The following is a 56,027-nucleotide window of genomic DNA, read 5'->3' on the forward strand; positions in this document are numbered from 1 at the left end:
CCAATAATTAACTTTCTGCAAGGTTTGGTGAAAGATCCGAACGTTGGGGTCGGTGGAATATCATGGTCTCGATTTGTTGAACTTTGGGGCCCTGACCGTAGGGGTAGCGGTCAGCTTAAGAATCCAAACCGTGCCTTCATCAAGGATAGAGTGAGGGGAGTCGACCCGAATAAGCATGAATGGATACCAATGAATAAGATAAAGGATGTCGTTCAGACGGCAATAGGGCACAGTGCCGAGGATTTAACCACTGCCCTCAAGTGGATAGATCTGCAGAACTATTTGCGATCTGCGACTAATCGAGTGGTTTGGGAAGTTCGGAGTCCTGATGGTGCGAGAATTGTAGGGATTGGGGGGCATGTTGGGGCATTTTATAAGAAGCATAAGAATGGAGAAACGGGTGAGGATGAAATTAAGTCGGCATTGACAAACGGGACCGAATCCTTCCATAACGCTTTGCGTGACTTGTTTATGCAACATTCTGGAGGTACGCCCTCCGCGTTCCTGGATGTCCTGGAAGAGAAACTTCCTAGTATGGTGTGGAACGGGAGTACGGAGGGTTGGGAGCCTGAATTGCTTGACTCGAATGTAGGTGCCCTGTATAAAGTAGACAGTGACACTTTGAAGTCGTTGAGCGTTGCAGGGATGGGAAAATTGCAGGGACATAATTATGAACTAATATTGCAAGACATTGCTCAGGCGAGGAAGAAACTACAGGAGGGGTAGCTCATGAACTTTCCGGCGGATGCTTCCTTTCGTGAAAGTCTTTTGCAGGCTTTAGGGCATCCTCCGCCGTTCTCATCTTCAGAGTTGGAATCCGTCGAGCTCTTGGATATTACCCACGGTAGGGAATTCTCTCAAGAGCTCGACGGATTGCGACGATTTTCATCGCTCCGGGTCTTGATTTTGAATGGGTGCGAACCTGTTTCGCTGACTGCGCTGGCTGGACAGTCGACACTCGGTGCGCTATCTGTAAAATTTAGCGCGCTCGCTTCGTTGGCTGGAGTTGAAGGCTTACCCAATCTCAATCGCTTAGTCTTGCGGTGTGATTTTGTTAAAGATCTGAGATTATTGTTGGAGTGTCCGCAGATTAGGGAAATCGACGTAACTGGGAATCCTCTTTCGGAGGAGTCCTATTTGGAAGTCCTTCCCGAGTTGGGTAGGCGTGGTTGTCGGGTGACGTTTTCTGATGAACGCTCCTGGCGGTTGACGCTTCTCATGCACTCGGTCGGGCTTCCTTTCTCATGCTATCAAGGTGAAGGTGGATATCGGATTTGCAGGCCGGGGTTACGCTACACGGCGAGACCAGAGGCGAGTCATCCGTATGTAGTGCCATCCGAACTGGAAGTATTGCTTTCGAGCGATATTGATGAGGTGAAATCACTCTTCAATCGTAAGGAACTTTTCTGGCCTCATTGAGGCCGCAAAAGGTGGAGGTTGTTTCTCGCTTGTATCTATGCCTGGTCCTGGAAACTCAGGTGACTCCGACGTGATCTTCTAAGGGTTGCCGGGCGAGCCTGACGCTTCGGGTCGCGTGCGGGCAGGAGGTTTCCGCTGGCCTGCTGGGCTTTTTGGCGACCCGGTGAAGCACGGCTTCGTTGACAACGGTCCACGGGCAGAGTGGAGCGGTTGCCCGGGGCCACGGTGCAGCCCGGCGTAGCCACCGGTCCGGCAGTACCGTCGGTAGTCACGTGCTGACCGGAGCGCCCCACGGAGGCGATGAGCTGGTCGGGGCGGAGTGTGTCAGTCGTCAACACCGACGGACTCCGTAACCAGTTCGGAGGATAGTCGCCGGATCTGCGGTCGCCTCGCAGAAAGCATGCCAGGGTACTAGTATGTACAAGTACTGTGGGGTTGAATGTCGTGTCGTGGCACCTTGAGATGGCAGGAGAGGTCCGCGACTGGCTGCACGAGCTGAGGAAGGACGACCGCGACACCGCTCGATTAGTTGGTCAGGCCATCCAAGCCCTGGTCGAAGAAGGCCCCGACCTTGGGCGGCCCCTGGTGGATCGGATCAAAGGGTCCGCTCTGCACAACCTCAAGGAACTGCGACCCGGCTCATCCGGTGCGAGTGAGGTCCGGATTCTGTTCATCTTCGACCCTCGGCGCAATGCGGTGTTGCTGGTGGCCGGAGACAAAGCAGGGCAGTGGTCCGAGTGGTACCGCCGCTCGGTTCCCGAGGCTGAGGCCCGCTATGGCGCGTGGCTGGAGCATCTGGCACACGTAGAGAAGGAGACGTTGAAATGACCACCTTCCATGCCTGGGACGACGTCAAGCGCGAGGTCTTCGACGCCGAAGACCTCGACGTGATCACCGCTGGGGCTCAGCGCATGGTGGCCGAGGCCCGTGCGCACAGGCTGGCCGAGATGCGGAAGCAGTTGGGCCTCACGCAGCGCGAGGTAGCCGCTCGCATGCATGTGAGGCAGGAGCGGGTGTCGGCGATCGAAAGGGGCAACGCGACGGCGACCGAGGTCGGAACCATCGCTGCCTACGTTGCTGCTCTCGGCGGCAGTCTGGTGATCGTCGCGGACTTCAATGGCACCCGGGTTGTTGTGGCCTGACACCTCAACGGCACCGTGTACTCAGGGGCAGTTGACGAGTCTGCGCTCCACGTTCCGCAGGGAGGGTGACTCGCGGAGGGTTGCTCCGGGTGGGGGTTGGCGGGCGTGGAGGCTGTTTGTGTGGGGGCTTTAAGCTCCGGGGTGTGGACATCACTGTGCGTTCGGCTGGTAGGGCTGATCTGCTGTTTCTGTTGGGCCTTTACCGTGAGTTGAATCCCGACGACGCGCCGTTGCCCGCCGAGACCGCAGGGGCGGTCTGGTCGGCCATCGCCGCGCAGCAGGGGCGGACTGTGCTGGTTGCTGAGCGTGGTGGCGTCGTTGTCGGCACTGCCGACTGCGTTGTTCTGCCGAACCTCACGCGTGGCGGCCGGTCGATCCTTTTCGTGGAGAACGTGGTGGTCGCGGGCGCCGCTCGGCGTCATGGCGTCGGGAAACAGTTGATGGACGCTGTCGTCGCGCTCGGCCGGTCTTCCGGCTGCTACAAGGTGCAGCTACTGGCGGCCGACGATGCGTACGTGCACACCTTTTACGAAGCGTGCGGATTTCAGGTCCTTGCCCAGGGATTCCGTCGGTACGTCGAGTGTGACGTTGGGGCGGGGTGAGGGCGTCGCACGGGGGCGCGGTGGTGCGGCCGTGTGGGGATCATGGGCGTTGGAGGGACTGGCGTAGGGGATGAGGATCGTGTTCGGGCGGCACGATCTCGAGACCGGCACCGACTTCTAGCGGCTTGCCAGCACCCGGGCACGAGCTGAGGAAACCGCCAGGGCCGGGGCTGACCACCCTAGGCGCGACTTGACGGGCTGCCTCAGGGCAGCCCCCGGAGGTAAAACAGCCGGCCGGGGGTAGCCCTGAGGATCGGTTACTTTCGCCAGAACAGGTGGTGTGTCACCCCGCTCGGGCTGGGAACGACATCCAGGTGGAACCGGTCGAGCAGTTCATCGGGGGACTCCCAGAGTCGTACTCCGGACCCGAGCTTCATCGGTGAGACCGCCACGTGCAGGGTGTCGACGAGGTCGGCGTCGAGGAACTGCCGGATGGTGGTAGCCCCGCCGCCGAGTCGGACGTCCTTGCCCTGCGCCGCCTCCCGGGCCTGTTCGAGGACCGTGGCCGGGTCGCTGTCGACGAAGTGGAACGTGGTGTCGGACAGCGTGAGCGAAGGACGCTTGTGGTGGGTCATGACGAATACCGGGGTGCGGAACGGGGGCTCGTCACCCCACCAGCCCTGCCACTCATGGTCCTGCCAGGGCCCGCGCTGGGGCCCGAACTTGTTGCGGCCCATGATCTCGGCGCCGATGTTGCGGGCGTAGTCCCGCGTGAGGTAGTCGTCCAGGCCCCGGCTCCCCCCGGGGTCGGTGCGCATGGGCCAGCTCGCCGTGGCGCCGGCCCAGGCGAACAGCCTCTCCGGCTCGACATGACCGAACGGCCTCTCGAGGGTCTGGTCCTCACCGGCACCAATTCCGTCACTCGAGACGTTGAAATTCTGGACTCTCAGCAACTGAGCCACGCGTTCCTCCTGTGATGGGGCGACAACGGTGGTGAGACCTGCCGGGACGGGAAAACTCATCGCTGCGTCCGTGACCGTTCAAAAATTGGGCTACCTAGTGCTCTGACCTCTGAGCTTGTGCGGTTTGGGCAGGCTCCTGTGGTGAGCGGGCCGCCCCTGCTGACCGTGGGCTACAGTCGGGCCCTCGCCTGCCAGCTGGGCGGGCTTTCCTGGGGGAGCCCGGGGGACCTGGGGGAACGCAGCGCGATGTGGGCCGGACGGACCGAAGTGCCGGGGTATGAGGTTGCCGATGTGCTCGGCGAGGGTGGCTTCGCCACTGTGTACCGGGCGCGTCAGCTGTCCGTGCAGCGGGAGGTCGCGCTCAAGATCGATGACCGGGTGCTGTCGTCCGAGCGGAGCCGTCGGCGGTTCATGCGCGAGGTCACCGCGGCGGGGCAGCTGTCGGGTCATCCGCATGTCGTCGCGCTGTACGACGCGGGAGTGCTCGGGGACGGCCGGCCCTACATGGTGCTGGAGTTGTGCTCCAACGGTTCGCTCGCGGACCGGCTCCGTGAGCGCGGCGCGTTCACGGTGGAGGCGGCGCGGGACATCGGGGTGCGTATCGCCGACGCGCTCGCCGCGGCGCACAGCGCCGGGGTGCTGCACCGGGATGTGAAGCCCGGCAACATCATGATCAATCAGTTCGGCGCGGTCGCCCTCGCCGACTTCGGGCTGGCCGCGATGCCGCGTCCCGGCCACGAGCTGTCGGCGACGAGGGAGGCGCTGACCCCGGCGTACGCACCGCCCGAAGCGTTCCGGTTGGAGGACCCCACCCCGGTCGGGGACGTGTACGCGCTCGGCGCGACCCTCTACGCCCTGCTGCGTGGCCTTCCGCCGCACTACCCGGACATAGGTGAGCTCAGTGTCACGGAACTGATCGTCCGGCACACCGACCCCATTGCCGATCTGCCCGGTGTGCCAGCCGCGTTGATGGACGTACTCAGGGCAGCTCTGGCGGCCGATCCGGCCGAACGCCTGCCCAGTGCCGCGGCGCTGCGCGACGCCCTCACCGCTGTCGAGCTGCCCACGCTGAACGCCGTCCCGCAGACCGTACGAGAGCACGTAACGCGAGCCACCGTGCGGCAGCAGAGCACGGAAGGTCCGCCGACGACGCGCACCCCGCGCACCCGGCGCACCCCGCGCACCCGGCGCACCCCGCGCACCCGGCGCACCCGGCGCACGCTGTGGATCGCCTCGGCCGCCGCGCTGGCGGTGATCGGCCTCGGCTCGGTCGGTGCCGTCGCGCTCCTCGACTTCGGCAAGGGGGAAGATTCCCCAGAGAAGGACGCGGCCGTCTCGGCCAAGGGTTCGCAGGCCGCCGCCGGGCACGACTTCACCGTGCCGACGGTCACCGAGGGCTGTTCCGCCGCCTCCGTCGCCGGCGCGGACGCGCGCTGTCCCACGACCGCGGAGTGCTGGGGCGGCATGGTGGTCATCTCCGGATTCGTCACCATCAACCGGTCGGACTGTACGGTCCAGCACCCTTGGGAGACCTTCGCCATCGCGCCGCTGCCCCTGGACGGCATGACGAACAACCAGAGGGAGCTGGCGAAGCACCCCGTGGTCCGCAGGCTGTGTTCCCGCGAGGTGATGGCCGAGTCGAGGCGAGGCGCGGCCCTCGACATCGCACCGGAGCGCTGGACCGTCGATGTACTCCCGCCCTCCCAGGCGGAGTTCGATCGGGGCTCACGCGTCTTTCGCTGTGTGGCCACGGTCGCAGGGGAAGAGACGAGCAGGAGCAACTTCCGGCCCAGGTCCTGAACGACGGTGGCCCCGGGCACGGCGCCACGGCCCGCGGCCTCGTCGCGCGCTCCGCGCTCAGGTCAGCAGGTCGAGGGCTCAGGTCAGCAGGCCGAGGTACGGGCCGAACTCCGACGCCAGGGTGAGGCGGCCCAGTTTCTGGTACTCCCGCTGGATCGCGTGGATCAGGGTGGGCATGGTCACCGGGGTGCCGGATTCCGCTGACAGATAGGCCGCGGTGACGGCCACCGAGCGGATGTTGCCGCCGGCCAGTTCGAAGGACGTGGCGCAGAAGTCCAGGTCGAGGCCGGAGCCGCGGGGGAGGAGCGGGCCCAGGGAGCGGTCCCAGAGGAGACGGCGTTGTCCGGCGTCCGGGATGGGGAAGTCGATGACCAGGTCGAGGCGGCGGGTGAAGGCGTCGTCCAGGTTGGCGCGGAGGTTGGTGGCGAGGATGGCGAGGCCGTCGAAGGACTCCATACGTTGCAGGAGATAGGCGCTCTCGACGTTGGCGTAGCGGTCGTGGGCGTCCTTCACCTCCGAGCGTTTGCCGAAGATGGCGTCCGCCTCGTCGAAGAGCAGGACGCCGTTCACACCGGCCGCCTCGGAGAAGATGCGTTCGAGGTTCTTCTCCGTCTCGCCGACGTACTTGTCGATGACCGTGGCCAGGTCGACCGTGTAGAGGTCGAGGCCCAGGTCGGCCGCGATCACCTCCGCCGACATCGTCTTGCCGGTGCCGGAGTCGCCCGCGAAGAGGGCCGATACGCCCCGGCCGCGGCCGCCGCCGGGGCGCATGCCCCACTCGCCCAGGACCTGGTCCCGGTAGCGAGCACGGGCGGTGAGTTCGCGGAGTTGGGCGTGGGCATCCGGGGGGAGAACCAGGTCGTCCCAGGTCACGGAGGGTTCGATGCGGCGGGCCAGCCGGTCGAGGCCCGCGGCGTTCTGGGCGCGGGCGCCCTGGCGGATGTGGTCCGAGCCGAGAGCTCCGCCGTCCAGCCGCGCCGTCTGGGCGGCGCTGCGGGCCGCTCCCTCGATCTGGCCGGGGGTGAGGAGGAACGGCGAGAGCAGTACGCCGACATCGAGACCGGGAGGGACGGGGGCGGCGTATGCGTCGCGCCAGAGCGCGGCCCGTACGGCGGGCTCCACCCGGGGCGCGTGCAGGAGCAGCGGCGGGCGGACCGACCAGGCGGCGTCCCAGGGGGCGCGGCCCACCAGAACCGTGGGGAGCGGGGTGTCGGTCAGCAGGCGCAGCGTCTGCGGGTGGTCGCGGGAGAGCGCGTCCAGCGGGGCGCACACCAGGCCCGACCCGGTCAGCCGGCCCTCCCGTACCAGTGCCCGTACGGCTTCGGCCGGCGTCGGGTCCTCCGCCAGCCGGGACAGGTCGAGACCGAGTACGCCGCGCCCCGCGAGGCTCAGCGCGGTGGCGGCCAGCGCCGTACCGGCGCCGCCCTGGTCCTCGCGTAGATACGCCAGGTGGACGGCCGAGCCGAGGATACGGGCGAGCGGCGCTGGGTCGCCCACGCCCGGTACGGCATGCCACGGGGCCAGCAGATCGGCCAGCCGGGGGTCGGGGGTGTCGTCGCCGAGGAGGTGCGCGGTGACCCGGTCCGGTACCCGCAACGCACGTCCCAGGAACGGCCGGTCCGCCTCCTCCACCAGCAGGAGCCCGCCGGACCGCAGCGGCGCTCGGGGCCCGAGACGGGCGCGGGCGGCGGAGTCCGCGGGGGAGAGTCCGCACAGACCGAGGGCGAGGCCGGTGGTCGGACGGCGGCGGGTGACATCGTCGTTGAGGTAGCCGTAGAACGCCTCGAACCGGTCGTCCAGGTCCGGTACGAGCGCGATGAGCAGGATCTCGACATCGAGTGTGCTGAGGCCGAACTCCTCGGCCAGCAGGGTGAGTCGGGACGGGTGGTCGCCATCGGTGAGCGTCTCGGCCTCAGCCAGCCGGGCCGCGTCGCTCTCGTCGGGTACGGGGAACGTACGGCCCTCGTCGAGCAGCCGGGTGATCGTCTCCTCGGTCAGATACAGGCCGCGGAACGCGTCGTCCGGATGGGGGTCGGTGAGCTGCCTGGCCTCGACCGCGCGGCGGACGCGCTGCTCGACGAGGACGGCGCGGGCCAGCAGATGGCGGAGGCCCGCATCCCGGGTCGGATCCCGGGTCGAATCCCGCTGCGTATCCCGGTCCGGATCCCGCTGCGAATCCCGGTCCGGCTCCTCGTGTCCCGTGGCGCTCGTCATTCCCCTCGGTTCTCCGTGATACGCAGCGACAGACCGGGCCGTCGCGCGGGTCCGGACGCGGTGTCCGTACCGTCCGGTGCAGCGGGACGGTCCGTTCCGTCCGGTGCGCCGGGACGCTCCGTACCGTCCGGTGCGCCGGGACCGGATCCGTACACCGGCAGCGCCGCGCCGCCCGGCATCCGCCGCGTCTGCCGCCGCGCGCGGTCCTGCGGCGGGTGGTCGCCGAAGCGGGCGTGCAGTCCCTCGTCGCCCACCGGCGGGCCCGCCGGATAGGTCGGCGACGCCGTGACCGGCACGCTGATCACCAGGTCCAGCGACGGCTTCAGTTCGCCGCCGAGCGCGCTCCAGACATCCGCGAAGGAGCGGTCCTCCGGCGGCGGCAGCGCGATGGTCATCGGTACGGCGACCCCGATGTCCTGGAGCGTCCCCGTCAGCCGCTCCGGCGGCAGCGCCTCGTACCGCAGCAGGCAGCCGAGGAGCGAGGAGAGCAGCCGGTGTTCGTCCTCCGGGCGCTTGGTCCAGGCGGTGATCAGATACGAGAGCTTGAAGAAACGCGGCGGCCGGCGGCGGGCGACGACCGTGCCTCCCTCGTCGTACTCGTTGTACAGCCCGCGTTCCCGCCGCCGCATGTCCTCGCGGATGTCGTAGAGGTACAGATTGACCGTGGGCGCGTTGACCTTGGCCGCCCACTCGCGGGTCGGCGCGTCGAACACCACGGCGATCTGGGCGCCTTCGAGGACCTCGGCCCTGAGCAGCACGCGCAGCGCGTCGTCCACCTCATGGATCACAGCCGCTTCTCCGCCCTCGGCTCCGCGAGCGCGCTCATCCGCGCCCCGCGAAGTCCGGTGGCTGGAGCTTGCGTTGGACGACCAGGACCGGTTTCTCCAGCCGGTCGAGATCGGTGCCGTCCGCGCGGAGCCTGCGTGGTCCGAGCACGTCCTTGCGCAGCACCGGCACCTGCGTCTCGAAGGTGCCGTCGCGGCCGACGGCCACCGGCGACCCCGTGGCGGTGATGCCCGCGCTCCAGCTCAGCCGGACGTTCACGCCCGGCGGGAAGTCCGAGCCCCGCGCCAGGACGACCTGCCCCGGTGTGGCGACCTCCGGGGTCACGGTCAGCTTCGGCTGAAGGACGCGGAGCCGGTCCCGGTCCCTGTTGTCGTCCGCCCGCAGGTCGGGCAGCGTGGCGACGACGGTCCCATGGACGTCTCCGCTGATCGCCTGCCGGTACGTGGCCGTCTGGGTGACCTCGATCCTGCCCCCCGCCGGGACGGTGCACGGCGCGGTCGGGGTGCAGCGCGACAGTCCGGCCAGGGTGCGCTTGCCCGCGTCGGGCGTCCTGGGCCAGGCGGAGGTGAGAATGACACCGGTCGCCGTGTCCGGGCCGGCGTTGGTGACGGTGAAGCGCACGCGTGCGTCGCGACCGGTGTAGGTGCGCTCCGGTGTGACCTGGACATCCACCGCGACATCGGCGGCCGGCGGCACCGGAGCCTCCAGCACCTCGACGGTCGCCGTGTCGGTGCCGGTGTTGCCGTTCGCGTCGGTGGCGGAGCAGCTGACCTCGGTGCTGCCGACCGGGAAGAGCGAACCCGACGCCGGGGTGCAACGTACCGGCAGGGGACCGTCGTTGGCGTCCTCGGCAGTGGCGGTGAAGCCGACGCGCGCGCCGTCGGGGTCGCTGGTCTCCACCGTACGGTCGTCCACGGTGACCACCGGCGCGTCGACGTCATTGACGTCGATGTTGATCGTCTCCGTCAGCTGGGGATCGGCCGCCGCCCCCGGGCCTGCGCTTCCCGCACCGGGCACACCGGGGCCCAGCAGGAACTGGACCGTGCAGGTCAGTCTCGTACCCTGCGGAGCGTCCTCGGAGACCTCGATCGTCTCGTCGAAGGCCGCGATGTCGCCGCTGGTGACGTCACGGGTGGGCGGGTCGAGGGTCACCGTGAGGGCGGGGTCGCAGTCGGCCAGTTGGTAACCGACCGTCGTACGCAGATTGCTGAGGCCGTCGACGATCGTGTCCACGACCGCGTCCGGGGCGACATCGGGGAGCAGTCTGCCCTTGGTCGCCTCGATGACCTTGTCGGCCTGGCCCGGCTCGTGCAGGGGGTCCTCTATCTGGCCGGGGTAGCCGGCGTCACCGTTTCCGTTGAGCCCGTCGCCGATCTCGGTCGCGATGTCCACGCCCAGCACGCGGACGCCCCGGGCCTGCAACGCGAAGATCGTGTCGGTGAGGGAGTGGCCCATGCTGGGATCGTGGCTCGAGGCATCGCCGACCAGGACGACCACCGGGCTCGCGTCCGCACGGAAAACGGTCTGTCCATCGCTGCCGTTGGCGATCTGCCAGAGCGAGTTGATCCAGTCCTCGGAGGGGCCCATGCTGAACTCACCGCGGTGTGTGTCGAGCAGGTCGACGCCGTCCTGCACCTTGCCGAGGTCGTCCGTCAGCGGCTGCAGGACGGTGTAGACCTCACCGTTGTCGGCGTCGACCTCCTGGTCGCCGTATGTGGCCACGGCGAAGCGGGACTCGGGCTGCTCCTCGATCACCCTGGAGGTGATCTTGGGGAGGTCCCGCTGAATTCTCTCGATCGACGAAGCCATGCTGTACGTGCCGTCCACCAGCAGCACGATGTCGGGCTTCGGCGGGATGGCGGGCGTGCGGACCAGCTTGTCCACGGCGGTGGACGCGCCCGGGTCGAGCTTCTCCGTCACCACAGCCGGTGTGACGGACGGTTCGGGGGCGGCGGCCGCCGTGTCCGGCTCGCCGGCCGAGCTGGGCAGGCCGCCCATGGCCAGGAGCAGCAGGGCGAAGGGCAGCACACGCAGGGCGGTACGGGCCGTCAGCCGCGTCGTCCGCTCGGCCCTCCACCGCTTCCGCGCCGAGCGCCGGAATCGCTGAGACCGTGGCACGGAACCCTCCCCAGATCGGCACACCGGCCCTCACCATCCCCTGCTCGCGCCCCGCGGACAGCGGGGCGCGAGTCAGTCCTGCGGGAACCGAGTTCTGCCCTTTCGGGCAGCCGGACCGAAAGCGGCAGAGCGGGTCCGGCGACCGTGCCTCAAATCAGCCCTTGGCGCAGTGCGTATGCCACCGCGTGAGAGCGATTACGCAATTGGAGCCGGGTCATAACCGCGTGCAGAACGTTCTTTATCGTGCGTTCGGAATAGGCGAGCTTGGTCGCGATATCGGCGGTGTCGTACCCCTCCGCGACCAGTCGCAGTACGTCGATCTCCCGCGAGGAAAGGCCGGTGAAGTGCAGGCCACGCGGCCCGAGAACCTGGCCCTGCAACTTCCCCACCTGCTCCAGCAGCCGTCCGAGGAGGTCGGCGGGCACATGGCCCTCCCCGTTCGCCACAGCGACGATGACCCGTACCAGGTGGTCAGGGGTCGCCTCCGAGCGCCGGACCACCCCCGCGACACCGCACTCCGCCGCGCTGACCAATTTCTGCTCGTCGATCTCGGTGGCGACCAGCACACCGCGGGCGTTACCGCTGCGCTGGATGTTGCGCAGCATCCGCAGCGCTTCCTCGTCGATGACGTCCACGACCACCACGACGACCTGCGGATCGAGCTCCCCCTCGTCCCAGCCGGTCAGCGTCACCTCCGGTCTTGTCCGTAGCTGGCTGGCCACCCCGGCCTGGGAGATCGGATCTTGCGCGCGTAAACCGACGATCGTACGGTCTGTCATGAATTTCCCCCTCCGCATATGCGAACCGATGGCATCATCACGGGCCGTAATGGACCTGCGCAGCCTGGTCTCGGCGCCTCACGCATCGGCAGTTACTCCATTCCCAACAAGCCCGGACGCGAAATCCATTGCCCCTCGATGGGCACGACATCTGCCCGAAAGTGTTCCTGTCCGGCCGCTGTTCTTAGGAATGCGCGGATCTACGGTGCGTCGTATGAGTGTTACGGCGAGCCTCGACGCATCGACTGTCACCGCCGAGCCGGGCGGGGAGACGGACGTACCCCTACAGATCCTGAACTCCGGCAGCACGGTCGAGGAGTACCGCTTCGAGGTGGTCGGAGCCTGCGCCGCCTGGGCGGCGGTGGAGCCGGCGACGCTGTCCCTCTACCCGGGCGCCTCCGGAACCGTCACCCTCCGGCTGAGCCCGCCACGTGACCCGTCGGTGCCCGCGGGCGAGACGCCCTTCGGCATCCGGGTGGTGCCGACGAGCGATCAGAGCGCGACCGTCGTCCCCGAAGGGCGGGTGACCGTAGCGCCCTTCACCGAGGTGACCTCGGAACTGGTGCCCCGCAGCTCGAACGGCGTCCGCCGCGGCACGCACCAACTCGCCGTGGACAACCGGGGGAACGCCCCGGTGACCGTGCGCCTCAGCGGCCGTACGGGCACCGAGCGGGCCCGGGTCGACTTCGTCGCACCCGAGTTGGTGATCCCGCCGGGACACGCGGACTTCGGGAAGATACGGGTGCGGCCGGCCAAGCGGCTGTGGCGTGGCACCCCGGTGACCCACCCGTTCCAGGCCTTCGTGGCACCCGTGGTGACGGAGGGTCAGGAGCCGTACGAGCCGGTCGTCCTCGACGGCTCGTACGAGCAGCAGGCCATCCTGCCGGGCTGGCTGCCCCGGGCGCTCATCCTCGCGGCGGTCGTACTGATCGCGCTGGTCGGACTCTGGTACGCGCTGCTGCGGCCGGCGGTGAAGTCGGCGGCCCGGGAGGCGATCACTCCGGATGTGGTCGCGTCCGCCGCGGCGAAGACTCCGGACGGCGGGGGCGCCAACGGCGGGGGCGCCAACGGGGGAGCCTCCAACGGCGGTGGCGCGTCGGCCGGCGCCGACGGCGGGGCATCAGGCGAGGGCGGGGAGAACGGGTCCGGATCGGGATCCGGTACGGCGCGCGGCGCGGGCGCCCCCACCAGCGCCCGGGTCGAGGTCAGGGACGCGGTCGGCGGCGGCGCCGGCAGCGGATCTGCCTACAAGGTGCCGGCCGGCAGCACCTTCGAACTCACCGACATCGTGGTCCAGAACCCGCAGGGCGACGCGGGAACGCTGGTGGTCTCCAGCCAGGACGCCCCGGTGCTGCGGCTGGCCCTGGAGAACTTCCGCGACTCCGACTATCACTTCGTCACCCCCATCCTGGTACCGGCAGGCGGCGAGATCACGATGACCGTCGACTGCCGGCAGGTGGGCAAGCCGGTGAAGGCCCCGACGCCGTCGGGCTGCGCGCAGTCGCTGTTCCTGGGCGGGACGCTGCGCGCGGACACGCAGTAGCGCGCGGATGCGCGGTACGTCAGGCGGGCGGTAGGTCAGGCGCGCGGTAGGTCAGGCGGGCGGAGCCTCTTCCTCCTCCTCGGCCCCTTCCTCCGCGCGCTGGACGAAGGAGCCCTGCACCGCTGCCGGTTCCTCGTCCTCGTCCTCCGCCGCCTCGCGCTGTACGGCGGGAGCCGTCACCGCGGCCGGTGCGGCGGCTGCCGGCGCGGGCTCGGAGACGGGGGCGGCCGGGCTCGGCTGCGACAGCACCCGGTCGGCGTTCGCGACGGCCTCCTGCTCGAAGCGGTCGGACGGATCGCTCACCCGAATGCCGCCCGGTGCCTCCGAGCCGTCGACGGGGCCGCTGCGCTGCTGGACCACATGGGTCAGCTCGTGCGCCAGTGTCGTACGGCCGCCGGACGAGGACGGGTCGTAGCTGTCCCGCTGGAAGACCACATGATTGCCGACGGTGTACGCATGCGCGCCGACATCCTTCGCCGACTCGTGCGCCGCGGAGTCGGTGTGCACCCGTACGTCGGAGAAGTCGGCGCCCATCCGGCTCTCCATGTCGGTGCGGGTGTCGGTGTCCAGGGGCTGACCGCCGCCGGAGGAGACCACGTCGTGCACGGGGGAGCGCTCCGCCGGCGTGGCGGGCGCCGGCTCCGCCTCGGCTTCCGGTTCCCTGCTGAGCATCGATCCGACGGCGCTGTTCCCGACGGCGCGCTGGAGGCTGCTCATCCCGGCCGTCCCGACCACATCGGGCCGGCCCGCGGCCGCGGCCTTGAAGAGATGCGAGGTCTCGGCGGACTCCCGCGCGTCCGTGGCCTTCGCGGGCCGGAAGGACTCGTCGTGCTCGTGCTCGTGGTGGTGTCCGCGCATCTCCGTCTCCCCTGACCGTGCCGCTCGCCCTGTCCGAAGCCGTCCGTACCGCTCGCCCGGTGCCCGGCCGGGCACCGCAGCAACCCTGCCCGTACGACGGCGGCGACGCGACGGCGGGACGGCCCGGGCCTCCACCCTCCACCCTCGCCCTGTGCCCCGTGGGCCGTCCAGCCCCCGGCCCCACGGACGAGGGGCATTGCGTCCTGCCTCTTGGGGCAACTTGAGCCGCTCGGGAGGACGGTGGTGAAGGCGGCCGGGCCGCTGTCACGGACCGGCCGGCCGCGCACGGCCACTCACGTGGAGTGCCGTGCCGATCGGCCCGTCACCTCCTGAACCACCGCGCGGGAACCGAGCGGGTCACTCGTCCTCGGAGGCTTCCTCCTCGCCGGCTTCGTCCTCCTCGCCCTCGAAGGCGTCACCGATCTCGTCGACGACCTCGGCGGCGACCATGCCGCCCACCACACCGACCGCCACGCCCGCGGCGGCACCGGCCACTACCGCTCCGGTGTCAGGACCGGAGCCGTGATGCCCGTCGTGGTGCCCGTCCTCGTGAGGGGACCGATGTCCGTACGGTTCGGCGTCGTGGCCGGCCCCTGAGCCGTGGCCGGCGACGAGCCGCTCGACCCATGAGCCCACCTCGGCGTTCCAGTCCCTCTGCCGGACGTCGTGGTGCGAGACAGTGAACCGGTTGAGCGCGTCATGCCCCTCGGAGAAGAACCCGCCGCGCTTGTCGGCCTCGATGACGACGTCCATCCCACCGGCCGTGGCGAGGAACGTCACCTCGATCTCGTTCACCGCGTGCGCGTACCGCGCCGGCGGGGTGAGTTCGATCTCCTGGTAGAAGGGGAGCTGCTGGCCGGTGCCACCGATGCGACCGAGTTCCAGATCGGCCGACGCGAAGCCCCAGCCCAGCTGCCCGAACGCTTCCAGGACTGCTTCCTGGACCGGCAGCGGCGACACGTGGAGCGCGTCGAGGTCTCCCTTGTCCTTCGCCCCGCCCACCGCGAGTTCGGTGCGTACCCCCAGCACCACTCCCAGGGGCTGTCCGTACAGTTCGGTCAGCGGTGTCTCCCACGGCACGGTCAGCGAGAACGGAACGCTGTGTTCCGTACCCTCGGTCAGCCGGAAACCGCCACCGACCAGGAGACGGTCGAAGACGACCGTGCCTTCCGTTTCCTCGTCGTGCCCCTCCGCCTCGACGCGGGCGACCAGATCGAGCGTGATCTGGTCGATGTGCACGTCAGCCTGACCGCCGCGCAGGTACACATGGCCGGACAGGGTGCCACCCGGTACCACGGATCCGCCGTCCAGCACGGTATCGACCGAGGGGCCACCGACACCGAGGGCTCCGAGCAGCTTCTTGAACACCATCGTGGCGTTCACTCCTTCACATGGTTCTGTCGTTCGCTGTGCTGATCCCCGAGGGGATGGGGACGACGCCAGAACTACCGCGGAGGGTAAAGGAGTTCCCAAGATCCATCGGGACGGTCCGGAGTCGCACCTTTTCAGCCACCCGCGGTGCGGCGTGCGATATCGGGCAGGGCGGCCGGGGCGGTGCAGCAACCGGCAGTGGTCTCTTGGGTCTTGTCGGCGTCGGACTTGTCGAACAGGCCCGAGCCGCCGCACACGCCGGTCTCCGGGAGGGTCAACTCGACGCGTTCCGCGGCGTCCCGGTCTCCGGCGAGGGCGGCGGCGATGGAGCGGACCTGCTCGTAGCCGGTCATGGCGAGGAAGGTGGGCGCGCGGCCGTAGCTCTTCATACCGGCCAGGTAGACGTCCTGTTCCGGGTGTGCCAGCTCGTTGACGCCGTGCGGGTAGACGGTGCCGCAGGAGTGGGCGTTCGGGTCGATCAGCGGGGCGAGTGCGACGGGGGCCTGGAGTCGCTCGTCCAAGGCGAGGCGCAGCTCGGAGACGAAGGACAGGTCGGGGCGGAAGCCGGTCAGGACGATGACCTCGTCGACCGGGTCGAGGCTGCGGCCGTCCTCGGCGACGAGCACCAGCTGGTCGCCGGTCCTTTCGACGGAAACGGTGCGGAAGCCGGTGACGGCGTCGGCGTGTCCGTCGTCCACGGCCGTCTTGGCCGCGAGGCCCAGCGCGCCGCGGGCGGGAAGCTGGTCGGCCTCGCCGCCGCCGAAGGTGGCACCGCCGATGCCCCGCCGCAGGACCCACACCGCGTGTGTGCCGGGGGCCTCCTCCGCCAGGTCGGCCAGGTGGGCGAGCGCGGTGAACGCGGAGGCTCCTGAGCCGATCACGGCCGTGTGCTTGCCCGCGTAACGGGCCCGTACCGCTGGGTCCTTGAGGTCCGGGACGCGGTAGGAGACGCGATCAGCGGCGGCGCGCTCACCGAGGGCGGGGAGTCCGTCGCCGCCGATCGGGCCGGGGGTGGACCAGGTGCCGGAGGCGTCGATGACGGCGCGGGCCGTCAGCCGCTGCTCGGTGCCGTCGGCGTTCAGGACATGGATGGTGAACGGCTGCCGCTCGCGGTCGGCGTCCACGACCCGGTCGCGTCCGAGGCGGGAGACGCCCGTGACGCGAGCGCCGAACTGGACCGTGTCGCCGAGGACGTCGGCCAGCGGCTGGAGGTAGCGCGCGGCCCAGTCGCCGCCGGTGGGGTACGTGGCGCCGTCGGGCGCGGTCCAGCCGGTGGGGGCGAGCAGCTTCTCGGCGGCCGGGTCGATCACCTCGGCCCAGGGGGAGAACAGCCGCACATGGCTCCACTCCCGTACGGCGCTGCCCGCGTCGGCGCCGGCCTCCAGGACCAGGGGCTCGATGCCGCGCTCGACGAGGTGGGCGGCGGCGGCCAGCCCGACGGGGCCGGCTCCGATCACCACGGTGGGCAGGGCGGTGGCGGGTACATCGGCACGCGGCACGATCACGGTGGATCCCCTTTTGATTCGACGTCTGTCGATGGCTTGCCCGGCCAGGATCACACCTGATTCGACAAGCGTCAACATAGACAGTCATCGAATCAAGGGCGCTCATTGGTTCGATGCGTGTCAACATAGACGGATGTCGAATACGAAGGTGCCGCTGGAGTCGGAGGTGGCGCCCTGCTGCCCGCCGCTGTCCGAACGCGCGCTCACGGCCGAGGAAGCGGTACGGACGGCCGCGATGTTCAAGGCGCTCGGCGACCCCGTACGGCTGCGGCTGTTCTCGCTGGTCGCCTCGCACGAGGGTGGCGAGGCGTGTGTCTGTGACATCTCGGACGTCGGGGTGTCCCAGCCCACCGTCTCCCACCATCTGAAGAAGCTCCGCGAGGCCGGTCTGCTCACCTCTGAACGGCGCGGGACCTGGGTGTACTACCGCGTGGAGGCCTCCGTGCTCGCCGCCATGGGTCAGCTGTTGGGGCGCGTCGCGGCGTGAGCTCCGGAGCGGGGGGTGTGATGGGGTGGCCCCGCGTCGCGAGGTGGCCCGTGGTGTGCGTAATACTCACACCATGACTTCGCGTATTACGGGTGCGGGCGGCGGCAGGGCGCGGGGCGGGGTCGTGCTGAGCGGAGCCGTATTGATTCGGCGGGCGACCGCGCGGGATGCCAAGCGGCTCACCAGGATCATCCAGCGCTCCAGCGCTTACGAGGGCCAGTACGCCCCGATGATCGCCGGGTATCGGGTGGGGCCCGACTACATCGAGGCCCATGAGGTCTTCGTGGCCGCTGATGCCGATGACCGGCCGCTCGGCTTCTATGCCCTCGTGCTCGCTCCGCCGGAACTCGACCTGATGTTCGTCGCTGACGAGGCGCAGGGGCTCGGCATCGGCCGTCGGCTGGTCGAGCACATGGTGAGCCGGGCGCGGGGCGCCGGGCTCGACCGTGTGCGGGTGGTCGCGCACCCGCCCGCCGAGGGTTTCTACCGCAGCGTGGGTGCCCAGCGGATCGGCACCGAGACCGCGAATCCGCCCGCCGTGATGTGGGACCGTCCCGAACTGGTCATCCCTGTCGCGTGACCCGTCACTCCCTCGCCGGGGTGGTGAGGGCCGTGGCGGCGAACTTCTTGCGCCAGGCGAGCGATACGTACACGAGCCCGACCAGGACCGGCACCTCGATGAGGGGGCCGACGACTCCGGAGAGGGCCTGCCCCGACGTCACTCCGAAGGTGGCGATGGCGACCGCGATGGCCAGTTCGAAGTTGTTGCCGGCGGCGGTGAAGGCGAGCGTCGCGGTCCGGTCGTACGCGAGACCGAGCGCCTTGCCGAGCAGGAAGGTGCCGAAGAACATGACCGCGAAGTACACGAGCAGCGGCAGCGCGATCCGGGCGACGTCCAGCGGCTGCGAGGTGATGGTCTTTCCCTGGAGGGCGAAGAGGATGACGATCGTGAAGAGCAGGCCGTACAGGGCCCATGGGCCGATCTTCGGCAGGAACGTCGCCTCGTAGCTCTCGCGGCCCATCGTCCTCTCGCCCAGGCGGCGGGTGAGGAAGCCGGCCAGCAGCGGGACGCCGAGGAAGATGGCCACGTTCAGTGCGATCTTCCACATCGAGATGTCCAGGCTCTGGCCGTCGCCGAGGCCGAGCCAGTTCGGCAGGAGGTCGAGGTAGAACCAGCCGAGCAGGCCGAACGCGATGACCTGGAAGACGGAGTTGAGGGCGACGAGGACGGCGGCGGCTTCGCGGTCGCCGCGGGCCAGGTCGTTCCAGATGATCACCATGGCGATGCAGCGGGCGAGGCCGACGATGATCAGGCCGGTGCGGTACTCGGGCAGGTCGGGCAGGAAGATCCAGGCCAGCGCGAACATCACGGCCGGGCCGATGATCCAGTTGATGGCCAGTGAGGACGCCATCAGCCTGCGGTCGTCGGTGACCGCGTCGAGCTTGTCGTAGCGGACCTTCGCCAGGACCGGATACATCATGATCAGCAGACCGGCGGCGATCGGCAGTGAGATGCCACCGAGCTCCACCGTGGCCAACGCGTCGTTCAGGCCCGGGATCAGCCGGCCGAGGCCCAGGCCGAGCCCCATCGCGAGCAGGATCCACACGGCGAGGAAGCGGTCGAGCGTCGAGAGCTTCGCGACGACCGAGTCGTCTCCCGGCCTGGCGGGGGAGGTGGTGGCCGGTTCGGTGCCGGTCATGGACAGCTCCGCTTCGCGTCGGCGGCCTGTGAGGCGCGGGCGGTCGCGGCGAGACCGCTGAAGGAACCGGCGACGGCTTCGAGGACCTCGGGCCGCAGCTTGTAGTACGTGAACCGCCCGCACGGCTCGGTGTCCACCACCCCGGCCTCGCGCAGCACGCGCAGATGGTTGGAGAGGTTCGTCTGCTTGGCGCCGGTCTCCTCGACCAGGTGCGTCGTGCAGAGCGTCTCGTGGGCGAGCAGGGTCACGATCCGCAGCCTGAGCGGGTCGGCCAGCACCCGGATCAGATCAGTGTCGACTGACGTCATCATGGGCTGATACTGTCACATCACTGGCGGCTGATGCCACCGGATGTCGATGTCATGGGTGCCGCCGCCGGCACCTGATCCACCGTGAGACACGTGAGACAAGAGAGACCGTCTGATGCCCGACAAGCCTTCTGTGCTGTTCGTCTGTGTCCACAACGCCGGGCGTTCCCAGATGGCCGCCGCCTGGCTGGCCCACCTGGCCGGAGACCGCGTGGAGGTCCGCTCGGCGGGATCCAGCCCCGGCGACGCCGTGAACCCGGCCGCGGTCGAGGCGATGCGGGAAGTCGGAATCGACATCTCCGCCGAGATCCCGAAGATCCTCACCGTGGACGCGGTCAAGGAGTCGGACGTCTGCGTCACGATGGGCTGCGGCGACACGTGCCCGGTCTTTCCGGGCAAGCGCTACCTCGACTGGACGCTGGAGGACCCGGCGGGACAGGGCGTCGAGGCCGTACGCCCGATCCGTGACGAGATCAAGCTGCGGGTCGAGAGGCTGATCGCCGAGATCGCGCCCGCGTCCGGGCCCGAGCGAGCAGCCCCCCAGTCGCGCTCCGAACCGGAGTTCCTCGCCTTCTGGCAGGAGCGCCACGTGGGTTTCTTGTCCACGACGCGGCCGGACGGCACGCACCATCTCGTCCCCGTCGGCGTCACCTACGACGACGCGGCCGGCATCGCCCGTGTCATCACCAGCAGGACGAGCAAGAAGGCTCGCAACATCGCCGCCGGCGGCCCAGGCGCGGTCGCCGCGGTGAGCCAGGCCGACGGGGCGCGCTGGTCGACCTTGGAGGGGACGGCCGTCGTCAACGACGACCCGGAGGCCGTTGCCGACGCCGTCGAGCGGTACACCCGGCGCTATCGGCCGCCCCGGGTCAACCCCGAGCGGGTCGTCATCGAGATCACCGTCACCAGGACCATGGGCACGGTCAAGGCGCGCCGCTCTTCCTGATCAGTCGGTCGGCGACCCTGCCTCGCCGGCCTGCCACTCCGTGTACGGAACCCGGGCGATCTCCCGCAGGTCGCCGATCGTGGCCCATTCGTCCTTCCCGAGCCTCGACAGCGGGCGCATCGCGGTCACCTCGGGGTGACCGTCGGTCAGGACCGCCCGGTCGACCGCCGCGTGCACCACCCGCCCGAACACCACGGTGGAGTCCCCCAGTCGCAGCGTGCTGTGCAGTTCGCACTCCAGGGCCACCGGCGAGGCGGCGACGCGCGGCGGCTTGACCCGCACGCTCGGCTCGCGTGCCACGCCCACCGCGTCGAACTCGCTGATCCCATGCGGAAAGTCGGTCGCGGTCGCGTTGATCTGCTCGAAGAGCGGTTCGGGGGCGAGGTTCACCACGAACGCGCCGGTGTCCTCGATATTGCGCAGCGAGTCCTTGCGGCCCACCGACGTGAACTGCACGACGGGCGGTGACACACACGAGATGGTGAAGAAGGAGTGCGGGGCTAGGTTGTCGCACGAGCCGTCCCGGTTGGTCGTCGACACCCAGGCGATCGGCCGGGGCACGACGGTGGCGGTGAGCAGCCGGTAGAAGACGTCGCGGTCGCACTGGGCGGGATCGAAGTCGATACGCATACGGCTCAGTATCCCCACCGGTGGGCGCGGCTCTGAGCAGGCGGTCCCGTCAGCCGGCCGCCGACGAGGCGGTGCCGGTGTCCGGATGGATGGGGAACACCTGGTCGAGACCGACCATGCCGAGGATGCGGGCGGTGTGGGGCGGGACGGCGGCCAGGGCGATGTCGGCCTGGACGGCCAGCGCGAGGTTGCGGGCGGCCAGGAAGGCGGTGATACCGCTGGAGTCGCAGAACGCGAGGCCGCCCAGGTCCAGGATCAGCCGCTGGCCGGGGCGCAGGGTGAGCTGCTGGAGAGTCTCGCGGAACCGGGCGGCGGTGACGAAGTCGAGCTCGCCCGCGAGCTCTATCACCATGCCGTCAGGGACGGGGCGGGTGCTGGTGGTCAGATCACTCACGTCGGATTCTCGGGGGTGGGTGCCTCGGAGGTGGGTGCCGGGGCGGATACGGGTACGCCGAGGGCCAGGAGAGCGGTGTCGTCGTCCAGGCCGTCGCCGAAGCTGTCCAGCAGGTCGGTGAGGCCACGGATCGTGGCCCCGGGGGTGGCGGGAGCCAGCCGGGTGGCGAAGCCGAGCAGGGCTTCGTCGCCGTAGAGAGCCCTGTTCGCGCCGACACGGGCTTCGGTGAGACCGTCCGTGTACAGCAGGACGGTGTCGCCCGGGTGGAGCACGGTGTGGGCACGGCCGAAACGCGGGGCGGGCAGGACGCCTAGGAGCAGTCCGCCGGAGGCGGTCAGGTAGCCGGCCTCGCCGTTGGCCCGCAGCAGGAGGACCGGTGGGTGACCGCCGCTGGCGAGAGTGAGGGCGAAGCCGTCGTCCGCGGGTTCGAGGACCCCGTACACGGCGGTGCAGAAGCGGGGGTCGCCGCCGGTGTACCGCTCGTACAGGGCCGTGTTGAGAGTGGTCAGTACGGCGCCGGGGTCGGGGCTGTGGAGCGCGGCGGCGCGCAGGGTGTAGCGGGTCAGCGAGGTGACGGCCGCCGCTTCGGGGCCTTTGCCGCAGACATCGCCGAGGAAGAAGGCCCAGCGGCCGTCGCCGAGCGGGAACAGGTCGTAGAAGTCGCCGCCCAGGTGATCGGTCGAGGCGGTGTGGTAGTGGGCGGCGGCCTCCAGGCCGGGAACCGCCGGCAGGGAGGGCGGAATGAGGCTCTGCTGGAGGGTCGCGAGCACGCTCTGGAGCCGTTCGCGGTCGCGTTCGGCTTTCTCGCGGTCACGTTCGGCCTGCCGCCGGGCCTGTTCTGCCTCTTTGCGGGCCCGCAGGAGTTCGGCCTCGTAGGCGCGGCGGTCGCGAGCGTCGAAAATACTGGTGCGTATCAGCAGCGGCTGGCCGTCGGTGCCGGTCCTGACGACGGAGGTGACCAGCACCGGAAGCCGCGTGCCGTCGGCGGCCTTGAGTTCGAGCGCGATACCGCTGATCTCGCCCCGCATCCGCAGCAGCGGGGCGAAGTGAGTCTCGTGGTACAGCTTGCCGCCGACCGTGAGCAGGTCCGTGAAGCTCTGACGGCCCACCAACTGCTCGCGCGTGCGGCCGAGCCAGGTCAGCAGGGTGGTGTTGACCTTGGCGATCTTCCCGTCCAGGAGGGTGGACAAGTAGCCGCACGGGGCGTTCTCGTACAGGTCCTCGGCACTGTCCTCCAGCAGCGCGGTGAACGCGGCGTCCCGCGCGACGGCGTCGTCGCTGCCGGCGGGGGCACTGGAGTGTTCCGGGTCCTGTCCGGTATGGCACATCACCGTGCGCGGGTGAGGAAGGAGAGGATGGCTTCGGCGGTCGCGCCGGGGGCGCTCAGCTGCGGGCAGTGCCCGGTGGCGTCCAGGGTGACCAGGTGGCTGCCGGGGATCGTGGTGTGGACGTAGCCACCGACCTCGCGCGGGGCGATCACGTCCTGAGCGCACTCCAGGACCAGGGTCGGGACCGTCACCGTCGCCAGGTCGGCACGGCTGTCCGACAGGAAGGTGGCGCGGGCGAAGACCCGGGCGATATCCGGGTCGGTGGCGCAGAAGCTGCTGGTCAGCTCCTCGCCCAGCTCGGGGCGGTCCGGATTTCCCATGATCACCGGTGCCATCGCGGCCGACCAGCCCAGATAGTTGGACTCCAGTGACTCCAGCAACTCGTCGATATCGGAGGCGCTGAATCCGCCCCGGTAATCGTCGTCGTCGAGATAGCGGGGGGAGGGGGCGACCATGACGAGGTTCGTGAATCGCTCCGGGTCCGCCGCCGCGGCGAGAACGCCGATCATCGCGCTCACCGAATGCCCCACGAACGTCACCTCGTGCAGGTCCAGCTCCTCGCATATCTCCAGGACGTCTCGCGCGTAGCCGTCCAGCGACGCGTACCGCTCCTCGTGCCACGCCGACAGATCCGAGCGTCCCGATCCCACGTAGTCGAACAGCACCAGCTCGAAGTCCTCGGCCAGCGCCGGCACGATCAGCCGCCACATGTTCTGGTCACAGCCGAACCCGTGCGCCAGCAGAACGACCGGCCCGCCTCGCCGGCCGGTCACCACGACATTGTTCCTTGTGCGCACGTCCATGCGCGCATCCTGGCACACCGCCCCGGGACGTCCCGCCGTAGCGAGTCGCAGTACACCACTCCATGACTGCTATGAGGTGATTTGCGTATCATGAGGACTATGCGGCCTCGCATACGTACGCCGTCGGCGAGGCATACCAGGAAGGTTTTCCTGATGACGAAGAAGCGCAGTCAGCCGCCGCAGGGTGAAGGCCCGAGCCGGTTCGAAGGATCTGATCAGCACGGGTGGTCACCGGATGTGGACGAGACGTCCCAGCGGCCCAATCCCAGCGCGCATCGTTCCTTCCACCCGGACCAGCACGCTCCCGAGCCGGACGCGAGTCGTACGCCTTCCGACGAGGACAAGAAGAAGTCGACCGCGGGCACGCCGGTGGAGAGCACGACGCGACGCGGTGAGGACCAGGCGAAGAAGTCCCCGGGCGAAGGCATGCACGACACCGGCCCCAAGGGCCGCTCGCAACGGCCCAGCGGAAGCAAGGACGCCTCCGCTCGCACCGGAGTGGACCCACAGGACCCGCCCCCCAGCCGATCCGGTCACTGACCCGGTCGGCTCCCGGCACCGCATGACGGGGGCGGCTCGCACCGGGTGGTCGGCCCGCACCCCTGGCCGCGGCGCGAGAGCCGCGTGCGTACCCGCGCCCGCGCCCTCGCCGTCAGTCGGCCAGCTCGGCGACCCCGGCGAGCAGCCGGTCCACGTCCGAGGAGTCGTTGTAGTGGACCAGCCCGGCGCGGACCGCGCCGCCGGTGTCACGCAGGCCCAGCGCCCCGGTCAGCTCCCACGCGTAGTTGTGGCCGCTCCAGACGTTGACGCCTCGGGCCGCGAGGTGCCCGGCGACCTCCAGGGGAGTGTGGCCGGCCACCCTGAAGTAGGCGGTCGCGGTGCGATGGGCGGGCTTTCCGTACAGGGTGACGTGGGCCATCTCCTCAAGACCGCCGAGCAGTGTGCGGAAGAGCCGCTGCTCGTAGGCTTCCACGGCCGTCATCGAGGCGAGCAGCCGCTCCCGTCGCGAACCGGTGCCGACGTCGGTGCCGGCACCGTCGAGCGAGGCCAGATGCTCCACGGCGGCTGTGACACCGGCCAGGTCCGCCAGCGGGGCGGTTCCGGTCTCGAACCGCTGGGGCACCTCGTCGGGAGAGCAGATCAGCTTGTCGGGGCGCAGGGTCTCCAGCAGGGCCGGGTCGGCGACGACCGCGCCGACGTGGGGTCCGGACCACTTGTAGGCGCTCGTCGCGTAGAAGTCCGCGCCGAGCGCGGCGACGTCGACCGGGACATGGGGGGTGGCGTGCACCCCGTCCACATAGGTCAGGGCGCCCACCGCGTGGGCCTTGGCCGTGATCGCGGCGACGTCCGGGCGGGTGCCCAGTACGTTGCTGGCGGCGGTGACGGCCACCAGGCGGGTGCGCTCGTTCAGCAGGGTGTCGTACTGGCCGGCCGGCAGCTCTCCGGTCTCCAGGTCGACCTCGGCCCATCGCACGATTGCCCCAGCCCGCTCCGCGGCCTGCACCCAGGGGCGGACGTTCGAGTCGTGGTCCAGCCGCGACAGTACGATCTCGTCCCCCGGCCGCCATGTCGCCGCCAGGATCTGGGAGAACCGGTAGATCAGCGTGGTGGTGTTGGCTCCCAGGACCACGCCCTCCGGCCGGCCGCCGACCAGGTCGGCTACCGCGAGGCGGCACGCGTCGACGATGGCCTGCGAGCGGTGGCTCGCCGGGAAGGTGCCGCCGACGTTACCGATCCCGGCGCGGTACGCGGCCGCGATGGCCTCGATCACCGTCTCCGGCGTCTGGGTGCCCGCCGCTCCGTCGAGATAGGCGACGCCGTCGCGCAGTGCGGGGTACGCCGCGCGGATCGCTGCCATGTCCAAGGCCATGCTGATGAGTCCCTTCGGATACGGGTCCTGCTGCTGGGCCCAGCCTCACCCGGGGCGGGGCGTCATGGGAAGTGACGAAGAGAGAAACCGGCTTTTCCGGATCATGAACGATGCCGAGCGGCGGAAGCGGTGGAAGCGGTGGCGGCGGACGCCACGCGCAGCGGAGGAGGGGCCGTATGCCCGAGCTGCCTGACGTCGAAGCGTTCCGGAAGACCCTCGCGTCCTGCGCGCGGGGCAGACGGATCCAGCGGGTCGAGGTGTACGACGCCGGTGTCCTGCACGGGGTGAGCCCGCGACGGCTGAGCCGCGATCTGGAGGGGCGGAGGTTCACCGAGCCCGAGCGGCACGGGAAGTGGCTGCTGGCCCGCACGGACGGGCCCACCCTGCTCCTGCATTTCGGCATGACCGGACTGCTCGTCTGCTGCCGGCCCGATGACGCGCTCCACGCTCATGACCGTGTCGTGTTCACGGTGGGGGACGACCGCCAGCTGCGCTACCGCGACCAGCGCAAACTCAAGGGCCTCTGGCTGGCCGGGGAATCCGGTGTCGCCCGGCTGCTGGACGGTCAGGGACCTGACGCGACAGAGATCGGCAGAAGCGACTTCGACGCGCTCTTCAGTGGGCGGCGCGGCACCGTCAAGAAGGTCCTCACCGACCAGTCCCACCTGGCGGGGCTCGGCAATCTGCTCGCCGACGAGATCCTCTGGCGGGCCCGGCTCTACCCGGCCCACCGCGCCGGCAGCCTCACCGAGGACCAGCGCGGACAGCTGTACACGGACATGCGGCGGACGCTGCGCTCCGCGGTACGGGCCGGCCGCGTACCCCCGCGCAGCACCTGGCTCACCGGACACCGCGACGACACCGACGCGAGATGCCCGCGCTGCGGCGAGCGGCTGCGCCGGGAGCGCGTCGCCGGGCGGGGCACCGTGTGGTGCCCCCGATGCCAGGCCGACTGACCCCGTTCCGCCGCTGCTCCGCGGGTGCGTGAGCGCGTTGTGCCGGTAACAGTGAGGCGGTGCGGTCTCAGCGATGGCTGAGGGTCCTGAGGTTCCTGTGCTGATCTGGAGGTCCGGTGTCCGAGATCGTTGGGCAGATGGCTGGCGCCGTACCAGCGGGGGACTCGCCGGGCAGCGGTGGGGCGCGGGACTTCAGTCCCGCGGTCGCCCGGCGGGAGGCCGCCGAGGAGTTCACCCGGTTGGCCGAGTCGGGTGCACTCGATATGCCGTTGCCCGGCTCGGGTCGTACCGAGGAGCGTTTCCGGGCACTGCGGACGGTCGCAGAACGCGACCTGTGTGTGGCACGGCTCGCCGAGGGGCACGCTGACGCGCTGGCGATCCTCGCGGAGCTCAAGGGCCCGGCCCCGCGGCCGGGGGAGCGGTGGGGCGTCTGGGCGGCGGAACCTCCGGGCGAGGGGCTGACGGCTGTCCGCAAGGGCGGCGCGTGGCAGGTCAGCGGGGTGAAGCGGTACTGCTCGGGCGCGAGCAGCTGCACCCGGGTACTGGCCACGGCGGTGGCCGACGGGGGGCGCCGGCTGTTCGCCGTGGACATCGAGGCCGCGGGGGAGCGGTGCCGCCCGGTGCCCGGGAGCTGGCAGGCGATCGGCATGGCCGGCAGCGACACACCAGATGTACGGTTCGACGCGGTGCCGGCCGAGCCGGTCGGCGGCGTGGAGGCGTATCTGCGCCGGCCCGGCTTCCAGCACGGCGGCGTCGGAGTGGCCGCCTGCTGGTACGGCGGCGCCAGGGCGGTCGCCCGGACCCTGGCGGGCGCGGTCCACACGCGGAAGCCGGACCCGCACCTCGCGGCGCACCTCGGCCATGTCGACATGCGGCTGCACGCCGCCGAGACCGTTCTGCGGCGCGCGGCCCAGGAGATCGACCGCGATCCACTCGATCAGCAGGGCGAGGCACGGGTGCGCAGCCTCCGGGTCCGGGCGCTGGTCGAGTCGGTCTGCGCCGACACCCTCGTACGGGTCGGCCGCGCCACCGGAGCGGGCCCCCTCTGCCACGACCTGCGGCACGCCCGCAACGTCGCCGACCTCACCGTCTACATCCGCCAGCATCACGCCGAACGGAATCTGGCCGAACTCGGCTCGCTGATCGCCGGACCGGAAGGCGGCAGCCGATGACGCCGGACGAGCAGTGCACGCCACTCGCGCGACCTTCGCCACCCGCGCGGCCCTCGCCACCCGTGCGACCTTCGCCCTCCGTACGGCCCTCGCCACCCGCGCGTGCGGACGCCGCCAACGCGATCGAGGCGCCGGGCACCGACGAGCGGCTGTGGCGCTCGTGGCCGGGGCTGCCCGCGCTGCCCGAGGCGGTGCTGCCCCGGCGCGGCCACGTCGTAGTGGTGGCGGCGCATCCGGACGACGAGGTGCTGGGCTTCGGTGGCGCTATGGCGCTGCTGGCCGCCGCCGGTGTGCGCCTCACTGTCGTGGCGGTCACCGACGGCGAGAGGTCACACCCCGGCAGCCTGCTCGTCACCCCGGCCGGCCTGGCGGAGATCAGGGCCAAGGAGACCCTCGACGCCCTCGCCGAACTGGGCGCCGCCCACGCGCGAGTGATCCGGCTGGGAATGCCGGACACCGCCGTCGCCGGCTGCGAAGAGGAGCTGACCACGCGACTCGTTCCGCTGCTCACCGGCGCCGCACTGTGCGTGGCCCCCTGGACCGGAGACGTCCACGCCGACCACGAAGCCGCCGGACGCGCCGCCGGAGCGGCAGCCCGCCGCACGGGCACGCCGCTTCACCTGTACCCCGTGTGGATGTGGCACTGGGCTCAGCCCGGTGACCCCCGCGTCCCCTGGGAAGAAGCCGCTCGCATCCCCCTGCCGCCCGGCGTCGTCGCCCGTAAGGCCGCCGCCGTGGACCGGTTCGCCAGCCAGATCCGCCCGCTCGGCCCCGGCGCCGACGACGCGGCCGTCCTGCCGCCCGAGGAATTGGCCCACCACGCGCGGGACATGGAAGTGGTCTTCCGATGAACACCGCGGCGTCCTACTTCGAGGAGATGTACCGCCGCGGCCCCGACCCGTGGGGTCTCGGTGAGCGCTGGTACGAACACCGCAAGTACGACCTCACCCTGGCTGCTCTGCCCCGTCCGCGCTACCGGTCCGCTTTCGAACCCGGCTGCTCGGTCGGGGAACTGACCGCGCGGCTGGCCGTCCGCTGCGAGGCGGTGCTGGCCTGCGACCGGATCCCCGGCCCGGTGGCGACCGCGGCCCACCGCAACGCCGCACATCCGCACGTCAGCGTCCGTGAGCTCGTCGTGCCCGACCAGTGGCCCGACGGCTCCTTCGACCTGATCGTGCTCTCCGAGCTCCTCTACTACTTCGACGAGCCGCACCTGCACCGGCTGCTGGAGCGCGCGCTGTCCGCACTCGAACCCGGCGGCACCCTGGTGACCGCTCACTGGAATCACTCCGTGGCCGAGCATCTGCGAACCGGCGACGAGATCGCCGGCACGCTGGCCGAGCTCCCCGGGCTGACGCTGATGACCGATCTGCGGGACGCCGACTTCGTCCTCCAGATCCATGGCCGTCAGTACGGGGACGGTTCCTCCGCGCTCTCACCGGCGGCGGCCGAGGGGCTGGTGTGAAGCCCGAGGCTCTGGCCGTTGTCGTCCCCTCCCACAACGACGCCCCTCTGCTGACCCGTGCGCTCGCCTCCCTGCGGACGGCACGTCACCATCCGGATGTCGCCGGGCTGCGGGTGATCACCGTCGTGGTCGCCGACGCCTGTACCGATCACACGGAGTCCGTGGCACGCCGGGCCGGAGCGGACGTCATCAGGATTGCGGCCCGCAACCCCGGCCTGGCCCGCGCTGCGGGAGCGGCACACGCGCTGAGCCTGCTCGGCGTACCGGCCGAGTCGGTCTGGATCGCGACGACCGACGCCGACGGCACCGTCCCCGCCCACTGGCTCGCGTATCAGAAGGCTCAGGCGCGGCGGGGGTGGGACGCCGTCATCGGCACCGTCACCGTCGACAGCTGGCCGGCCGAGGGCGGCCCCGGCCTCGCGGCCCGGTTCCACGCCCTCTACGGCGCCACGCGCCCGATCGACGGCCGGAGGTGGCGCCACCCTCATGTCCACGGGGCCAATCTCGGCGTCGCCGCCCACGCCTATGTGCGCGTCGGTGGCTTTCCCCCGCTCGCCACCGACGAGGACCACGCACTGGTCGCCGCGCTCGAACGCCACGGCCACCGCATCCTGCGCACCGACGCGTGCCCCGTCACCACCTCGGCGCGGCTGGCCGCGCGGGCCCGCGGCGGATTCGGCGACCACCTCCGCGACCTGGCCGGCGATTCCACCAGCAGCTGAGCGGACACCTGGCTGAGCGGCACCCGCCGCGTCCGGCACGCGACCTCCGGATGCGGGCGGGCGCGCTCTGAGTGACCGTGGAGAGGAGAGTGCACTCGATCCCCCGGGAGAGTCATGATCGTCAAAATGCTCCACCGCAAAGGGCTCCGCAGCGAGCACATGTACACCGCCGCCTTCGCGTCCATCGGTCTCACCGTCGTCTCATGGGTGGGCTCCCTGAAGTACGAGCCCCGGGGAGGCGTGGACCGCGCAGACCGTTGGGGAATCTTCGTGGGCGAGTGGGCGCCGACGTTCTTCGCCCTCGGGCTGGCCCTGTCCCACTACGAGCGGGAGGACGCGCTGCAGGAGGCCCGGCGCAGTGAGGTGCCGTCCGACCTGTCCTCGCTCTGACCTGAGCGTGCGGCCCCCGCCTGCGAGAGGCGGGGGCCTCGCGCTGTCCGGGAGCGGGCCGGTGTCCCGAACGCCATGAAGGCCCTCGGGACACCCCCCGCCGTGAAGGAATCCGGCCTGTCACGCGCGTCACGTACCCCCGTGGGGGAGGGGACTACGGAAGGATCGGTGCCACGCGGACGTGGCCACCGGCCGTCGCGCGGTTAAGGAGACACGGTGCGGGACGCGGACGTGGTCATCGTGGGCGCCGGCGCGGCGGGGCTGTCGCTCGCGTACCGGCTGTGCGAGCCGCGGCCCGGCGGCCGGGCGCTGACGGTCGTTCTCGTCGACGCGCCCCGGGGCCCGTTGCGGCCGCCGGAGCGCACCTGGTGCTTCTGGGAGGCGGCGGGCGGTCCGTACGACCCTGTCCTGGCCGCCTCCTGGGACCGGCTGCGCGTACGGGGTCCACGGGGGGACACGACGGTGGGGAGGACCGCCCCGCTGCGGTACAAGATGCTCCGGTCGCGCGCTTTCGAGACGCTGGTCGGCGAGCGGCTGTCCGGGCCGCACGGCTGCCGCCGGATCGAGGCCGCGGTGGAGTGGGTACGGGATGTACCGGGCGGCGCCGCACTGTACGGACACGACGCGGCGGGCGGCCCGGTCGCTCTGACGGCTCGCTGGGTCTTCGACTCGCGGCCGCCGCCTCGCCTCCCGCCGGCGCGCACGACGCTGCTCCAGCACTTCCGGGGCTGGTTCGTGCGCACCGAACAGCCGTCCTTCGACCCGGGGGTCGCGGACCTGATGGACTTCCGTACGCCGCAGCCCGCGCACGGCCTCTCCTTCGGCTACGTCCTGCCCCTCGCCCAGGACGAAGCGCTCGTGGAGTACACGGAGTTCTCCCGCGAGGTGCTCGACGCGCCCGGATACGACAGGGCGCTGCGCCACTACACCGAGAAGGTCCTCGGCCTCGGCGCGATGCGCGTCACCGCCTCGGAACACGGTGTGATCCCGATGACCGACGCGCGCTTCCCGCGCCGCGTCGGACGGTCCGTGTTCCGCGTCGGCGCGGCGGGCGGCGCCACCCGTCCGTCGACCGGGTACACCTTCGCGGCCGTACAGCGGGAGGCGCGTGCGGTGGCGGCCGATCTGCTGGCCGGCCGGCCGGTCCGCCTCCGGCCGCCGTATCCGGCCCGGGCCCGGGCCATGGACGCGGTCCTGCTCCGGGCCCTGGACACCGGGCGGGTCGACGGCGCGGAGTTCTTCACCGGGCTGTTCCGGCACGTCCCGACGGAACGGCTGCTGCGGTTCCTCGACGGCCGCTCCCGGATAGCGGAGGACCTCCTGATCGGCCTGCGCACACCGGTGGCGCCCATACTGCGCACCGTCGCGGAACTGCCCCGCCTGCCGTGGCGTCCGTCGCCCTGACCGATACCCCCCTCCACCTGCCCTCCGACCGGGAAGCGAAGGCCGGATGACCTTGCCGCGCGCTCATGAACTGTCCGACGTGTCGACCGGGGAGGGGGCGCGATGAGACGAGGACGCGACCGGCGGGCCCGCCGGGTGCCCGCGCCGTACGGGCGGGAACGCGTCACCGGCACGGCGCCGCACGTCGGGGTGATCGGCGCAGGCATCGCGGGTCTCGCCGCCGCCACCGCGCTGGTGGAACGCGGCGTACGCGTCACGCTCTACGAGCGCGAACACAGCCTCGGCGGGCGGCTCGCGGGCTGGCCCGTGCGGCTCGCCGACGGCTCCCCGGCCACCATGAGCCGCGGCTTCCACGCCTTCTTCCGGCAGTACTACAACCTGCGGGGCCTGTTGCGCCGGGTGGACCCCGAGCTGCGTATGCTCACCGGCGTTCCCGACTACCCGCTGCGGCACAGCGGGGGAACGCACGACAGTTTCGCGCGGGTGCCGCGCACTCCGCCCTGGAACGCCCTGGGCTTCGTCGCCCTCAGCCCCGCCTTCGGCTGGCGGGACCTGCTGCGGATGAACCCGGCGGCCGCGCTGCCCCTGCTCGATGTCCGGGTGCCGCGCGTCTACGAGCGGCTCGACGGGGTGAGCGCCGCGGAGTTCCTGTCCAGGATCCGCTTCCCCGAGGCCGCCCACCATCTGGCCTTCGAGGTCTTCTCGCGCAGCTTCTTCGCCGATCCGCGTGAACTGTCCGCCGCGGAGCTCGTGCTGATGTTCCATATCTACTTCCTCGGGTCCAGTGAGGGGCTCCTCTTCGACGTGCCGGCCGAGCCCTTCCCCCAGGCCCTGTGGGAACCGCTCGGCCGCTATCTGGAGAAGCACGGCACCCGGCTCAGCCTGGGTACGGCGGTGGACGGGGTGGAGCCCGACGAAGGCGGCGGTCCGACCGTCACCGTCGAGGGCCGGCGGCTGCGCCACGACGCGCTCGTCCTCGCCCTGGACACCGGCGGGCTGCGGCGGCTGGTCGCCGCCTCGCCGGACCTGGGCGACGCGCCATGGCGCTGTGCCGTCGCCCGGCTGCGTACCGCGCCGCCGTTCCTGGTGTCGCGGCTGTGGCTGGACCGGCCGGTGGCCCCGGACCGGGCCGGCTTCCTCGGCACCAGCGGCTACGCGTCGCTGGACAACGTCAGTGTGCTGGAGCGCTGGGAGGGCGAGGCGGCCCGCTGGGCCCACCGCACCGGAGGCTCCGTGGTGGAGCTCCACGCCTACGCGCTCGACCCGGGCGCGGACCGCGGGGCCGAGCAGGAGCGCCTCGTCGCCCAGTTGCACCGCGTGTACCCGGAGACGCGCCACGCGAGGATCATCGACGCCCGGCACGAGTGGCGGGCCGACTGCCCGCTGTTCCCGGTGGGAGGCTTCACCGGCCGGCCCACGGTACGCACACCGGACCCGTCCGTGGTGCTTGCGGGCGACTTGGTACGCACCGGCCTTCCGGTCGCTCTGATGGAGCGCGCGGCAACCACCGGATTCCTCGCGGCGAACGCTCTCCTGGAGCGCTGGGGAGTACGCGGCCACGCCCTGTGGACGGTGCCCGGGAAGGGCCGTTCGGCGTCGCTGCGGGCGCTGGCACGGCTGGGGGAGCACTGACGCGCGTCCTCAGCCGGGGAAACGGCCGCTGCTGCGCAGTTCCCAGCGGCGTTCCGCGTAGGCGAGGTCGTCCCGCCACAGGCGTCCCGCCGCCGCGCGCATGAGCGGACGCAGGACAGGAGCCACGGCGCGTACGGCGGCGAACCCGGGGCGGTCGGAGGCCGCGACGACCGCCTCGACCACCGCGGTACGCGGCCTGCCGCGTTCGTCGGGGCCGAGCGGAGTGGCATGGGTCTCGACGACCGAGCCCCGGCCCTCGCCCTCGGTGATGTGCATGACGACCGTGCGCGGCCCCGGGGCCCTGAACACCGCTCTGACCGGCACCACCACCCGTCCGGCGACCTTGAAGGAGACATCGACCGTGAAGCCGTCGCAGTCCCCCGTCGCACCGCCGTCCGGTGTCGTGAGGACGGTGAGATCGAGGAAGGAGTACGGATGGAACCACGCGCCGTGCCAGGGATCGAGCCGGTTGGCGATCACATCGTCCGGCTCGCAGACACCGACGGCTGTGCAGACGGCCTCGACGGCCCCGGCGGGGCGCGGCCGGGCAGGGACGACCGGCCGTTCGAGGGGCACCTCGCCGCCGATCCGGTCGAGGCGCACCCAGGCCAGGACCCCGTCGTCGTACGCCGGGAAGGGGTTCCAGTTGGCCAGCGGCGCACCGTCCAGGGCCAGTCCGTGCCAGTGGCAGACGAGCGTGCCGCAGCGCACCGGACTGTCCTTGAGCGGAGCGCCGAGGTGCGGGCAGGCCCCAGGACCGGCCACGAGCCGGCCGGCCGCGTCCCGCCAGGCCACCACCTCGACCCCGGCGACGGTGCGTCCGAGCGGCCGGCGGGCCGTGATGTCCCGCGCGGCACCGATCACGTACCAGTTGCCGGAGGGGCGGGCCAGCGCGCGTTGCAGCGCCTCGGCGATGATGCCCGGTCTCGCCTCGCGCCAGGTGGGCCGCTGCCGCTCCCAGGACACGGGGCCGCGGCGCAGCCGCACCGGGTAGCGGCCGCGGCGCGGGCGGCGGTCCCCGCCAGTCATACCGGCTCCTCCGGTACGGACTCGGCGGCCGGCTTCCGGCGATGACGCGCCGGCCCACTGGACCGCCCCGCCCGCATCCTGGCCGCGGCCACCCGGACCAGGCCGTCCAGCGCCACGGCGGCACGGCGCCGCCGGGGTACGACGGCGCGGCGGTGCAGCGCGGCGTAGCCGTCGTCCTCCACCGCGTCGAGGATGCCCTCGTACAGGACGCACGCGGTACGGATGCACGGCCGGGCCACCGGATCGAGCAGCGGGATGCCCGGCACGGCCTCCCGGTAGACGCCCCGGGTGAGGGCGGCGGCGGCCTTCAGCGCGGCGGTGATGCGCGGATCGCGGCTCCCGGTGACCCGGCTCCACAGCAGCAGTTCGCGGTCGGCCCCGCAGGAGCCGAGCAGATCGGCGGGCAGGTAGACGCGGCCGCGGTCCAGGTCCTCACCGATGTCCCGGAGGAAGTTGGTGAGCTGGAACGCGACGCCGAGCGCCGCCGCGTGCGGAGCGGCCTCCTCCCGGGGCACGACCGTGCCGAGCACCGGCAGTATCTGCAGGCCGATCACCGCGGCGGAACCGTGTATGTACCGGCGCAGCGCCGGGTAGTCCAGGTAGTCCGTGACCTCCAGGTCGGTGCGCATGGCCGTCATGAAGTCCGCGAAGTGCCGGTGATCGATGCGGTACGCCTGCGCCGTATGGGCGAGCGCCCTGACCACCGGCTCGGTGCTGACGCCGTCGCGCAGCCCGGTCTCCAGCCGCTGTCGCAGTGCGTCGAGCGCGCGAGCCCGCCCGGCCGGGGTCGCACCGCTGTCCAGGTCGTCGACGATGTCGTCGGCCCAGCGGGCGAAGCCGTACAGCGCGTGCACGGCCGGCCGCCGCTCGACCGGCAGCAGCCGGGTGGCCAGGAAGTACGTCTTGCCGTGCCGCGCGTTGAGCCGGCGGCAGTGTGCGTAGGCGGCGCGCAGCGCGGGCTCGGTGATGCCCGCGGCGTCCAGTTCGCGGTCGGTCATGCCGGGGTGCCTTTCGACGCGGAGCGCGGGCCGCGGGCCGGTGTGGAGCGTGGTGGCCGGAGTCCCGTGACGCGGGCCGCCGCGAGTTTCCCGGAGATCAGCACGGTCGGCACGCCGACGCCCGGGGTCGTACCGCATCCGGCGAGCACGGCGTTCTCCGTACCGCGCACCAGATTGCGCGGCCGGAACGGCCCGGTCTGCGCGAAGGTGTGGGCGGCGGAGAAGGGCGTACCCGCGGCGTGTCCCTGGGCCGTCCAGTCCACCGGCGTGACGAGGCACTCCTCCTCGATGGAGGAGCCGAGGCCGGCGAGCCCGCGACGCTCCAGTTCGGCGAGCAGGCCGTCGCGGTAGCGGGGCGCGAGGTCGTGCCAGTCACGGGCGCTGGGCCCGATGTCGGTGTTCGGGCACGGCGCCAGGACATAGTGCACATGGCGGCCGGGTGGCGCCAGCGTGGGGTCGGTGGCTGTCGGCCGGGTGATGAGCAGCGAAGGATCCGTCATCAGCCGCCCCGTACGGGTCAGTTCGCGGAAGGTGCCCTTCCAGGCGGCGCCGAACGAGAGGGTGTGGTGAGCCAGCTCGGGCCAGGTGCGGTCGGTGCCCGCGTGCAGGATCACCGCGGAGGGCGAGTGGCGCAGCGGCAGGAGGCGGCGCGGCCGGTGCCCGAGCAGCCGGTAGGCCACCGGCAGGTCGGCGGTGAGCACCACCGCGTCGCACGGGACGCGTTCCCGGCCGGTGACGACGGCCGTGATCCGGTCGCCGCGCCGTTCGAGCCGGGTGACCTCGTGGCCGTAACGGAATACGGCGCCCGCGTCGGCCGCCGCGTCCGCCATGGCCTGCGGCAGCGCGTGCACGCCGCCGCGCGGGAAGTACACGCCCGCGACCGTGTCCATGTAGGCGATGACGGCGTACGCGGCGAGGGCGCGGGCGGGCGGCACTCCCGCGTACAGGGCCTGGAAGGAGAAGATCCGGCGCAGCCGTTCGTCGGAGACGAAGTGGCCGACGCGCGCGTCGAGGCGGCCGAACCCGCCGAGGGCCGCCAGCCGCGCGAGGTCGGGATGGAGGAGCCGCAGCGGGGAGTCGAAGTTGGTGTCGATGAAGCGGCGCATCTGGACCCGGTACAGCTCTTCGAGCCAGGACCGCAGCCGCCGGTAGCCGATCGCCTCCCGGGCGCCCGCGAACCGTTCGATCCCGGCTTCCATCGCCGCCGGGTCCGTGTGTACGTCGAGTGCGGTGCCGTCGGCGAACCGGGCGCGGTAGGCGGGGTGAAGAGGGAGGAGTTCCACCCGGTCGCGGAGCGAGTCGCCGACGGCCGCGAACGCCTCGTCGAGGAGGTCCGGCATGGTCAGTACGGTCGGTCCCGTGTCGATGCGGTAGCCGTTGCGCTCGATACGGCCCGCCCGGCCCCCGGGCTGGGTGCCCCGTTCGACGACGGTGACCCGCCGTCCCGCGCCGAGCAGATGCAGGGCGGCGGACAGGCCGGCGAGCCCCGCGCCCACCACCACGACGTGGTCGGTGGGTCCGGTGAGCGTTCTCATGGCTTCCCCGCCTCGGTCGACGTGGCCAGGATCGGTGACGCGGGCGGACCGTCGCCGACCCGGCCGGACGGCGCGCGGACGTCCGGGGGGAGACCGGCGACCGCGTACAGAAGTCCATGAAGCCGGTGGAGAGCCACGGGTTCGAAGGTGCCCCGGTCCAGATGGCGGGTGCTGTTCGCCATCAGCCGGGCGATCTTCTTCTCGACCGTGGCGCGTGCGCCGGTCGCCACGAGCACGGACCGTACCCGCGCGAGCCCGTCCTCGGACAACCGCGCGTCGCCGAAGGCGCTTTCGAGGACGGTGGCCGAAGCGCGGTCCCCGTTCGCCTCGGCGCGCGCCCGCGCGACCGCCACCAGATAGGTGGGCTTGCCCTGGCGGATGTCTTCGCCGGAGGGCTTCCCGGTGCGTGCCGGGTCGCCGAACACGCCGAGAATGTCGTCGCGCAGCTGGAAGGCGATACCGGCGCAGCGGCCGGCGGAGCGGAGCGCCCGGGTGGTGCGCCGGTCGGCCGAGGCCAGGGCGGCGCCCATGGCCAGGGGGCGTTCCACCGAATAGAGCGCGCTCTTGAGACAGGCGGTACGGATCGCCTGAGCCGTCGACCGGGAGCCGTTGGCCTTGCCGTGCAGATCGAGATACTGGCCGGCGACCATCTCCGTCTTCATGGCCCGCCAGATCCCGTACACCCGGCGGCGGACCTCGGGGGCGAGGACGGTGTCGGCCACGAGATCGTCCGCCCAGGCCAGGGCCAGGTCTCCGACCAGGATGGCGGCGCTCCTGGCGAAGGACTCGCGCTCACGACGGCCGGAAACCGATTGGTACTGGTCGGCGATCTCGGTGTGTACGGCGCGTCCGCCCCGGCGCGTGGGGGAACCGTCCATCACGTCGTCATGTACGAGCGCGCACGTCTGGATCAGTTCGAGTGCGGCGGCGAGCCGGAGTGCGGAGTCCACGTCCGCCGTGTCGCCGCAGGACCGCAGCCCCCACCACAGGAACTGGGACCGGGTGCGCTTGCCCCCGCCGAGGGTGAACCGGGCGAGCCGCTCGGCGACATCGCGGGCGAACGTGGCGTCGATCGCCTCGGCCTCGGCGAGCCGGCCGTGCAGCAGTCCGTCGAGCACGCGGCCTACGGCGCCCGGTACTTCGACATCCACCGTCTCCGGTGTGGAGCATGCCGGACACCACGCCGGAGGCGTCGCGGTCCGGCGCGTCGCGCGTGCACGCGCCGCGTCGATCGGATGCGGGCATTTGTCCGGATGTGTAGATCCTGCGACCACATGCTCAGTCGATCATGGGTGCGGGACACGCGCGACGCGGGCGCGTCCGGGCGGATACACCCACGTGGTGGCTGTCCGGCCCCGGTCGCCGCCGAGCCGTACGGCGGAGGCGTGGCCGCCGTCGAGGGTCAGGCCGCCTCGTCGACGCCGTCGTGCAGGGCCGCGGCCCACTCCAGGAGCAGTACCTCGTACGCCTCGGCGGGCCACGTCCCGTCGGCCGCGTCGACGAGGGCGCGGATCCGTTCGTTGGCCGCGACGGCGCCGGAGGCCGAGGAAGCGGATCCGGAAGTGAAGGACATGTGACAAACCCTAGGGGCAGGGAGGGGTCTCTGAGGACCGATCAAGGAGCGTCCTTGCTCACACTCGTCGTTCCCGGGCCGCCCGCCCCGCCCCCGCCGGCGTCGGTCAGCCGCCCGACTCGCCCGCGTGCGGGCTCAGGGTGTCCGTACCGATCAGGACGAACAGGGCGATACCGAGCAGGATCCGGTAGATCACGAACGGCATGAAGCTCTTGGTCGTGATGAACTTCATGAACCACGCGATGACCGCGTAGCCCACGACGAACGCGATGAGTGTGGCGAAGATCGTCGGGCCCCACGACACATGGCCCTCACCCGCGTCCTTCAGCTCGAAGACGCCCGAGGCGAGGACCGCGGGGATCGCGAGCAGGAACGAATAGCGCGCCGCCGCCTCGCGGGTGTACCCCATCAGCAGGCCACCGCTGATGGTGGCGCCCGAGCGGGAGACACCGGGCACCAGGGCCAGGGCCTGGCAGAAGCCGAAGATCAGACCGTCCCTGACGCCCAGCTCCCTGAGCGACTTGCGCTCCTTGACGGCGCGGTGCTTGCCGCCGGTCTCGTCACGGGCGGCGAGGCGGTCGGCGATGCCGAGCACGATGCCCATCACGATCAGCGTGACGGCGATCAGGCGCAGATCGCGGAACGGGCCCTCGATCTGGTCCTTGAAGGTGATGCCGAGCACACCGATCGGGATCGAGCCGACGATGACCAGCCAGCCCATCTTGGCGTCGTGGTCGCCGCGCATCGCCTTGTTCGTCAGCGAGCGGGACCACGCGGAGATGATCCGGGCGATGTCCTTGCGGAAGTAGATCAGGACGGCCGCCTCCGTGCCGATCTGGGTGATCGCGGTGAACGCCGCACCCGGGTCGTGCCAGCCGGCGAACGCCGCGGTCAGCCGCAGATGGGCGCTGGAGGAGATGGGCAGGAACTCGGTCAGCCCCTGGACGAGCCCGAGGATGAAAGATTCGAACCAAGACATGAGGTGCTACGCCATCCAAGGAATGATCATGCACTGGCCGGTGGAACCCCGGCGCAGTGGCGGACTGAGGGCTGACGGTCGATGCGCGGGATCGAAGGTGATGTGCCCAGTGCGAGAGCGATGGCGATCACGTGCCGGTCGTGGGCAGCGTAGCGTCTGCGGATGACGCGACTGCGGCCAGGCCCCTGCCACCAACGGGTCGCGCGCGCGTCGCGTAGGGAATGACGCGCCGTGAAAGACCTAAATCCGGGCCGGTACAGCGAGGGAAAGGTCACATGGACGCGCCCTGCTGCTCGTTCCGTGAGCTGTCTTAACATCTGGTCATGACGGTCCTGCCTGACGACGGGCTCTCCCTGGCCGCCGAGTTCCCCGATGCGACCCGCGAACAGTGGCAGAGCCTGGTCGAAGGCGTACTGCGCAAGTCGGGTCGGGACATCTCGGGGCCGGCGGCCGAGGACGCGCTCTCCACGACGCTCCAGGACGGGCTTGCCACCCGTCCCCTGTACACCGCCGACGACGCCCCGGGCGACGCCGGCTACCCCGGCTTCCCGCCGTTCACCCGGGGCGGCAGACCGGCGGGCGGCGCCGTCGCCGGCTGGGACGTACGGCAGCGTCATACGCGGCCGGATCCCGCGCGGACCAATGAGGCCGTCCTGTCCGACCTGGAGAACGGGGCCACCTCCCTGTGGCTGACCGTCGGCGCCTGCGGCGTGCCGGTGTCCGGTCTCGAGACGGTGCTCGACGGGGTCTACCTCGACCTGGCCCCCGTCGCGCTCGACGCCGGTGACGCGTTCGGGCCCGCCGCACGGGAGTTGCTGCGGCTGTACCGCGAGCGCGGGGTGGGGCGCCAGGACGCCCGCGGCACCCTCGGCGCGGACCCCGTCGGGCAACTCGCCCGTACGGGACGGGAAACGGCCGGCTCCACCGAAGAGGCCGCCGAACTCGCCGCGCTCTGCCACCGGGAGTACCCCGGCCTGCGCGCCGTCACGGTGGACGCGCTGCCGTACCACGAGGCCGGCGCCTCGGACGCGCAGGAACTGGGCTGTTCGCTCGCCACCGGCGTCGGCTGGCTGCGCGACCTCACCGCCGCCGGACTCTCCGTCGAAGCCGCCTGCGGACAGCTGGAATTCCGCTACGCGGCCACCGCCGACCAGTTCCTGACCATCGCGAAACTCCGCGCCGCGCGGCGGCTGTGGTCCCGGGTGGCGCAGGTCTGCGGCGCGGATCCGGCGGCCGGCGCGCAGCGCCAGCACGCGGTGACCTCCTCGGTGATGATGACCCGGCGCGACCCCTGGGTGAACATGCTGCGCACGACGGTCGCCTCGCTGGCGGCCGGGGTGGGCGGCGCCGACGCCGTCACCGTACTGCCCTTCGACCACGCCCTCGGGCTGCCCGACGCGTTCGCGCGCAGGATCGCCCGCAACACCTCGACGATCCTGCTGGAGGAATCCCACCTGGGCCGGGTCATCGATCCGGCGGGCGGCTCCTGGTACGTGGAGCGGCTCACCGACGAACTCGCCCACGCCGCCTGGGCGTGGTTCCAGGAGATCGAGCGCGCCGGAGGCCAGCGCGCCGCGCTGCGCGACGGGCTGGTCGGCGAGCGGCTCGCGGCGACCTGGGAGGAGCGTGCGGGACAGCTGGCCCGGCGCCGCGAACCCATCACGGGCGTCAGTGAGTTCCCGCAGCTCGGCCAGGCTCCGGTGGAGCGCGACGCGGCGCCGGCGGCCCCGGCGGGCGGACTGCCCACGGTCCGCCGCGACGAGGCGTACGAGGCGCTCCGCGCCCGCTCCGACGCCCATCTCGCCGCCACCGGCGCGCGGCCACGGGTCTTCCTCGCCGCCCTCGGCCCGGCCGCCGCGCACACCGCGCGGGCCACCTTCGCCGCCAGTCTCTTCCAGGCCGGCGGGATCGAGCCGGTCCACGACCCGGTGTCCGTCGACGCGTCCACGGCCGCCGACGCCTTCACCCGCAGCGGGGCCACCGTCGCCTGCCTCTGCTCCAGCGACGCGCTCTACGCGGAGCGGGCCGCGTCCGTCGCGGAAGCACTCAAGTCCGCCGGTGCCCGGCGGGTGTTCCTCGCCGGCCGCCCCGGCGAGCAGCGTGAGACATATCTACGGGCCGGAGTCGACGAGTTCGTCGCCGCGGGCGGCGACGCGGTCGCCGTTCTCACCTCCGTCCTCGACCGGATGGGAGTGGCGTGATGCGGATCCCGGACTTCTCCGAGATCGACCTCGGACCCGGCGAAGGAGCCGCGGTCACCGAGGACCAGTGGCGTACGGCCGTCAAGGAGCACACCGGCAAGGCCGACGGGGACTTCGTCTGGGACACCCCCGAGGGCATCGCCGTCAAACCCCTGTACACCGCCCAGGACACGGCGGGCCTCGACTTCCTCGCCACGTACCCCGGCATCGCCCCGTATCTGCGCGGTCCGTACCCGACGATGTACGTCAACCAGCCCTGGACCATCCGGCAGTACGCCGGGTTCTCCACCGCCGAGGAGTCCAACGCCTTCTACCGGCGCAACCTCGCCGCCGGGCAGAAGGGCCTGTCGGTCGCCTTCGACCTGCCGACCCACCGCGGCTACGACAGCGACCACCCCCGGGTGACGGGCGACGTCGGCATGGCGGGCGTGGCCATCGACTCGATCTATGACATGCGCCAGCTGTTCGACGGCATCCCGCTGGACCGGATGAGCGTGTCGATGACGATGAACGGCGCCGTACTGCCCGTACTCGCCCTGTACATCGTGGCCGCCGAGGAACAGGGCGTACCGCCCGAGAAGCTGGCCGGGACCATCCAGAACGACATCCTCAAAGAGTTCATGGTCCGCAATACCTACATCTATCCGCCCAAGCCCTCGATGCGGATCATCTCCGACATCTTCGCGTACACCTCGCAGAAGATGCCGCGCTACAACTCCATCTCCATCTCCGGCTACCACATCCAGGAAGCGGGCGCGACGGCCGACCTGGAGCTGGCCTACACCCTCGCCGACGGCGTGGAGTACCTGCGCGCCGGGCTCGGGACCGGGCTCGATGTGGACGCGTTCGCGCCCCGGCTCTCCTTCTTCTGGGCCATCGGCATGAACTTCTTCATGGAGATCGCCAAGTTGCGGGCGGCCCGGCTGCTGTGGGCCAGGCTGGTCAAGCAGTTCGACCCGAAGAACGCCAAGTCGCTGTCGCTGCGCACCCATTCGCAGACCTCCGGCTGGTCGCTCACGGCGCAGGACGTCTTCAACAACGTCACCCGTACCTGTGTGGAGGCGATGGCCGCCACCCAGGGCCACACCCAGTCGCTGCACACCAACGCGCTGGACGAGGCGCTGGCCCTGCCCACCGACTTCTCCGCCCGGATCGCCCGCAACACCCAGCTGCTGCTCCAGCAGGAGTCCGGGACCTGCCGGGTGATCGACCCCTGGGGCGGCAGCGCGTACGTCGAGAAGCTGACCCACGATCTCGCCCGGCGTGCCTGGCAGCACATCGAGGAGGTCGAGGCAGCCGGCGGCATGGCGCAGGCCATCGACGCCGGCATCCCCAAACTGCGTGTCGAAGAGGCCGCGGCCCGTACCCAGGCGCGGATCGACTCGGGACGCCAGCCCGTCATCGGCGTCAACAAGTACCGGGTGGAGACCGACGAGAAGATCGACGTGCTCAAGGTCGACAACTCCTCGGTACGCACCCAGCAGATCGAGAAACTGCGGCGGCTGCGCGCCGAGCGCGACGAGAACGTCTGCCAGGACGCGCTGCGCGCCCTCACCGCCGCGGCGGAGGCGGGACCGGGCTCCGGCCTGGAAGGCAATCTGCTGCATCTCGCGGTGAACGCGGCCCGCGCGATGGCGACCGTCGGGGAGATCTCCGACGCCCTGGAGAAGGTGTACGGGCGCCACTCCGGGCAGATCCGTACGATCTCCGGTGTGTACCGCAACGAGGCAGGCACCTCCCCGGCCGTGGAGCGCACCCGTGCGGCGGTCGGGGACTTCGAGAGCGCCGAGGGCCGCCGCCCGCGCATCCTGGTGGCCAAGATGGGCCAGGACGGCCATGACCGTGGCCAGAAGGTGATCGCCACGGCCTTCGCCGACCTGGGCTTCGACGTCGACGTCGGCCCGCTGTTCCAGACGCCGGCCGAGGTGGCGCGGCAGGCGGTGGAGGCGGACGTGCACATCGTCGGCGTCTCCTCGCTGGCCGCCGGGCATCTCACGCTCGTACCGGCGCTGCGCGAGGAGCTGGCGGCGGAGGGCCGGGAGGACATCATGATCGTCGTCGGCGGGGTGATCCCGCCGCAGGACATCGAGGAGCTGCACCGCGCCGGGGCCGCCGCGGTCTTCCCGCCGGGCACGGTGATCCCGGACGCCGCGTACGACCTGCTGACGGGGCTGGCCGCCGCCCTCGGCCACGAGCGGTGAGCGCGTGCCGTCACGGATCGACATCGACAGCTACGCCAAGGGCGTTCTGGACGGCTCCCGTTCGTACATCGCCCGTGCCATCACGTTGGTGGAGTCCACCAGGCCCGACCACCGGGCGCTCGCCCAGCGGCTGCTGACCGAGCTGCTGCCGTACGCGGGAAAGGCACGCCGGATCGGCATCAGCGGGGTGCCGGGCGTCGGCAAGTCCACCTTCATCGACGCGCTGGGGACGCTGCTCACCGGTCTGGGCCACCGGGTCGCGGTGCTGGCCGTCGACCCGTCCTCCAGCAGGACCGGCGGCTCCATCCTGGGGGACAAGACCCGGATGGAGCGGCTGGCGGTGGACCCGGCGGCGTTCGTCCGTCCCTCGCCCACGGCCGGCACGCTGGGCGGCGTCGCCAAAGCGACCCGCGAGACCATCATCGTGATGGAGGCCGCGGGGTACGACGTGGTGCTCGTCGAGACCGTCGGCGTCGGCCAGTCGGAGACCACCGTCGCCAATATGGTCGACTCCTTCCTGCTGCTCACCCTCGCCCGCACCGGCGACCAGCTCCAGGGCATCAAGAAGGGCGTCCTGGAGCTGGCGGACGTCATCACCGTCAACAAGGCCGACGGTCCGCACGAACGCGACGCGCGCTCGGCCGCCCGTGAACTCGCGGGCGCGCTGCGGCTGATGCATCCGGTGGACGCCGCCTGGACACCGCCGGTGCTCAGTTGCAGCGCACGCGAGGGCAGCGGCCTCGACACCGTCTGGGAGCGCCTCGAACAGCACCGCGCGGTCCTCGAAGCCGACGGCCGGCTGGCGCGCAAGCGCCGTGACCAGCAGGTCGACTGGACCTGGTCGATGGTCCGTGACCATCTCCTGGACCGGCTCCGCGAGCACCCCGGCGTACGGGAAGTCGCGCCCGCGCTGGAACAGCGGGTACGGGAAGGGACGCTGACCGCGACCCTGGCCGCCGAACGCATCATCGAGACGCTGGATCTCTCCTAGCGCCCCTCCCGGCACCAGCGCTCGGTTCGGGTCGCGGTGCCGGCGGGCGGATTCCCGTCCGCCGGCACCGCGTTCCACCGGCGTCAGGACATACGCTCCCGCGTCGCCCGGGCCGCCGCCACCAGGTTCTCCAGTGACACCCGCACCTCCGCCCAGCCCCGCGTCTTCAGCCCGCAGTCGGGGTTGACCCAGAGCCGCTCCGCCGGAATCGCCTCAAGTCCCTTGCCCAGCAGGGCCGCCGCCTCGTCCGCCGACGGCACCCGTGGCGAGTGGATGTCGTACACACCGGGACCGACCTCGCGCGGATAGCCGGCCGCGGCCAGCTCGTCCGCGACCCGCATGTGGGAGCGGGCCGCCTCCAGGCTGATCACGTCGGCGTCCAGGTCGTCGATGGCCGTGAGGATGTCGCCGAATTCCGCGTAGCACATGTGCGTGTGGATCTGGGTGTCGGGACGCACACCCGCCGTCGTGAGGCGGAACGCCTCGGTGGCCCACTCCAGATAGCCGGGCCGGTCCGCCGCGCGCAGCGGCAGGGTCTCCCGCAGCGCCGGCTCGTCCACCTGGATGACGGCCGTCCCCGCGGCCTCCAGATCGGCGACCTCGTCCCGCAGCGCCAGCGCCACCTGCCGCGCGGTCTCGCCGAGCGGCTGGTCGTCACGGACGAAGGACCAGGCCAGCATGGTGACCGGGCCCGTCAGCATGCCCTTGACGGGCCGGCCGGTCAGCGACTGCGCGTACGAGGTCGTGGCGACGGTCATCGGGGCGGGACGCGAGATGTCCCCGGCGAGGATCGGCGGACGGACATAGCGGGTGCCGTACGACTGGACCCAGCCGTGCCCGGTGGCCAGATAGCCGGTGAGCTGCTCGGCGAAGTACTGCACCATGTCGTTGCGTTCGGGCTCGCCGTGCACCAGGACATCGATCCCGGCCTTCTCCTGGAAGGAGATCACCTCACGGATCTCGGCCTCGATCCGCTCGTCGTAGCCGGCCTCGTCCAGCCGTCCCGCCCGCCGCTCGGCGCGCGCCGTGCGCAACTCCGAGGTCTGCGGGAACGAGCCGATGGTGGTGGTCGGCAGCAGCGGCAGTCCGAGCCGCTCGCGCTGGGCGACGGTGCGCTCGGCGTACGGCTGGCCCCGGCGGGCGTCCGCGGCGGTCACGGCCGCGGAGCGGGCCCGTACCGCGGGATCACGCGTGATCGCCGAGGAGGCCCGGGAGGCCAGATCGGCGCGGTTCGCGGAGAGCCGGGCCGTGATCGGTCCTGTGCCCCCGGCGAGACCGCGCGCGAGTGTGACGACCTCGTCGGTCTTCTGGCGGGCGAAGGCCAGCCACCGCGCGAGCTGCGGATCGAGCTCCCGCTCGGCCGCCGTGTCCAGCGGGACGTGCAGCAGGGAGCAGGATGCCGACACATCGACCCGGTCGGCGAGACCGAGCAGCGTGGCCAGGGTGGTCAGCGAGGCCGCGAGATCGTTGATCCACACATTGCGGCCGTCCACCACCCCGGCGACGAGCCGCTTGCCGGGCAGGCCGCCGACCGCCGCGAGGTCGCGGAGGTTGGCGGCGGCGGGACCGGTGAAGTCCAGGGCGAGACCCTCGACGGGGGCTTTGGCCAGCACGGGAAGCGCCTCGCCGAGCCGGTCGAAGTACGACGCCACCAGCAGCTGGGGCCGGTCGGTGAGCGCCCCGAGCTCGCGGTAGGCGCGCGCGGTCGCGTTCAGCTCGGCGGGCGTACGGTCCTGGACCAGCGCGGGTTCGTCGAGCTGCACCCACTCGGCGCCGGCGGCCCTGAGATCGGCCAGCACCTCCGCGTACACCGGGAGCAGCCGGTCGAGCAGGGTCAGCGGCTCGAAGCCGGCGGCCACACCCGGCGCGGGCTTGGCGAGCAGCAGATATGTGACGGGACCGACCAGCACGGGCCGGGCGGTGTGGCCGAGCGCCACGGCCTCGCGCAACTCGCCGACCTGCTTGGCCGAGTCGGCGCGGAAGACGGTGTCGGGGCCCAGCTCGGGGACGAGATAGTGGTAATTGGTGTCGAACCACTTGGTCATCTCCAGCGGCGCCATATCCTGCGCGCCGCGCGCCATGGCGAAGTAGCCGTCGAGGGCGTCCGCCTCGACGGCCGCCCGGTGCCTGGCGGGGACGGCGCCGACCATGACGCTGGTGTCGAGCACATGGTCGTAGTACGAGAAGTCACCCGTGGGCACTTCACCGAGACCGGCACCGGCCAGCTGCCGCCAGTTGTCGCGGCGCAGCCCCTCGGCGGTCTCCCGCAGGGCTTCCGCGGTGACCCGGCCCTTCCAGTAGCCCTCGATGGCCTTCTTCAGTTCACGGTCGGGGCCCTGGCGCGGGTAGCCATGGACGGTGGACCGGGACGCCGCGGCTGCGGACTTGGGTGTCACGGGACTCTCCTTCGCGAGTCATGCGGGAACGATCCCGGGTCGACCCGTGGGAAGCGAAGGAACGGAAGCCGGGGCGAAGCACACCGCGTCGCGCGCATGCCCGCCCGAGAACCGCCGACCCGCCCACGAGGTCACCGAGATCTCCGTGTGCGGTGCTCGCACACGGGCAGTGGCAGGTCTTCGGACTCATGGGCACGCCTCGTGGCCGTGACCGTACGTATCCGTACGGGTACGAGGCTCCTACTGGCCGTCGCTTCCCGGACGCGGTGCGTCCAGTGCGTATGACGGCGGTCGTTCCCACTCACCGCTGCGGGGCAGTCCCGGATTCCCACCGGGTTCCCTCTTACGACGCGTCTGCCTGGCGGGCAGGGCGAACCAGCTGCGTCCCCAGCGTAGACGAGTTATTCCGAAGTAGCGTCGTCCGCCCGGAGGGCGGGCCCGGCGGTGTCCGGTGCGTGCGATCGCAAGGCGCCGAGGTGCCCTCGTAGCGGAGCTACTAGGGCATTTCGGCAACGCCGCGAGCGTGCGTGCCGGACACCGCCGGGCAGACGGGACTTCGGAATGACTCGTCTAGAGCCACGGAGGGGGCGGGGACCAGCTAGATCCATGGAACGGACATGTCCGATACTGGGGCGCATGCGTCGGATCACGGAAGGAACCAGCGAGAGCATGGGCCAGGACGGACCGGTACTGACCGGCAGGGCGGGCCGCACGGCCCACATCACGCTCAACCGCCCCCGCGCCCTCAACGCCCTCACCCACCCCATGGTGCTGACGATGTCCGCGGCCCTGGCGGAGTGGGAGCGGGACGCGAGCGTCGCCGCGGTGATCATCTCCGGGGCGGGTGAACGCGGGCTGTGCGCGGGCGGTGACATCCGCGCGATCCACGAGGACGCGCGCACCGGCGGCGGGGACGCCTCGACCGCCTTCTGGCGCGACGAGTACCGGCTCAACGCCCGTATCGCCCGCTACCCCAAGCCGTATGTCGCCCTGATGGACGGCATCGTGATGGGCGGCGGAGTCGGTGTCTCGGCGCACGGCAGCGTACGGATCGTCACCGAGCGCTCGGCCGTCGCCATGCCGGAGACCGGCATCGGGCTGGTCCCCGATGTGGGCGGGACCTATCTGCTGTCCCGCGCGCCCGGCGAGCTGGGAACGCATCTCGCCCTCACCGGAAGGGCGGTGGGCGCGGCGGACGCGCTGCTGTGCGGGCTCGCCGACCACTTCGTACCCTCGGACCGGCTCGACGACCTGCGCGCCGAGCTCGCCGACGCGGACGTACGGGAGACGGTGCGCCGGTACGCGCGCTCCGCGCCGGAGGGCCAACTCGCCGCGGACCGGGGCTGGATCGACGCCTGTTACGCGGCCGATTCGGTGGAGGAGATCGTCGACCGGCTGCTCGGCGACGGCCGGCCGGCGTCGAAGGAGGCCGCGGAAACGATCCTGACCCGGTCACCCACCGCCCTCAAGGCCACCCTCGCCGCGCTGCGCCTGGCCCGCGGACTGACCACGCTGGAGCAGGTGCTCGACCAGGAGTACCGCGCCTCGTGCGCCGCGCTCACCACCCCTGACCTGCTGGAGGGCATCCGTGCCCAGGTCATCGACAAGGACCGCGCGCCGCGCTGGTCGCCGAAGGAGCTGGCGCAGGTCACGGACGCGGAGGTGGAGCGGTTCTCCGCCCGGCCGCCCGGCGGTGACCTCGGGCTCGGCGCGGGCTGACGCGGACTCAGCGTCCGCCGAGGCGGTGGCGCTTGCGCCAGGCGAGCACCGCCGCGCCCAGACCGGTGAGGACGATGAAGCTCATCGCGAGCAGGAACGCCGGCGACGTCGGGGACGACGCCTGGCTGCCCGCGACCACATAGGCCGCGGTGTTGGGGATCGAACCGATCCCCGTCGCCAGCAGGAACGGCGTCCATCCCATGCGGGAGACGGCGGCGCAGTAGTTGGCCGCCGCGAACGGCACGCCGGGGAAGAGCCTGACCGCCAGCATCGACCGGAAGCCGTGCCGGCTGAGCTGACCGTCGGCCGCCTTCAGCCAGCGCCCCCGCAGCAGCGGACGCAGCGCCTCCTGCCCGAGGAAACGGCCCAGCCCGAAGGCGATCCCCGCGCCCAGCACCGTCCCCGCGAGCGCCGCGGGGAGCCCGAGCTGCGAGCCGAAGAGCGCTCCGGCGGCGAGATTGAGCAGCGGACGCGGTACGAACGCGACGGCACACAGCCCGTACGCCACGGCGAACAGCACGACGGCGGCGCCGCCGCTGAGCTGCGCCGGCCAGCCGTCCGAGAGCAGTCTCTGCGGCTCGTACAGCAGCACAGCCGCGGCCGCCGCGCCCAGCACGACCACGAGCAGAGACAGACGCGACCAGGGCGAGAGCAGCGCCCTGGAGCAGCGGACAGCGAGGCCCGGGGACGGCCTGGGGACGGTGTCGAGCATTCGGGGAGACTAACCGACAAGCGTGTGTGATCGTCCCGACGACCGTGCGAAACCCTGTCATTCACGGCAAGACGCCACGCTCTCCGCACAGACCGGCCACAACCGCGGCGCCTTGAGGAACCTCCGCCCCGGTCGCCGGGCCGCGGAAAACCATTCGACGCGACGGTGGCCGTGGGCGAGGATCAGCGACATGTCCCGGTACGCCTTCCTCGCAGCGCCGTCCGCAGTCGCGGACGCGCCGAGGGCTGCCGCGTTCACCACAGCCACGTTCATCACGGCCGCGTTCACCGCAGCCGCATTCACCGCGGCAGCGCCCTTCGGCGGCGCCCGAAGCTGACCCTTCCCGGATCGTCCGGCGGACCCCACAGGGGGAGGGTCGGCAAGGCCCAGGGGTCCACCTCACGCTTCGAGTTCCTGGAAGGAACCATGCCCAAGACGGCATACGTGCGCACCAAGCCGCACCTGAACATCGGCACCATGGGCCATGTCGACCACGGCAAGACCACCCTGACCGCCGCCATCACCAAGGTCCTCAGCGACCGCGCCGGCAGCGGTACCTCCTACGTCCCGTTCGACCGGATCGACCGGGCCCCGGAGGAGGCGGCCCGGGGGATCACCATCAACATCGCGCATGTCGAGTACGAGACCGACACCCGGCACTACGCGCATGTGGACATGCCGGGCCACGCCGACTACATCAAGAACATGGTGACCGGCGCCGCCCAGCTCGACGGGGCGATCCTCGTCGTCTCCGCGCTCGACGGGATCATGCCGCAGACCGCCGAGCACGTCCTGCTCGCCCGCCAGGTCGGTGTCAACCACATCGTCGTCGCACTCAACAAGGCCGACGCGGGCGACGACGAGCTGACCGACCTGGTCGATCTGGAGGTCCGCGAACTGCTCAGCCGGCACGGCTACGGCGGCGACGCGGTGCCCGTCGTCCGGGTGTCGGGCCTGCGGGCCCTGGCGGGCGACCCGCGCTGGACGGCGGCCGTGGAGGCGCTGCTCGACGCCGTCGACACCTATGTGCCGATGCCCATCAGGTACACGGACGCGCCGTTTTTGCTCCCGGTGGAGAACGTCCTCACCATTACCGGGCGCGGCACGGTCGTCACCGGCGCCGTGGAGCGCGGCACGGTCCGGGTGGGCGACCGGGTGGAGGTGCTCGGCGCCGACACGGGTCCGCAGACCAGCACGGTCACCGGCCTGGAGACCTTCGGCAAGCCGATGGAGTCCGCGGAGGCCGGGGACAATGTCGCGCTGCTGCTGCGCGGCATGGCGCGGGACGCGGTCCGGCGCGGCCATGTGGTGGCGGCGCCGGGCAGTGTCGTCCCGAGCCGGCGCTTCACCGCGCAGGTGTACGTCCTCTCCGCGAGCGAGGGCGGCCGTACCACCCCGGTCGCCAGCGGCTACCGGCCTCAGTTCTACATCCGCACGGCGGACGTGGTCGGCGACATCGACCTCGGTGAGGCGGCCGTCGCGCGCCCCGGCACCACCGTCACCATGACCGTGGAGCTGGGCCGTGACGTACCGCTGGAGCCGGGGCTCGGCTTCGCGATCCGTGAGGGCGGCCGCACGGTCGGCGCGGGCACGGTCACCTCGCTGCTGTGACACTCCCGGGGTGACCCGCCCCCGCCAGGGCGGCCCGCGCCTGTCTCCCCGCACTCCAGGGGGACGGGCGCGGGCCGTGCGCGACCCCGGCCCGCGACGGGACCGGCCCGCGGCGCACAATGGGACGGTGAACGAGCCCATCCCCGTCATCCGTGCCGTGGACCGCGGCACCGCCAGATTGCTGCCCGATGTGGACCGGGAGCGGGCCTGGCTGCTGACGGTCGACGGCGCGCCCCAGTCGTACGTCGATCTGGACGAGCCGACCCATCTGGAGTTCGAGTACGTGCGGCGCCTCGCCCATGTCGTCGACTGCGCCGCCGCGGCGGGTGAGCCGCTGACCGTGCTCCATCTCGGCGGTGGGGCGTTCACCCTGCCCCGCTATGTCGCCGCCACCCGGCCCGGTTCCTCGCAGCAGGTGGTGGAGGCCGACGCGGGGCTGCTGGCGCTGGTCGCCGAGCTGCTGCCGATACCGAAGAGCGCCGGGATCACCGTGCACGGCGCGGACGCCCGCCACCGGCTCGAAGCCGCGCCGGCCCGCTCGGCGGACATCCTGATCGCCGATGTCTTCGGTGGCTCCCGGATCCCCGCCCACATCACCTCCGTCGAGTACGCGCGGGAGGCCGAGCGGGTGCTGCGTACGGGCGGGGTCTACGCCGCCAATCTGGCCGACGGGGCGCCCTTCGACTTCCTCCGCTCCCAACTGGCCACCTTCGCCGAGGTGTTCGAGGAGCTGGCGCTGATCGCGGAGCCGGCCGTACTGCGCGGCCGCCGCTTCGGCAACGCCGTGCTGGTCGCCTCGCACACCCCGATCGACACGGCGGCCCTGGCCCGCCGCACCGCCTCCGACGTCTTTCCCGCCCGGGTCCAGCACGGCCCGTCGCTGCGGCGCTTCATCGGGGACGCGGCGGTCGTACGGGACACCGGCGCGGTGCCGTCACCCCGGCCGCCCGACGGCGCTTTCAGCATCGGCTGACACGGCGGCGGCTGCGGCCGGGGCCACCGAGGCCCGCTCCGTCTTCGACGTCGTCCTGCGGGTCAGTCGGCGGACGTCCGGAACGGTCAGCACCGCGGCCGTCAGCAGCACGATCAGCGCGGAACAGCCCCACAGCGCGGTGGAGCGCCCGAAGGCGCTCTCCGCCGGTCCCGCCAGCGCCGTGGCCACCGGAATCATGCCGATGGAGCCGAGCATGTCGTACGCGGAGACCCGGGAGAGCTTCTCCTCCGGGATCTCCTGGTGCAGGGCGGTCATCCAGGAGACACCGAACACCTCGACCGAGAGACCCGTCAGGAACATCACCAGCGCCAGCCCCACGGCCGGCAGCGGCACCGCCAGCCCGGCCGACGGCAGCGCGAGCGGGAACACGCAGAGCGTGCCCGCGAGCAGCAGCCGGCGCGGCTTCCAGCGCATCATCACCAGCGCGCCGCCCACGGTGCCCGCGCCGAAGGCGGCGAGCGCCAGACCCCAGGGCCCCGCCCCGCCGAGTTCGTCCCGCGCGACCAGCGGCCCGTACACCGCCTCGGCCGCCACGACCACCGCGTTGACCACCGCGAACTGCACGACGATGGTCCAGAGCCAGGGCCTGCCCACGAACTCCCGCCAGCCGTCGCGCAGATCGGCGAGCATGCCGCCGCCGGGCGCGCGCGCCGGGATGTGGCTGACATCGAGGAAGGCGCGCAGGGAGCCCGCCACCAGGAAGGCGGCGGAGTCGATGGCGAGCACCCAGCCGGGGCCGAGTACCGCGATGAGCGCGCCGCCCAGGGCGGCGCCGCCGATTCCGGCGCCGTGCATGGACATCCGGTAGAGGGCGAAGGCCCGGCCGGCCTGTTCGCCGCTGACGCTGGACATCAGCATGCCTTCGGAGGCCGGGCTGAAGAAGGCGTGCCCGGTACCGCCCAGCGCGGCCAGCGCCATCATCTGCCACAGCAGCGGGTCGCCCGTGAGGACGAGGGCGGCGAAGGCGGCCTGCGAGAGGCAGTTGAGGGTGTTGGCGGCGACCATCACCCGGTGGCGGGGCAACCGGTCGGCCAGGGCGCCGCCGACCAGCAGGAAGAGAACCAGCGGGATCGTACGGGCCGCGGCCACCAGCCCCACGTCGCCCGCGTCGCCGCCCGACTCCAGCACCGCGAACGCCGAGGCGATCAGCGCGCCCTGGCTGCCCAGGTTGGTCGCGATCGCCGCGGCGGTCAGCAGTGTGTAGTTGCGGCCGGCCCAGGCGGGGCGACGGGCGCGGCGGAGGCCGGCGTCGGTGGGAGAGGTCACCTGTGGACTATTGCCGCAGCCGCCCCCGGTTGCCAACCGGTTAAACCGGGGTTCAGGGCGGGCGGTTCAGGGCGATACGGCCAGCGGGACCGTCTCAGGAGGTCCCCAGCAGCCGGACGGTGCCCAGGATCTTCTTGACGGTCGTGTCCGGGATCTCGTCCGGCACGTCCCTGCTCGTGTAGAGCACCCATGTCGCGTAGTCACCCTTGGCGTTGGTGAAGGTGAAGGCGATCGACTTGCCGTCGGTGTCGCACTTGGTCTTCTTGGTGACACCCGTGGTCTCGGCGGTCGAGAAGTGTCCCTTGAGCCCGGAGGTGGTCGTGTACGCCTCGGGCTCGCTGACCTTCACCTTCTGCTTGGCCACGGCCTTGGTCTCCTGCTGGGCGTACGCGGCCCAGGCCCAGCTGCCCGCCTCGTTCTTCGATCCCGACGCCGTGTCCGTGGCGCCCTGGCCGCCCTTGGTGCCGGTGTGGCCAAGGCCGTGGTCCTCCATCTTCCCGTCCTTGTTGGTGTCCTCGGAGCACCACGCGGACTTGTAGGTGGCAGGGGCGGAGAAGGCAAGGACGGGGTTGCCGTCCCCCTTCTCTTCGATCTCGATACCGGAGATGACGCCGGGGTTCTCGACCTCCCAGTCCGCGGGGACATCGAACTGCGTCCCGTGCTGCGGATTGGTCACGACCTTCCAGCCCGCGATCTGCGGCTTGTTCTCCGAGCCGTCCCGGGGGTTGTCGACGGACGGCTTCGCGGTCGGCTTCGCGGACGCGGAGGCCGTGGAGTCACCGTCGGCCCGGTCCGTCGTGTCGTCGTCCTTGTTCAGCACCAGGAAACCGGTGACCCCGGCGGCGATCACGACCGCCGTGGCCGCGACGATGGCGACGACGGTCGTCTTCTTCTTGTCCTGCGAAGGACCGGGCCCGCCGGGCGGCCCCGGTATGCCGTACTGCGGCACCGTCGGCTGCTGGTACGGGTTGGGCTGCTGGTACCCCGGCTGCTGATATCCGGGCTGCTGGTACGGATTCGGCTGCTGGTACCCCGGCTGCTGGTACGGATTCGGATTCTGGTCCTGCGGGTTCTGCTCGCCCCCGGGCGGCTGCTGTCCTGGCCACATGGCGAGTAACCATAGAGGGGTCGTGACACCGCTGCCACGCCCGCCCCGGCAGGGGATGGCCAAGCCCCACTACTCGTGGGTAACATTGCCCTCATGAGCGCTGAGCAGATGTCCGTCGGCGAGATGCTCGCCGCCACCGTCCCCATGGCCAGGACCCTTCGGCTGGAGTTCCTGGAGACCACCGCCGAGCGCGCTGTCGTCCGGCTGCCGGACCAGCCCGAGTACCACAACCATGTCGGCGGACCGCACGCCGGAGCGATGTTCACGCTCGCCGAGTCCGCCAGTGGCGCCATCGTGATCGCGGCCTTCGGCGACCAGCTCCACCGCGCGGTTCCGCTCCCTGTCACGGCGCGGGTCGACTACCGGAAACTCGCCAGGGGAACCCTCACGGCGACCGCCGCGCTGGGCCGCCCGGTGGCGGATGTCGTGGCGGAGCTGGACGGCGGAGCGCGCCCCGAATTCCCCGTGACCGTGGCCCTCACCCGCGAGGACGGCGCGGTCACGGGTGAGATGACCGTGGTCTGGACCCTCCGCCCGAACTCCTGACCGCGCCGGCCCCGCCCCGCCAGCAGGTAGGCTGCCCGGCGTGCGCCTGTGAGGCGCGCGCCGGGCGGTGAGCCCGACGGCTGGACAGGGAATCACGGGAGGAACCGGCGTTGCACGTGCAGGAGTGGCTCGAGACCATCCCCGCGGTCAGCATCTATCTCCTGGTGGGTGTGGTCATCGGGCTGGAAAGCCTCGGTATCCCGCTGCCGGGCGAGATCGTGCTCGTCAGCTCGGCGCTGCTCGCCTCCCAGCACGGCGACATCGATCCGTACATCCTCGGCGCCTGCGCCTCGGCCGGCGCGATCATCGGTGACTCGATCGGCTACGCCATCGGCCGCAGGGGCGGCCGGCCGCTGCTGGCCTGGCTCGGCGGGAAGTTCCCCAAGCACTTCGGCGAGGCCCAGATCTCCATGGCGGAGCGGTCCTTCGAGAAGTGGGGCATGTGGGCGGTCTTCTTCGGCCGCTTCGTCGCGCTGTTGCGGATCTTCGCGGGTCCGCTCGCGGGCGTGCTGCGCATGCCGTACTGGAAGTTTTTGATCGCCAATGTGCTGGGCGGGATCCTGTGGGCGGGCGGTACGACCGCCGTCATCTACTCGGTGGGCGTGGTCGCCGAGGCGTGGCTCAAGCGCTTCTCCTGGCTCGGCCTCGTGCTCGCCGTGCTGACCGGGCTCATCTCGATGCTCGTCCTGAAGAACCGCGCCAAGAAGGCCGCCGAGCAGTCGGAGTCCTCGCGGGCGACGACCGCGCCGGCGGCGGCCGAGCCCGACGCCGTACGCGCCGCCGACTGACCGGGAGCCACGGCCCGCCGCTCGGCCCCCCCGCCCGCTCAGCCCTCGTACGCCTCGCGGTGTGCCTTTGCCAGATCCAAATACACCGCCGCGTTCAGCTTGATCCCCGCGCGCTCCTCCTCGGTCAGCTCACG

The 56,027-nt window shown here is 71.1% G+C and carries 53 protein-coding genes, 1 pseudogene and 1 riboswitch (2 of these 55 only partly in view); of the genes and pseudogenes, 28 read left to right on the forward strand and 26 right to left on the reverse strand.

Annotated features, from left to right (window positions below; genetic code table 11):
• The 5 genes from ACFVWW_RS30340 to ACFVWW_RS30360 form a co-directional block, all read left to right on the forward strand.
• On the forward strand, positions 1-726 hold the 3' end of the coding sequence (locus ACFVWW_RS30340) for a hypothetical protein (protein ID WP_386878853.1). It extends 3,378 nt beyond the left edge of the window; 726 of the gene's 4,104 nt are visible here — the last part of the coding sequence; its start codon lies beyond the left edge, outside the window; the stop codon is at positions 724-726.
• 3 nt (positions 727-729) lie between these two features.
• Positions 730-1,419, forward strand: coding sequence for a hypothetical protein (locus ACFVWW_RS30345; protein WP_386878854.1), 690 nt, complete (start codon positions 730-732; stop codon positions 1,417-1,419).
• 462 nt (positions 1,420-1,881) lie between these two features.
• Positions 1,882-2,247, forward strand: coding sequence for a type II toxin-antitoxin system RelE/ParE family toxin (locus ACFVWW_RS30350; protein WP_386878855.1), 366 nt, complete (start codon positions 1,882-1,884; stop codon positions 2,245-2,247).
• The gene (locus tag ACFVWW_RS30355) at positions 2,244-2,561 is read left to right on the forward strand and encodes a helix-turn-helix domain-containing protein (RefSeq protein WP_384180814.1); all 318 of its coding nucleotides are present in this window, start codon (positions 2,244-2,246) and stop codon (positions 2,559-2,561) included. Before ACFVWW_RS30350 ends, ACFVWW_RS30355 begins: the two co-directional genes overlap by 4 nt.
• A gap of 143 nt (positions 2,562-2,704) precedes the next feature.
• A complete protein-coding gene (locus tag ACFVWW_RS30360) occupies positions 2,705-3,163 on the forward strand; it encodes a GNAT family N-acetyltransferase (RefSeq protein ID WP_386878856.1) in 459 nt (152 codons plus the stop codon).
• A gap of 257 nt (positions 3,164-3,420) precedes the next feature.
• On the opposite strand, the gene ACFVWW_RS30365 is transcribed toward ACFVWW_RS30360, so the two are convergent.
• Entirely contained in the window at positions 3,421-4,065 is a 645-nt protein-coding gene (locus ACFVWW_RS30365; RefSeq protein WP_384180810.1) for a dihydrofolate reductase family protein, read from the reverse strand.
• A 141-nt stretch (positions 4,066-4,206) separates the two neighbouring features.
• On the opposite strand from ACFVWW_RS30365, the gene ACFVWW_RS30370 reads away from it, so the two are divergent.
• Positions 4,207-5,865, forward strand: a complete 1,659-nt coding sequence (locus ACFVWW_RS30370; protein ID WP_386878857.1) for a serine/threonine-protein kinase — start codon at positions 4,207-4,209, stop codon at positions 5,863-5,865.
• A gap of 78 nt (positions 5,866-5,943) precedes the next feature.
• On the opposite strand, the gene ACFVWW_RS30375 is transcribed toward ACFVWW_RS30370, so the two are convergent.
• The 4 genes from ACFVWW_RS30375 to ACFVWW_RS30390 form a co-directional block, all read right to left on the reverse strand.
• On the reverse strand, positions 5,944-8,079 hold the full coding sequence (locus tag ACFVWW_RS30375; protein WP_386878858.1) for an ATP-binding protein: 2,136 nt from the start codon (positions 8,077-8,079) through the stop codon (positions 5,944-5,946).
• Positions 8,076-8,867, reverse strand: a complete 792-nt coding sequence (locus tag ACFVWW_RS30380) for a DUF4255 domain-containing protein (protein WP_386878859.1) — start codon at positions 8,865-8,867, stop codon at positions 8,076-8,078. Before ACFVWW_RS30380 ends, ACFVWW_RS30375 begins: the two co-directional genes overlap by 4 nt.
• 34 nt (positions 8,868-8,901) lie before the next feature.
• Positions 8,902-10,983, reverse strand: a complete 2,082-nt coding sequence (locus tag ACFVWW_RS30385) for an HYR domain-containing protein (RefSeq protein ID WP_386878860.1) — start codon at positions 10,981-10,983, stop codon at positions 8,902-8,904.
• Positions 10,984-11,132: 149 nt separating this feature from the next.
• Positions 11,133-11,762: a response regulator transcription factor gene (locus ACFVWW_RS30390; protein WP_384180798.1), complete on the reverse strand. Its 630-nt coding sequence runs from the start codon at positions 11,760-11,762 to the stop codon at positions 11,133-11,135.
• 214 nt (positions 11,763-11,976) lie between these two features.
• On the opposite strand from ACFVWW_RS30390, the gene ACFVWW_RS30395 reads away from it, so the two are divergent.
• Entirely contained in the window at positions 11,977-13,305 is a 1,329-nt protein-coding gene (locus tag ACFVWW_RS30395) for a hypothetical protein (RefSeq protein ID WP_386878861.1), read from the forward strand.
• Positions 13,306-13,356: 51 nt separating this feature from the next.
• Here the strand turns inward: ACFVWW_RS30395 and ACFVWW_RS30400 are convergent, their stop codons facing one another.
• From ACFVWW_RS30400 to ACFVWW_RS30410, 3 genes are all read right to left on the reverse strand, one after another.
• Positions 13,357-14,163 carry a DUF4157 domain-containing protein gene (locus tag ACFVWW_RS30400; protein ID WP_386878862.1) on the reverse strand — a complete coding sequence of 269 codons (807 nt, stop codon included), beginning with the start codon at positions 14,161-14,163 and terminating at the stop codon, positions 13,357-13,359.
• Between the two features lie 357 nt (positions 14,164-14,520).
• The gene (locus ACFVWW_RS30405) at positions 14,521-15,534 is read right to left on the reverse strand and encodes a sporulation protein (protein ID WP_386878863.1); all 1,014 of its coding nucleotides are present in this window, start codon (positions 15,532-15,534) and stop codon (positions 14,521-14,523) included.
• A gap of 134 nt (positions 15,535-15,668) precedes the next feature.
• Complete coding sequence (locus tag ACFVWW_RS30410; protein WP_384180790.1) at positions 15,669-17,039, reverse strand: NAD(P)-binding domain-containing protein; 1,371 nt, start codon at positions 17,037-17,039, stop codon at positions 15,669-15,671.
• 133 nt (positions 17,040-17,172) lie between these two features.
• Between ACFVWW_RS30410 and ACFVWW_RS30415 the strand changes: the two genes are divergently transcribed.
• Both ACFVWW_RS30415 and ACFVWW_RS30420 read left to right on the forward strand, forming a co-directional pair.
• Positions 17,173-17,526 carry an ArsR/SmtB family transcription factor gene (locus ACFVWW_RS30415; RefSeq protein ID WP_384180788.1) on the forward strand — a complete coding sequence of 118 codons (354 nt, stop codon included), beginning with the start codon at positions 17,173-17,175 and terminating at the stop codon, positions 17,524-17,526.
• Positions 17,527-17,599: 73 nt separating this feature from the next.
• A complete protein-coding gene (locus ACFVWW_RS30420) occupies positions 17,600-18,106 on the forward strand; it encodes a GNAT family N-acetyltransferase (RefSeq protein WP_384180786.1) in 507 nt (168 codons plus the stop codon).
• Positions 18,107-18,110: 4 nt separating this feature from the next.
• Here ACFVWW_RS30420 and arsB read toward each other — a convergent pair whose 3' ends face one another.
• Both arsB and ACFVWW_RS30430 read right to left on the reverse strand, forming a co-directional pair.
• Complete coding sequence (gene arsB, locus ACFVWW_RS30425; RefSeq protein ID WP_386878864.1) at positions 18,111-19,226, reverse strand: ACR3 family arsenite efflux transporter; 1,116 nt, start codon at positions 19,224-19,226, stop codon at positions 18,111-18,113.
• Positions 19,223-19,537 carry an ArsR/SmtB family transcription factor gene (locus tag ACFVWW_RS30430; RefSeq protein ID WP_384180782.1) on the reverse strand — a complete coding sequence of 105 codons (315 nt, stop codon included), beginning with the start codon at positions 19,535-19,537 and terminating at the stop codon, positions 19,223-19,225. The genes arsB and ACFVWW_RS30430 overlap by 4 nt, the downstream gene beginning before the upstream one ends.
• A gap of 112 nt (positions 19,538-19,649) precedes the next feature.
• On the opposite strand from ACFVWW_RS30430, the pseudogene ACFVWW_RS30435 reads away from it, so the two are divergent.
• Together ACFVWW_RS30435 and ACFVWW_RS30440 are read left to right on the forward strand one after the other, a co-directional pair.
• A pseudogene (locus ACFVWW_RS30435) lies at positions 19,650-20,048 on the forward strand (arsenate reductase ArsC); the annotation flags it as partial.
• Positions 20,040-20,480, forward strand: a complete 441-nt coding sequence (locus tag ACFVWW_RS30440) for a TIGR03618 family F420-dependent PPOX class oxidoreductase (RefSeq protein WP_386878964.1) — start codon at positions 20,040-20,042, stop codon at positions 20,478-20,480. The pseudogene ACFVWW_RS30435 and the gene ACFVWW_RS30440, both read left to right, overlap by 9 nt.
• Here the strand turns inward: ACFVWW_RS30440 and ACFVWW_RS30445 are convergent, their stop codons facing one another.
• Genes ACFVWW_RS30445 through ACFVWW_RS30460 form a run of 4 tightly spaced genes read right to left on the reverse strand, consistent with a single transcriptional unit; the run spans position 20,481 to position 23,635 of the window.
• On the reverse strand, positions 20,481-21,110 hold the full coding sequence (locus tag ACFVWW_RS30445; RefSeq protein ID WP_386878865.1) for a flavin reductase family protein: 630 nt from the start codon (positions 21,108-21,110) through the stop codon (positions 20,481-20,483). It abuts the gene before it with no gap.
• A 49-nt stretch (positions 21,111-21,159) separates the two neighbouring features.
• Complete coding sequence (locus ACFVWW_RS30450; RefSeq protein ID WP_386878866.1) at positions 21,160-21,504, reverse strand: STAS domain-containing protein; 345 nt, start codon at positions 21,502-21,504, stop codon at positions 21,160-21,162.
• Positions 21,501-22,832 carry a PP2C family protein-serine/threonine phosphatase gene (locus ACFVWW_RS30455; RefSeq protein ID WP_386878867.1) on the reverse strand — a complete coding sequence of 444 codons (1,332 nt, stop codon included), beginning with the start codon at positions 22,830-22,832 and terminating at the stop codon, positions 21,501-21,503. Before ACFVWW_RS30455 ends, ACFVWW_RS30450 begins: the two co-directional genes overlap by 4 nt.
• Positions 22,832-23,635 (reverse strand): alpha/beta fold hydrolase, encoded by an 804-nt coding sequence (locus tag ACFVWW_RS30460; RefSeq protein ID WP_384331080.1) that lies wholly within the window; start codon positions 23,633-23,635, stop codon positions 22,832-22,834. The genes ACFVWW_RS30455 and ACFVWW_RS30460 overlap by 1 nt, the downstream gene beginning before the upstream one ends.
• Before the next feature lie 153 nt (positions 23,636-23,788).
• On the opposite strand from ACFVWW_RS30460, the gene ACFVWW_RS30465 reads away from it, so the two are divergent.
• Positions 23,789-24,175: a hypothetical protein gene (locus ACFVWW_RS30465; protein ID WP_384180774.1), complete on the forward strand. Its 387-nt coding sequence runs from the start codon at positions 23,789-23,791 to the stop codon at positions 24,173-24,175.
• A gap of 112 nt (positions 24,176-24,287) precedes the next feature.
• Here the strand turns inward: ACFVWW_RS30465 and ACFVWW_RS30470 are convergent, their stop codons facing one another.
• Positions 24,288-25,493 (reverse strand): cysteine desulfurase-like protein, encoded by a 1,206-nt coding sequence (locus ACFVWW_RS30470; RefSeq protein WP_386878868.1) that lies wholly within the window; start codon positions 25,491-25,493, stop codon positions 24,288-24,290.
• A 188-nt stretch (positions 25,494-25,681) separates the two neighbouring features.
• Between ACFVWW_RS30470 and ACFVWW_RS30475 the strand changes: the two genes are divergently transcribed.
• From ACFVWW_RS30475 to ACFVWW_RS30510, 8 genes are all read left to right on the forward strand, one after another.
• Positions 25,682-26,461: an Fpg/Nei family DNA glycosylase gene (locus tag ACFVWW_RS30475; protein ID WP_386878869.1), complete on the forward strand. Its 780-nt coding sequence runs from the start codon at positions 25,682-25,684 to the stop codon at positions 26,459-26,461.
• A 137-nt stretch (positions 26,462-26,598) separates the two neighbouring features.
• Positions 26,599-27,633 carry an acyl-CoA dehydrogenase gene (locus ACFVWW_RS30480; protein ID WP_386878870.1) on the forward strand — a complete coding sequence of 345 codons (1,035 nt, stop codon included), beginning with the start codon at positions 26,599-26,601 and terminating at the stop codon, positions 27,631-27,633.
• A 62-nt stretch (positions 27,634-27,695) separates the two neighbouring features.
• Positions 27,696-28,484 carry a PIG-L deacetylase family protein gene (locus ACFVWW_RS30485; protein ID WP_386878871.1) on the forward strand — a complete coding sequence of 263 codons (789 nt, stop codon included), beginning with the start codon at positions 27,696-27,698 and terminating at the stop codon, positions 28,482-28,484.
• A complete protein-coding gene (locus tag ACFVWW_RS30490; protein WP_386878872.1) occupies positions 28,481-29,098 on the forward strand; it encodes an SAM-dependent methyltransferase in 618 nt (205 codons plus the stop codon). The genes ACFVWW_RS30485 and ACFVWW_RS30490 overlap by 4 nt, the downstream gene beginning before the upstream one ends.
• Positions 29,095-29,820 carry a glycosyltransferase gene (locus ACFVWW_RS30495; RefSeq protein ID WP_386878873.1) on the forward strand — a complete coding sequence of 242 codons (726 nt, stop codon included), beginning with the start codon at positions 29,095-29,097 and terminating at the stop codon, positions 29,818-29,820. Before ACFVWW_RS30490 ends, ACFVWW_RS30495 begins: the two co-directional genes overlap by 4 nt.
• 114 nt (positions 29,821-29,934) lie before the next feature.
• A complete protein-coding gene (locus ACFVWW_RS30500) occupies positions 29,935-30,210 on the forward strand; it encodes a hypothetical protein (protein WP_384180760.1) in 276 nt (91 codons plus the stop codon).
• A 216-nt stretch (positions 30,211-30,426) separates the two neighbouring features.
• Positions 30,427-31,614 (forward strand): lycopene cyclase family protein, encoded by a 1,188-nt coding sequence (locus tag ACFVWW_RS30505; RefSeq protein ID WP_386878874.1) that lies wholly within the window; start codon positions 30,427-30,429, stop codon positions 31,612-31,614.
• A gap of 102 nt (positions 31,615-31,716) precedes the next feature.
• Positions 31,717-33,246, forward strand: coding sequence for an FAD-dependent oxidoreductase (locus tag ACFVWW_RS30510; RefSeq protein ID WP_386878875.1), 1,530 nt, complete (start codon positions 31,717-31,719; stop codon positions 33,244-33,246).
• A gap of 9 nt (positions 33,247-33,255) precedes the next feature.
• Here the strand turns inward: ACFVWW_RS30510 and ACFVWW_RS30515 are convergent, their stop codons facing one another.
• The 6 genes from ACFVWW_RS30515 to ACFVWW_RS30540 form a co-directional block, all read right to left on the reverse strand.
• Positions 33,256-34,275: a DUF5914 domain-containing protein gene (locus ACFVWW_RS30515; protein WP_384180755.1), complete on the reverse strand. Its 1,020-nt coding sequence runs from the start codon at positions 34,273-34,275 to the stop codon at positions 33,256-33,258.
• Positions 34,272-35,273 (reverse strand): phytoene/squalene synthase family protein, encoded by a 1,002-nt coding sequence (locus tag ACFVWW_RS30520; RefSeq protein ID WP_386878876.1) that lies wholly within the window; start codon positions 35,271-35,273, stop codon positions 34,272-34,274. The genes ACFVWW_RS30515 and ACFVWW_RS30520 overlap by 4 nt, the downstream gene beginning before the upstream one ends.
• Positions 35,270-36,808, reverse strand: coding sequence for a phytoene desaturase (locus tag ACFVWW_RS30525; RefSeq protein WP_386878877.1), 1,539 nt, complete (start codon positions 36,806-36,808; stop codon positions 35,270-35,272). The genes ACFVWW_RS30520 and ACFVWW_RS30525 overlap by 4 nt, the downstream gene beginning before the upstream one ends.
• Positions 36,805-37,959, reverse strand: a complete 1,155-nt coding sequence (locus ACFVWW_RS30530; RefSeq protein WP_386878878.1) for a polyprenyl synthetase family protein — start codon at positions 37,957-37,959, stop codon at positions 36,805-36,807. Before ACFVWW_RS30530 ends, ACFVWW_RS30525 begins: the two co-directional genes overlap by 4 nt.
• A 251-nt stretch (positions 37,960-38,210) precedes the next feature.
• Entirely contained in the window at positions 38,211-38,381 is a 171-nt protein-coding gene (locus ACFVWW_RS30535) for a hypothetical protein (protein WP_384180747.1), read from the reverse strand.
• 106 nt (positions 38,382-38,487) lie between these two features.
• Entirely contained in the window at positions 38,488-39,360 is an 873-nt protein-coding gene (locus ACFVWW_RS30540) for an undecaprenyl-diphosphate phosphatase (protein ID WP_384180745.1), read from the reverse strand.
• A 323-nt stretch (positions 39,361-39,683) separates the two neighbouring features.
• Between ACFVWW_RS30540 and ACFVWW_RS30545 the strand changes: the two genes are divergently transcribed.
• The 3 genes from ACFVWW_RS30545 to meaB are packed head-to-tail and all read left to right on the forward strand — an operon-like array spanning position 39,684 to position 44,753.
• Positions 39,684-41,561 carry a methylmalonyl-CoA mutase family protein gene (locus ACFVWW_RS30545; protein ID WP_384331042.1) on the forward strand — a complete coding sequence of 626 codons (1,878 nt, stop codon included), beginning with the start codon at positions 39,684-39,686 and terminating at the stop codon, positions 41,559-41,561.
• On the forward strand, positions 41,561-43,762 hold the full coding sequence (gene scpA, locus ACFVWW_RS30550; RefSeq protein ID WP_386878879.1) for a methylmalonyl-CoA mutase: 2,202 nt from the start codon (positions 41,561-41,563) through the stop codon (positions 43,760-43,762). Before ACFVWW_RS30545 ends, scpA begins: the two co-directional genes overlap by 1 nt.
• Before the next feature lie 4 nt (positions 43,763-43,766).
• The gene (gene meaB / locus ACFVWW_RS30555) at positions 43,767-44,753 is read left to right on the forward strand and encodes a methylmalonyl Co-A mutase-associated GTPase MeaB (RefSeq protein ID WP_384180739.1); all 987 of its coding nucleotides are present in this window, start codon (positions 43,767-43,769) and stop codon (positions 44,751-44,753) included.
• An 83-nt stretch (positions 44,754-44,836) separates the two neighbouring features.
• Here the strand turns inward: meaB and metE are convergent, their stop codons facing one another.
• On the reverse strand, positions 44,837-47,149 hold the full coding sequence (metE, locus tag ACFVWW_RS30560; protein WP_386878880.1) for a 5-methyltetrahydropteroyltriglutamate--homocysteine S-methyltransferase: 2,313 nt from the start codon (positions 47,147-47,149) through the stop codon (positions 44,837-44,839).
• 153 nt (positions 47,150-47,302) lie between these two features.
• Positions 47,303-47,544, reverse strand: a riboswitch (cobalamin riboswitch).
• A gap of 241 nt (positions 47,545-47,785) precedes the next feature.
• Between metE and ACFVWW_RS30565 the strand changes: the two genes are divergently transcribed.
• Positions 47,786-48,868: an enoyl-CoA hydratase/isomerase family protein gene (locus ACFVWW_RS30565; protein WP_386878881.1), complete on the forward strand. Its 1,083-nt coding sequence runs from the start codon at positions 47,786-47,788 to the stop codon at positions 48,866-48,868.
• Positions 48,869-48,875: 7 nt separating this feature from the next.
• Here ACFVWW_RS30565 and ACFVWW_RS30570 read toward each other — a convergent pair whose 3' ends face one another.
• Complete coding sequence (locus ACFVWW_RS30570) at positions 48,876-49,580, reverse strand: TVP38/TMEM64 family protein (protein ID WP_384180733.1); 705 nt, start codon at positions 49,578-49,580, stop codon at positions 48,876-48,878.
• 426 nt (positions 49,581-50,006) lie between these two features.
• Between ACFVWW_RS30570 and tuf the strand changes: the two genes are divergently transcribed.
• Together tuf and ACFVWW_RS30580 are read left to right on the forward strand one after the other, a co-directional pair.
• Positions 50,007-51,191, forward strand: coding sequence for an elongation factor Tu (gene tuf, locus ACFVWW_RS30575; RefSeq protein WP_386878882.1), 1,185 nt, complete (start codon positions 50,007-50,009; stop codon positions 51,189-51,191).
• Positions 51,192-51,318: 127 nt separating this feature from the next.
• Positions 51,319-52,164, forward strand: a complete 846-nt coding sequence (locus ACFVWW_RS30580) for a spermidine synthase (protein ID WP_386878883.1) — start codon at positions 51,319-51,321, stop codon at positions 52,162-52,164.
• Here the strand turns inward: ACFVWW_RS30580 and ACFVWW_RS30585 are convergent.
• Both ACFVWW_RS30585 and ACFVWW_RS30590 read right to left on the reverse strand, forming a co-directional pair.
• Complete coding sequence (locus ACFVWW_RS30585) at positions 52,126-53,451, reverse strand: MFS transporter (RefSeq protein ID WP_386878884.1); 1,326 nt, start codon at positions 53,449-53,451, stop codon at positions 52,126-52,128. The two genes, ACFVWW_RS30580 and ACFVWW_RS30585, sit on opposite strands and share 39 nt — an antisense overlap.
• Positions 53,452-53,545: 94 nt before the next feature.
• Complete coding sequence (locus ACFVWW_RS30590; RefSeq protein ID WP_386878885.1) at positions 53,546-54,559, reverse strand: hypothetical protein; 1,014 nt, start codon at positions 54,557-54,559, stop codon at positions 53,546-53,548.
• Positions 54,560-54,652: 93 nt separating this feature from the next.
• Here ACFVWW_RS30590 and ACFVWW_RS30595 point away from each other — a divergent pair, with 93 nt between their 5' ends.
• Together ACFVWW_RS30595 and ACFVWW_RS30600 are read left to right on the forward strand one after the other, a co-directional pair.
• Positions 54,653-55,105, forward strand: coding sequence for a DUF4442 domain-containing protein (locus ACFVWW_RS30595; RefSeq protein ID WP_384180721.1), 453 nt, complete (start codon positions 54,653-54,655; stop codon positions 55,103-55,105).
• A gap of 110 nt (positions 55,106-55,215) precedes the next feature.
• Positions 55,216-55,893, forward strand: a complete 678-nt coding sequence (locus tag ACFVWW_RS30600) for a DedA family protein (protein ID WP_386878886.1) — start codon at positions 55,216-55,218, stop codon at positions 55,891-55,893.
• 38 nt (positions 55,894-55,931) lie between these two features.
• On the opposite strand, the gene ACFVWW_RS30605 is transcribed toward ACFVWW_RS30600, so the two are convergent.
• On the reverse strand, positions 55,932-56,027 hold the final stretch of the coding sequence (locus ACFVWW_RS30605; protein WP_384180718.1) for a gamma carbonic anhydrase family protein. Its footprint extends 435 nt past the window's final position; only the last 96 of its 531 coding nucleotides appear in the window; its start codon lies beyond the right edge, outside the window; it ends in the stop codon at positions 55,932-55,934.

Source organism: Streptomyces sp. NPDC058198, assembly GCF_042882605.1.
GTDB lineage: Bacteria > Actinomycetota > Actinomycetes > Streptomycetales > Streptomycetaceae > Streptomyces.

Coding starts and splice junctions, on each gene's coding strand:
- ACFVWW_RS30345 (WP_386878854.1), top strand. CDS start 730: ATGAACTTTCCGGCGGATGCTTCCTTTCGTGAAAGTCTTTTGCAGGCT.
- ACFVWW_RS30350 (WP_386878855.1), top strand. CDS start 1,882: ATGGCAGGAGAGGTCCGCGACTGGCTGCACGAGCTGAGGAAGGACGAC.
- ACFVWW_RS30355 (WP_384180814.1), top strand. CDS start 2,244: ATGACCACCTTCCATGCCTGGGACGACGTCAAGCGCGAGGTCTTCGAC.
- ACFVWW_RS30375 (WP_386878858.1), bottom strand. CDS start 8,079: ATGACGAGCGCCACGGGACACGAGGAGCCGGACCGGGATTCGCAGCGG.
- ACFVWW_RS30390 (WP_384180798.1), bottom strand. CDS start 11,762: ATGACAGACCGTACGATCGTCGGTTTACGCGCGCAAGATCCGATCTCC.
- ACFVWW_RS30395 (WP_386878861.1), top strand. CDS start 11,977: ATGAGTGTTACGGCGAGCCTCGACGCATCGACTGTCACCGCCGAGCCG.
- ACFVWW_RS30400 (WP_386878862.1), bottom strand. CDS start 14,163: ATGCGCGGACACCACCACGAGCACGAGCACGACGAGTCCTTCCGGCCC.
- ACFVWW_RS30405 (WP_386878863.1), bottom strand. CDS start 15,534: ATGGTGTTCAAGAAGCTGCTCGGAGCCCTCGGTGTCGGTGGCCCCTCG.
- ACFVWW_RS30415 (WP_384180788.1), top strand. CDS start 17,173: ATGTCGAATACGAAGGTGCCGCTGGAGTCGGAGGTGGCGCCCTGCTGC.
- ACFVWW_RS30420 (WP_384180786.1), top strand. CDS start 17,600: ATGACTTCGCGTATTACGGGTGCGGGCGGCGGCAGGGCGCGGGGCGGG.
- arsB (WP_386878864.1), bottom strand. CDS start 19,226: ATGACCGGCACCGAACCGGCCACCACCTCCCCCGCCAGGCCGGGAGAC.
- ACFVWW_RS30430 (WP_384180782.1), bottom strand. CDS start 19,537: ATGATGACGTCAGTCGACACTGATCTGATCCGGGTGCTGGCCGACCCG.
- ACFVWW_RS30445 (WP_386878865.1), bottom strand. CDS start 21,110: ATGCGTATCGACTTCGATCCCGCCCAGTGCGACCGCGACGTCTTCTAC.
- ACFVWW_RS30455 (WP_386878867.1), bottom strand. CDS start 22,832: ATGTGCCATACCGGACAGGACCCGGAACACTCCAGTGCCCCCGCCGGC.
- ACFVWW_RS30460 (WP_384331080.1), bottom strand. CDS start 23,635: ATGGACGTGCGCACAAGGAACAATGTCGTGGTGACCGGCCGGCGAGGC.
- ACFVWW_RS30465 (WP_384180774.1), top strand. CDS start 23,789: ATGACGAAGAAGCGCAGTCAGCCGCCGCAGGGTGAAGGCCCGAGCCGG.
- ACFVWW_RS30470 (WP_386878868.1), bottom strand. CDS start 25,493: ATGGCAGCGATCCGCGCGGCGTACCCCGCACTGCGCGACGGCGTCGCC.
- ACFVWW_RS30475 (WP_386878869.1), top strand. CDS start 25,682: ATGCCCGAGCTGCCTGACGTCGAAGCGTTCCGGAAGACCCTCGCGTCC.
- ACFVWW_RS30480 (WP_386878870.1), top strand. CDS start 26,599: ATGGCTGGCGCCGTACCAGCGGGGGACTCGCCGGGCAGCGGTGGGGCG.
- ACFVWW_RS30490 (WP_386878872.1), top strand. CDS start 28,481: ATGAACACCGCGGCGTCCTACTTCGAGGAGATGTACCGCCGCGGCCCC.
- ACFVWW_RS30500 (WP_384180760.1), top strand. CDS start 29,935: ATGATCGTCAAAATGCTCCACCGCAAAGGGCTCCGCAGCGAGCACATG.
- ACFVWW_RS30510 (WP_386878875.1), top strand. CDS start 31,717: ATGAGACGAGGACGCGACCGGCGGGCCCGCCGGGTGCCCGCGCCGTAC.
- ACFVWW_RS30515 (WP_384180755.1), bottom strand. CDS start 34,275: ATGACTGGCGGGGACCGCCGCCCGCGCCGCGGCCGCTACCCGGTGCGG.
- ACFVWW_RS30520 (WP_386878876.1), bottom strand. CDS start 35,273: ATGACCGACCGCGAACTGGACGCCGCGGGCATCACCGAGCCCGCGCTG.
- ACFVWW_RS30525 (WP_386878877.1), bottom strand. CDS start 36,808: ATGAGAACGCTCACCGGACCCACCGACCACGTCGTGGTGGTGGGCGCG.
- ACFVWW_RS30535 (WP_384180747.1), bottom strand. CDS start 38,381: ATGTCCTTCACTTCCGGATCCGCTTCCTCGGCCTCCGGCGCCGTCGCG.
- ACFVWW_RS30540 (WP_384180745.1), bottom strand. CDS start 39,360: ATGTCTTGGTTCGAATCTTTCATCCTCGGGCTCGTCCAGGGGCTGACC.
- ACFVWW_RS30545 (WP_384331042.1), top strand. CDS start 39,684: ATGACGGTCCTGCCTGACGACGGGCTCTCCCTGGCCGCCGAGTTCCCC.
- scpA (WP_386878879.1), top strand. CDS start 41,561: ATGCGGATCCCGGACTTCTCCGAGATCGACCTCGGACCCGGCGAAGGA.
- ACFVWW_RS30565 (WP_386878881.1), top strand. CDS start 47,786: ATGCGTCGGATCACGGAAGGAACCAGCGAGAGCATGGGCCAGGACGGA.
- ACFVWW_RS30570 (WP_384180733.1), bottom strand. CDS start 49,580: ATGCTCGACACCGTCCCCAGGCCGTCCCCGGGCCTCGCTGTCCGCTGC.
- tuf (WP_386878882.1), top strand. CDS start 50,007: ATGCCCAAGACGGCATACGTGCGCACCAAGCCGCACCTGAACATCGGC.
- ACFVWW_RS30590 (WP_386878885.1), bottom strand. CDS start 54,559: ATGTGGCCAGGACAGCAGCCGCCCGGGGGCGAGCAGAACCCGCAGGAC.
- ACFVWW_RS30595 (WP_384180721.1), top strand. CDS start 54,653: ATGAGCGCTGAGCAGATGTCCGTCGGCGAGATGCTCGCCGCCACCGTC.